The organism is Actinomadura rubteroloni (genome assembly GCF_002911665.1).
Classification (GTDB): domain Bacteria; phylum Actinomycetota; class Actinomycetes; order Streptosporangiales; family Streptosporangiaceae; genus Spirillospora; species Spirillospora rubteroloni.
This window is the reverse complement of sequence record NZ_MTBP01000001.1, coordinates 1,032,809-1,087,430: the sequence shown is the minus strand read 5'-3', so window position 1 is coordinate 1,087,430 and position 54,622 is coordinate 1,032,809. Positions and strand designations below refer to the sequence as shown.

The following is a 54,622-nucleotide window of genomic DNA, read 5'->3' as shown; positions in this document are numbered from 1 at the left end:
GGGCAACGGCACCTTGACCCGTACGACGCTCTCCACCACGCCCTTCACCGGCGAACTGTTGGTGGTGACCGTCGTTTCCCGCCGCTCCGCCGCGTAGGCGGGCGCGGTCAGGGCGGCGCCTGCGGCGGTGACGGCGAGCACAGCAGCGGACGCGCGCAGAGGGACCCGCATCTTCGTCCTCCTCGGCGAGATGATCGACGCGCCACAGCATGGCCCCCGCGCCGCCGCACCGATAGTGCTCCGGAGCACACATCCCGTCCGGCCGCGGAGGTCGCGAGTCACGTTCGCGGCCAAACACACATCGCGGCGTTCCGTGGACGAATCGGCGGAGATCCGCTAGAGAAGCGGCATGACCGCACTGGTGCTCGGCCCCCTTCTCCGTCATGTCGGCGAACACACCGCGACGCTCTGGGTGGAGACCGCACGTCCCGGCGAGGTGGCCGTCCGGGCGGGCGAGGCCGCCGCGACGGCGGAGACGTTCACCGTCCACGGCCACCACTACGCGCTCGTGGACGTCGCCGACCTCCCGGCGGGCGCGTCCGTCCCCTACGAGGTGCTGATCGACGGGGAGCGCGTGTGGCCCGAGGACGGGTCGCCGTTCCCCGCGCCCGCGCTGCGCACGCTGGACGTGTCCGGCGCGCTGCGGCTGTCGTTCGGGTCGTGCCGCCGCTCCCCCGACCCGCGCCGCGTCCACGGCCTGGACGCGCTCGCCGCGCTGGCCCACCACCTCGCCGGGCCGGACGCCGCGTGGCCCGACGCCGTCCTCATGGTCGGCGACCAGGTGTACGCGGACGAGCTGAGCGACGAGATGCGCGCGTTCGTCCACGCCCGGCGCGGCCCCGACGCCGAACCGAAGGACGAGATCGCCGACTACGAGGACTACACCCACCTCTACAAGCTCGCGTGGTGCGAGGACCCGGCGGTGCGGTGGGTGCTGTCGACCGTCCCGACCTTCGCGATCTTCGACGACCACGACATCCGCGACGACTGGAACACCTCGCTGGCCTGGCGCCGCCAGATGGCGGAACTGCCCTGGTGGCGGGACCGCATCGTCGGCGGCATCGGCTCCTACTGGGTCTACCAGCACCTGGGGAACCTGGCACCGGACGAACGCGCGGCCGACCCGGTCCTCGCGGCCGTCCGCGACGCGTCCAAAGACGGCGGCGACGGCGGCGCGATCCTGGACGCCTTCGCCGAACGCGCCGACGCCGAACCCGCCACGATGCGCTGGAGTTACGCGCACGAATGGGGCGGAACAAGGCTCGTCGTCGTCGACAGCCGCTGCTCACGCCTGCTCACCGAAGACCGCCGCGGCATGCTGGACGACGAGGAATTCGCCTGGCTCGACGCCCAACTCCAAGGCGGCGTGGACCACCTTCTGATCGCCAGCTCGCTCCCCTACCTGCTCGCCCCCGGCATCCACCACGCCGAGGCATGGAACGAGGCGCTGGCCGACGGCGCCTGGGGCCGCGCCGGCGCCCGCTTCGCCGAAAAACTGCGCCAGGCCGCCGACCTCGAACACTGGGCCGCATTCGGAACATCGTTCCGCGAAGTGGCCCGCGACATCCTCGCCGTAGCACGCGGCGAACGAGGCCCGGCGCCCGCGAGCATCGCGTTCCTGTCCGGCGACGTCCACTACTCCTACGTGGCCCGCGTGACCTCCCCCGGCACGACGTCACAGATCGCACAACTGGTCTGCTCCCCCCTGCGCAACCCGCTCCCGCCGAAATTCCGCTTCGCGCAACGCCTGGGAATCTCCAGCGTCCTGGCCACCGGCCCCCGCCTCCTGGCCCGCCTGGCCCGCGTCCCCACCCCACCGATCCGCTGGCGCCTGACGGACGGCCCGTGGTTCGAGAACGCCATAGCGACAATCGAGCTGAACGGCCGCGCAGCCCGCGTCCACTGGGACTCCCCCACAACCCCCGACCACCTGAAGACAATCGCCCGAGCAACCCTCACCCCCTGACCCAACCCGCACGGCTCCCTCGTCCACGCGCGGGCTTCCCGCCCGCGCGGGGCCGCCCGGACAACCGGCCAAAGACGCACCACCCGCCGCCCGCGCAGGGACACCGCGCGCCAGACTCACGCGCCCGCACACGCGCCTCGCGGCCGACGCGGTGCCCCGCGCGAGTGGCCGACGACGCGGCGGACGAAGCGAACCGCCGCACGGACGAACGTCGCACAGACGGAGAAAGGCACCCGCGTAGGAATCCAGCACCCCGCGCAAGGTCCCGCGCAGGGCCACACGCACGGTGAAATGCTCTGCTCGTGGCGGACATGTGGTGGTCGTCCGGTCCCACACGACGAGAGGGTGCCCCTTGTCAGCCACCCCGAAGGCTTCGCGACCGCCCGATGACGGGCGGTGCCGTTTCGACGAACTCTACGCCGCGCACCGCGTACAGATCCTCGGCTACGCATTGCGGCGTACGTCCGACCCGCAGGACGCGGCCGACATCCTCGCCGAGACGTTCCTGATCGCCTGGCGTCGGCTGGACGCCGTGCCGCACGGCGCCGAGGCCCGGCTGTGGCTGTACGGCGTTGCGCGCCGCGTACTGGCCAACCATCACCGCGGCGTGCGCCGCCGCTCGGCGCTGAGTCACGACTTGGCGGACCGCTTGCGCAGCGATCTGGCGACCGGTTACGTCCCCGAGGAGCCGGGCGACCTCGCCCCTGCGGCCGAGGCGTTCCGCGAACTACCCGAAAGAGACCGGGAACTGCTCGCCCTGGTCGGCTGGGAGGGCCTGGACAACGGCGAGATCGCCACGGTCCTCGGCTGCTCCCGCAACGCGGTGCGAATACGGCTGCACCGCGCCCGCCGCCGGTTCGCCCGCGAACTGGAGCGGCGCGGCGCCTCGGCATCCCAGTCCCGCACCCTGGCCGCCGCCCACGGAGAACACGCATGAACGACATCGACCTCCTGATCGGCCGGATCGCTCCCGCCACCGACGCCCGCGCCGCCGACCTGCTCTCCGCGGACACCGCCGCCGCGCTCGCCGACCGCATCGTCACCTCCACCACCGAGGCCCCGGACATCCGGTCCCCTCACCGCACCCGGCGACGCCTGGCCATCGGCCTCCCTCTCCTGACCACCGGCCTCGCAGGCGCCACCGCCGTAACGGTCCTGCTGGTCTCCCCCGGCGATGGCTCCCCGGCGCCGGTACCGTCCAGGCCCTCGGCCTCCCACGCCCCGAAGGTCGAGTTGGCCGCGGCCCTCACCTTCACACGCAACGGAGGCCACATCGACGTGCGGATCCGCGACCCGTACGCCGACCCCGAGCGCTACAAGGAGGAGTTCGCCAAGCACGGGCTCGATGTGGACCTGAAGCTCATCCCGTCCTCCCCTTCGATCGTCGGGACCGTGGTGATGATCGAAGGCGATATCACCCCCATCAACAAGAAGGGCGCCTGCGAGGTGCCCGGCGGCGGTGACACCTGCCCGGTGGGCGTACGCGTCCCGGTCGACTACAAGGGACACGCGGCAGTCGCCTTCGCACGCGCGGCCCGCCCTGGCGAGCACTACAACAGCACGGCCCAGGCCGACGCCCGCGGTGAGGTCATGCACGGGATGACCTTCCGCAAGCGACCGGTGGCAGAGGTTCTGGCCGCACTCGCAAAGCGCCACGTCACGGTCCCCGAGTACCGATACATGGTGGGCAACGAGAGCAAGGTCGCCTACCCGGGCCAGATCCCCGGCACCTGGTACGTCCACGACGCCGCCCTGTGGGCCGCCGGCCAGGTCATGCTCTTCGTAGGTCCGCACCCGGACGAGCGCCCCGGCGACCGCCCCCAGCCGAACTAGCCAGGTGCCCCCACTAGCCCCGTCACCCCGACCACCTGACCAGCGCCACCGGCCGACCTGCAGGCGAACCAGCCCGTCACCGGTCCGGCCACCGCCACATCAACAGATCGCTGGATCAACCATCAGCGGGGGAAGGGACGTGGCAAGGCGGCTCTTGCGGCGTGGGTGAGGCGTTGCGGGGAAGGGTGAAGGGTCGTGTTGTGCGGCCTTTCTGGTGGGTGGGAGGGGGAGGCGGAGTGCCCCGCGCGGGGGGAAGGCCGCGCGGGGAGACGGGTGGGGCGCGTCCGTCCCGCCCCCTCCTCGGGACGGACGCGCCGGGGCCGCCCGTCCGGCCGCGCCCCAGCGGCCGGACGGGCGGCTCAGGAAGCGGACGGCTCCAGCAGGGCCAGGGCCGTCCGCAGGTCTTCGGGGAGGGGGGCCAGGCGGACGCCGAAACCGTTCGTCCCGAAGAGGGAGTGGAAGAGTTCGGTTTCGTCGCTCGCGCCCAGGGCCTGTTCCAGGAGGTGGCGGAGTACTACCGCGTCGGCTTCGGCTCGGCGGCCCGCGGGGATGAGGGCCGCCGCGCGGGCGGGGCCGGTGAAGGCGACCGTTTCGCCTCGGCGGAAGACCTCGCGCAGTTCGTGGGCCACGACGAGCGAGCGGGAGAGGCGTCGCCACGGTTCGTCGCCCTCGGGGAGGTCGACGAAGAGGAGGGTGTGGCCGTCCGGGACGCCGCCCGCCTCCCGGTACAGCTCGGTGAGGCGGCTGCGCAGGTAGGACGCGGTCATCAGGCCGGTGAGCGGGTCCTCGCAGGTGACGTCCGGGGATTCGGGCGTGCCGCCGTCCGCCCAGCCCTCGGCGGCGCAGCGGACCAGCGACAGCGGCGGGTCCGGCCAGTTCAGCTCGGCGAAGAGGGCGCCGAGGTCCTCCAGGGTCTCGCCGATGCCCACGCCCGCCCGGCCGCGCGCCTCGCCGAGACGTTTGCAGGCCGCCGCCAGGCCCGGTTCGCCGCACGCGGCCGACACGACCGACTCGACGGCCGGCGTCCACCAGTCGCCCGTCAGCGCCCAGCCCGTCTCCGCGCTCCGGCAGCGCCACCGCTCGCGCAGTTCCCCCGGGCCCGGGACCAGCCGTTCCCCGGGGCGCCTCCCGTCCCAGAGATGCACCATCTCGCCGTCGCCCTCCGTTCGTCCGTCCGGCCGTCACTCCCTCCCACGGCGTTGCACGCGTCTCATGACGCGGTTTGCCCGACCATTTACTGCGACAGTGGGTGGTCAAGGAACTACAGTGAGCGGTCGATCCCCCGGAGGCCCGGCAATGCGCCGGTGAAGTGACGGCAAGGAGACCCCCGTGGCCGAGAACGCGCCGAGCCCGGCCCCCGCCGAGCCGAGCGACGCGGCGCTGATCGCGCGCGTCCGCACCGGCGACCTCGCCGCGTACGGGCCGCTGTACGAACGGCACCTCGCGGCGGCGCGCGGCCTCGCCCGGCACCTCATCGACGGGGACGCCGCCGAGGACGCCGTCCAGGACGCGTTCGCCCGCATCCTCGACGCGATCGGGCGCGGCGGCGGGCCCGCGTCCGATTTCCGGCCGTACCTGCTGACGTCGGTGCGCCGCGCCGTCTACGACCGGTACCGCGACGAGCGCCGCGTCGAGGCCACCGACGAGCTGGAACGCCTGGACGCGGGCCTGCCGTTCGAGGATCCGGCGCTGCACGGGCTGGAACGGTCGATGATCGTCCGGGCGTACCGGTCGCTGCCGGAACGGTGGCGGGCCGTCCTGTGGCACACCGAGATCGAGGGCGCCAAGCCCGCCGAGGTCGCGCCGCTGCTCGGGCTGACGGCCAACGGCGTCGCCGCGCTCGCCTACCGCGCCCGCGAGGGGCTGCGGCAGGCGTATCTGCAGATGCACCTCGCCGATCCGGCCGCGCCCGTCGCGGGGAACCCGCCGCCCGCCGACGAGGCGTGCCGTCCGGTGCTGGAGAAGCTCGGCGCGTACGTCCGGGACGGCCTCGCCAAGCGCGACACCCGGACCGTCAAGGCGCACCTGCGCGGCTGCGCCCGCTGCTCCGCGATCTACGCCGAGCTGGTGCAGGTCAACACGGCGCTGCGGGACGGCCTCGGGCCGATCATCCTCGGCGCGGCGGGCCTGGCGTACCTGGCGAAGGGCGGCTGGGGCGGCACGTGGGTCGTCACCCGGTTCCGGCGGCTGCCCAAGCGGCAGCAGCAGGCGGTCGGCGGCGGGGTCGCGGCGGCCGTCGCCGCTGCCGCCGCCGCGCTGGCGCTGATGCTGGCCTCGGGCGCGACGCCACTGTCCCCGTCGGGACGTCCGCAGACCGATCAGCCCCACCAGGTCGCGGCCCCGCCCGCCGCGCCACCGGCCGCTCCCAAGCCCGCGAAGCCCGCAAAACCCCCGGCCCCAGCGCCGAAGCCCGTGAAGCCCGCGCCCGCCGAGCCCGTAGCGAACACGTCCCCGGCCGCGTCGCCGAGCAGGCCGCCCGCGCACGTCACCGCGCGGATCGGGACGGTCGGCGCGCTCGTCCGCGACCGTCCCGGCATCGTCGCGATGACGGTCGGCAACGACGGACGCGGCGCGACCGACGACCTGGCCGCCGCCGTGGACCTGCCGCCCGGCGTCGCCTACGACGGCGCCCGCTCCGGACGGCTCGGGCTCGCGTTCACGCCCGTCCGGGCCCCCGGCGGCGGCTGGGCGTGCCGGCCGCAGGGCACCGCGCGGGTCGTCTGCACGCACGCGCCGGTCCCGGCGGGCGCGACGACGTCGGCATACCTGCGCGTCCGGGTCGCGCGCGACGCCCCGCTCGGCCCACCCGCGCGGCTCACCCTCAGCGGCGGCGGGACGGCCGTGTCCGCCCGCGCCGACCAGGGCGTCTCCGCCGACGGGATGCCCGCCCGGTTCGCGACCGAGGGCCGGGTGCGGACGGTCGAGACCGGCAACGCGCTGCTCGGCTGCGACGCGACGCGCTCGGACTGCCGCCAGGCGATGGACCGGCGCGGCCCGAGCCGCGACGACGACCTCTACTCGATGCGGCCGATCGACCGCGACGACGACCCGACGACCCGGACGTCCAGCGCCGCCCGCCTCGACGCGCCGTCCGACGTCCTGTGGGCCGGGCTCTACTGGTCCGGTTCGACCTCGCCGGGGAGCGCCACGATGCGGCTCCGCGCGCCCGGAACGTCGGCGTACACGACCGTCCGGGCCGCCGAGACGGGCACCGCGGAGCTGCCGAACGGTCCTGCTTACCAGGCGTTCGCCGACGTCACCGCGCTGGTGCGGGCACACGGCGGCGGTGTCTGGTGGGGGGCGGACGCGCCCGCGGAGTCGGGCTTCGGACGGTATGCCGGGTGGGCTCTGGTGGTCGTCGTCCGCGACGCACAGGCGCCGTTCCAGCAGGCGATGGTCCTGGACCGAACGACCGCGCTCGGTCCGCAGTCCGCCGCGAAGCTGGACGTCCGGCCGAACGGGCTGCTCGCGGCGGCGCGCCCGGCGACGATCGGGCTCGTCGCGTGGGAGGGCGACGCGGACCTCCCCGGCGACGCCCTCTCCCTCGCCGGACGCCCGCTCACACCGCTCACCGGCGACCGTTCCCCGAACAACGTTCTTGACGGCTCCACGCCCGGCGCGCTCGGCACGAAACTCACCTTCGGCCTGGACGTGGACCGGTTTTCGGCGAGCCTGAACGACCGTCCGGTCCTGACCCTAAGCACCGGACGGGACGCCGTTCTCGTGGGAGTCGTCACCGTCACGGCACCGACACGCACCTGACGCGCACGGCGACGTGCGAAAACCTGCGTGCGGGGGGTCGCGCCGCGGACGATCGTCGTGAAAGAGTGGCGAATCACCGTAACGGCCTGCGTGACTCCTGGGCTTCACGAGGTTGACTGACGCCCGTCCGTGCTGAGGAAAGGCGGTGTCGCATGGATCGCTGCGCCCTGTTCGTGGACGCCGGCTACCTCCTCGCCGACGGCGCGATGGCGGTGCACGGGACGCGACACCGCGACGCCGTGTCCTGGGACTTCGGCGGCCTGCTGCAACTGCTCGGCGGCCTCGCCCGCGACCGCACCGGCTGCCCGCTGCTGCGCTGCTACTGGTACGAGGCGACGTCCGAGGGACGCCGCGCGCCCGAGCACGAATCCCTCGCCGACCTGCCCGGACTCAAGCTGCGGATCGGCAAGGTCCGCCCCGGACGGCGCGAGGGCGTCGACGCCGAGATCCACCGCGACCTCATGACGCTGGCCCGCAACGGCGCGCTCGCCGACGCCGTCGTCGTCAGCGGCGACGAGGACATCGCGCGGGTCGTCGCGGACGCGCAGGAGTTCGGCGTCCGGGTGACGGTCCTGCACATCGCCGTGGACGGCAACTGGACGATCTCCCGCGTCCTGCGGCAGGAGTGCGACGACCTCATCGAGATCGGTTCGGGGCATCTACGGCCGTACGTGAACCTGCTGAGCAGCGGGGACGCCTCGTCCGGGCCGCTGTCGAACGGGCACTCCTCCAACGGGTCGGGCACGCCCGCCGCGCTCGCCCCGGCGCCGCGCAGCGCGTCGTCCGCGCCGCCGTCCACGCCGCTCACCGGGCAGCCGGTGCCCGCGGCGGAGTACGCGGCGCGCGACAAGGACTACGTCGCGCGGGACTACGCGTCGGCCGCTCCGGAGTACGGGCTGACCGGGCTGACGCCGCCGCCCGCCGTGCCCCCGGCGACACCGTCGCCGTTCCCCGCGCCGCCGGTGACCCCGCCGCCGTTCCCGGCGCCGCCGACGTCCGCGCCGCAGACCGGCGGGACGAACTACCCGCCCCCGCCGCAGCAGCACGGGCCGTACACCGGGCCGCAGCAGATCGCGCCGCGTCCCGTCCAGCAGACCGCGCCCTCGCTCTCGGACGCGGTGAAGGCCGCGCACCAGGAGGGCCAGGACTTCGGCGAGTCCGTCGCCCGCGACGCGCCCGCGCTGTGGCTGGAGGCGGTGCTCGCCCGCAAGCCGCGCATGCCGTCCGACCTGGAGGCCCGGCTGCTCCAGGGATCGTCGCTGCCGATCGACTTCCTGCTCCACGACGAGGTGCGACACGCCCTGCGGCGCGGATTCTGGGACGCGCTCGAACGCGCCCGCAGATAGGGCTTCGACGCCGTCCGGACGTGTAGCCGATTCACGATCATCACGCAATTCGCCCGCTTCGGTCGCCGACCGGCGGGTAGCGTTGAACCGTGACGCATGTGACGGAAGACGATCTCGACGATCTGGAGTTCGACACCCTGCGCACCGGCGATCACATCGCGGCGGCCCGGCGTCTCGCCGAGCTGGCCGAGGCGGTGTCCGGCGGGGTGTCGCGCGCCAACGTGCTGCTGCGCGCCGGGGAACAGTGGCAGCACGCGGGCGACCACGAGGCGGCCGCGGCGCTGTACCGCGCCGCGCTGGAGGACGGCGGCGAGACCTACGGCGACGCCCGCGCCTACCTCGCGGACGCGCTGTTCAAGCTCGGCCGCATCCCCGAGGCCCGCGCGCTGGTGGACGACATCCGCGCCGACGCCCCGCGCGACCCGGAGGTGTACCGGGCGGTCGCGGAGGTGCTGTACGAGCAGGGTGACACGGCGGGCTGCCACGAGTGGGCGACGAACGGCGCCGACGTGGTGCTGGCCGTCCGGGCGGCGGGCGCCCCGGCGGACGAGACCGCGCTCGCCGAGGACAGCCTGGAGGCGCTGCTGCGGCTGCGCTACCGCGCACGGATCGACCTCGGACGTCCCGAGGACCACTACGACGCGATGCTGGACGACCTGCTCAAGAACGCCTGAGAATTTTTTTCCGGCGGATGTCGAGGACGGGACGGGCGGCTTCGACCTCCGGGTGAAAGCGTCCCGCAGGGGGACGCGGGGAACGGAGCCCGACATGAAGTACATGATGCTCATGCAGTACAGCGCCGCCGGAACCGACTTCCCGGACATCGCGTCGTGGTCGGCGGACGAGGTGCGGGCGCATGTCGCGTTCATGCGCGACTACAACGCCAAGCTCGTCGCGGACGGCGAGCTCGTGGACGCGCAGGGGCTCGCCTCGCCCGCGACGGCCCGGATCGTCCGGGCCGGGGCGGACGGCGCGCCGGTCGTGACGGACGGTCCCTTCCCCGAGACCAAGGAGTGGCTCGCGGGCTACTGGATCGTGGACGTGGAGACCGAGGGGCGGGCGCTGGAACTGGCCGCCGCAGCGTCCGCCGCGCCCGGTCCGCAGGGACGGCCGCTGAACATGCCGATCGAGGTCCGTCCGATCGGTTCCGAGCCGGAGGTCTGACCCGCTGGACGACCTCGCCCCCGACGACCTGCTGCGCACGCTCGCGCCGCAGGTCGTCGGCGTGCTCACCCGCCGGTACGGGGACTTCGGCGCCGCCGAGGACGCGGTGCAGGAGGCGCTGATCGCGGCGCTGGACCAGTGGCCGCGCGACGGCGTCCCGGCGAACCCGCGCGGCTGGCTCGTGCAGGTCGCGAGCCGGCGGCTCGTGGAGCAGATCCGGGGGGACGCGGCGCGGCGGGCGCGGGAGGAGCGGGTCCTCGCCGACCGGTCCGCGACGCCGCCGGGGACGGTCTCCGGGGACGACACGCTCGTCCTGCTGTTCTTGTGCTGCCATCCGTCGCTGACGACGCCGTCCGCGATCGCCCTGACGCTCCGGTCGGTCGGCGGGCTGACGACGGCGGAGATCGCGCGGGCCTTCCTCGTCCCGGAGGCGACGATGGCGCAGCGGATCAGCCGGGCGAAGGCGCGCATCGCGGCGTCCCGGCTCCCGTTCCGGCTGCCCGAGCCCGCCGAGCGGGAGGCGCGGCTGGCGGCCGTCCTGCACGTCCTCTACCTGATCTTCAACGAGGGCTACACGGCCGGCGGGGTCGAACTGCAACGCCGTGACCTGGCCCGCGAGGCGATCCGGCTGGCCCGTCTCGTCACCCGCCTGCTGCCCGCCGACGGCGAGGCGGCGGGCCTGCTCGCGCTGATGCTGCTGACCGACGCGCGCCGCGACGCCCGCGCCGACGCGCACGGCCTCCCGGTGCCGCTCGCCGAGCAGGACCGGACCCGCTGGGACCGCGCGTCCATCGACGAAGGCATAGCCCTCCTCACCCGCACACTCCCCCGGAACGCCCCCGGCCCCTACCAGGTCCAAGCGGCGATAGCGGCAGTCCACGACGAGGCCGCCAGCGCGGAGGCGACCGACTGGCCGCAGATCCTCGCCCTCTACGACGTCCTGGAGCGCATGGCCGACAACCCGGTCGTCACGCTGAACCGCGCGGTGGCGACGGCGATGACCCACGGCCCGTCCGCCGGCCTGTCCCTCCTGGCCACCCTGGACGACCGTCTCCCGAACAACCACCGCCTCGCCGCCGCCCGCGCGCACCTGCACGAGATGTCCGGCGACACGTCCGCCGCGATCCGCGAATACCGCCGCGCCGCCGACCTGACCCCGAGCGTCCCCGAACGCCTCTACCTGACCGCCCGCGCCGCCCACCTCACCCCCTGAGCAGCGCCTCGCAGGCGGTGTAGAGGCGGGCGCGGAGGGGGGTGGCGCGGTCGGTGAAGGCGCGTTGTTCGGCGGCGTACTCGGCGCGGCCGGACGGCGTCTCGATGCGGATCGGCGGGTAGCCGAGGGCGGCGAGGTCGTAGGGGCTCGCGCGCATGTCCACGGCGCGGATGTCGCGGGCGAGGGCGAAGCAGTCCGCGACGAGGTCGCTCGGGATCAGCGGGGAGAGCTTGTACGCCCATTTGTAGAGGTCCATGTTGGCGTGCAGGCAGCCGGGTTGTTCCAGGTCGTGCTGGGTGTCGCGGGACGGCTGGAGCACGTTGAGCGGACGGGCCGCGTCCGTGAAGAACCGGAACGCGTCGAAGTGGCTGCACCGCACGCCGCGCTCGTCCACCACGGCGGCGACCGCGTCCGGGGGCAGGCGCAGCGGCCACGCCTCGTGCCGGACGTGCGGCGTCCGGTACACCATCGCCCATTCGTGCAGGCCGAAGCAGCCGAGGTGCGCGGGACGGGACGCCGTCGCGGCGAGCAGCCGGCCGATCCAGGCCACCGAGGCGCGGCGGCGCTCCAGCAGCGCGGACGTGTCGAGGACGGCGCCGTCGGCGGTGTCGCGGTAGTCGCGGCCGTACCCGCGCGCCCCGAGCAGGACGACGCCCGCGCCGGGATGCCACTGGACGAGCCGTCCCGGCCGGCAGGAGTAATAGGTGAACAGGAAGTCCTCGACGGGATGGGCCTCGCCGCGCTCCCGGCGCCGCAGGTAGGGGCCGGTCCACTGTTCCACGCGCTCCCGGTGGGCCGCCGCCCGCGCCCGCCAGACCTCCGGCTCCCATGCCTCCACCGGTGCATGCTACTCAGCACCCCGGTGTCGTGCTGACGGAGCGCACATGGTCACATGGGGAGGGTGACCGGCGTAGAAGTGCGCATGTTGCGCGGCATGGCGGAGTTCACGGACGTCCGCCGCCTCTTCGAGACCATCTGGCGGCCCGACCCGGGCGGCGACCCCGCCCCCGTCGAGCTGCTCGCGGCCCTCGCCCACACGGGCAACTACGTCGCGGGCGCGTACCGGGACGGACGGCTCGTCGGCGCGTCCGCCGGGTTCCTCGCGGACCCGCCCGGCACGACGCTGCACTCGCACGTCACCGGGACGATCGAACCCGGTGCCGGATTCGCGCTGAAAGTCCATCAGCGGGAGTGGGCGCTGGAGCGCGGGCTGACCCGGATCACCTGGACGTTCGACCCGCTCGTCCGGCGCAACGCCTATTTCAATCTGGGGAAACTCGCGGCGCGCGCCACCGAGTACCTGCCGTCCTTCTACGGACCGGTGCAGGACGCGATCAACCGGGGCGACGAGACCGACCGGCTGCTCGTGGAATGGCCGCTCGACGATCCGCGCGTCGCCGACGCCGTCCACGGGAGCCCGCCGGGCTGCCCGGTCCCGCCCGGGACGCCGGTGATCCTCGGCGAGCGCGTCGGGCTGCCCGCGCGCGGCCGGGACGGCTCGTCGGTACTGCTCGTCGCGATCCCCGACGACATCGAGGCGCTGCGCCGCACCGACCCGCTCGCCGCCCGCGCGTGGCGGCGGATGTTCCGCGAGGCGCTCGGCGGCCTGCTGGCCGAAGGCGGGCATGTCGCTGGAATCCATCACCGTTCGCACTATGTTGTGGAGCGTCCCTCCTCGCGGGAGGTCCGGTGAAGATCGAGGGCGTGGAGCTGCGCCGCGTGGCGCTGCCGCTCGCCCTCCCGTTCCGGACGTCGTTCGGCACCGAGACCGCGCGGGACGTGCTGCTCGTCCGCGTCGTCACGTCCGACGCGGAGGGCTGGGGCGAGTGCGTCGCGATGGCCGACCCGCTGTACTCGCCCGAGTACGTGGAGGGCGCGGCGGACGTGCTGCGCCGCTTCCTCGTCCCCGCCCTCCCCCGGACCGTGGACGCCCACGCCGCCGAGCGCGCGATGCTCCCGTTCAAGGGCCACCGGATGGCGAAGGCCGCGCTGGAGACGGCCGTGCTCGACGCCGAACTGCGCGCCGCCGGGACGTCCCTCGCCGCCTATCTCGGCGCGTCCGCGTCCCGGGTGCCGTGCGGCGTCTCCGTCGGGATCATGGACTCGGTGCCCGCGCTGCTCGACGCCGTCGCCGGATATGTCGCCGAGGGGTACGTCCGGGTCAAGCTGAAGATCGAGCCGGGCTGGGAGGTCGCGCCGGTGCGGGCCGTCCGGGAGCGGTTCGGCGACGACCTGCTGCTCCAGGTCGACGCCAACGCCGCGTTCACGCTCGCCGACGCGCCGCTGCTCGCCCGTCTCGACCCGTTCGACCTGCTGCTCATCGAACAGCCGCTCGCCGAGGACGACCTCGTCCAGCACGCCGCCCTCGCCCGCCGCCTGCGCACCCCGCTCTGCCTGGACGAAGCGATCGAGTCCGCCGCGCACGCCGCCGCCGCGATCTCGCTCGGGTCCTGTTCGGTCGTCAACGTCAAGCCCGGCCGGGTCGGCGGCTACCTGGAGGCGCGCCGCATCCACGACCTGTGCCGCGCGCACGGCCTCCCGGTCTGGTGCGGCGGCATGCTGGAGACCGGCGTCGGACGCGCCGCCAACCTCGCCCTGTCCGCCCTGCCCGGCTTCACCCTGCCCGGCGACACCTCCGCTTCCTCGCGCTACTTCACCGACGACATCACCGAGCCGTTCGTGCTGGACGACGGCCACCTCACCGTCCCGTCCGGCCCCGGCATCGGCGCCGCCCCCCGCCCCGACCGCCTCGCCGAAGTCACGACAGATTCCGAATGGATCCCGCTGTAGCGCGGCATACGTCGACGAAACCTTCCGTCGGGCAAGCTGTCGCGGAGCCGCCTGCCGGGCGGCGCCGGCGACGCTTTGGGGGGATCCGTGTCCGAACGCGAGGACGACAACGTCCGGCCCGACGGACCGCTGCGGCGGCTGCTGCACTGGTTCGTCCCGGGCGACGACCACGACGACTGGCTGGAGCCCGACCGCGACGACCCCGACGCCGACCCCGCGCGCGACCTGCCCGCGCCGTCCTGACCGTCAGCCCGCCGCGTCGTGCCGGGCCAGCCACGGCAGCGCGGCCGTGTCGGCGGGACCCACCTCCACCACGCGGTCGCCGTTCATGAGGACGCCGACGCCGTCCCCGTCGTCCCACGGGCAGGCGAACTCCAGCCCGACGTACGGCCTCCCGTCCCGTGCGAGCGGATGGACGGTCACGTGCGTCAGGTCCACCAGCGGCCGGACACCGGACGCCGGGTCCGGCGAGGGCAGGCCGCCCCCGCCGGGCGGGTAGGCGCGGACGTCCTCATAGGCCGTCAGCAGGTCCGGTTGGAGGGCTTCCCACATGCGCGGCAGCGCGTCGATCGTGTCCCGGACGGACGCGATCTCCCGCGCGGTGAGCGGCGAGTCGTCCCGGCCGCCCTCGGGGGCGTAGGCGAGCGTCACCGGCGCGTCGGCGGCGTTCCCGATCCCGTCGAGGACGATCGAGCCGCGATCGCCCGCGACGCGCAGGGTGGTGGTCCAGAAGAAGTCCTGCCAGACGAAGTCCATGACGCCCCTCTCCCGCGACAGCCGGCGACCGGCATCCTGCCAGCCGCCTCCGACATTTCCGGGACGGCCGCGTCAGTCGGCGATGTAGCGGTCCGGGTCGGCGGAGAAATTCGTCCCCGTCCATCTCCGCCGGTTCTCCATCGCGCGTTCGCGCTGCCGCCGGATCACGTACATTCCGGGCGCGATGCCGGACGCGCCGTGCTCGGGATGGATCAGGTACACGGGACGGGTCGCGCACAGCATTCCGAGAGTGAGGCGTTCGTGATCGGTGGCGTCGTCCGTCCAGTGACAGGTGCCGTGCTCGGCCGTCAGCGTGTGCGGGTTTCCGCCCGCCGCCCCGCGCAGCACCTCGATGCCCGCGTGCGGGACGGGACGCCACCGATCGTCGGTGGGCGGGATGACCGCGTCCGCTACGACGTCGAACGGGATGACGAGCAGGTCGCCCTGCGCCTGGAGGCCGTCCAGGACGGGGATCGCCACCTGCGTCTCCAGGTGGTCGAGGACGTCGAGCCCGGTGCGGGCGGTGAGTTCTGCCAGGTTCATGTGCATCACCTTGGGGGTCAGGTGCGGCGCTGGAGCCGCGCGTACTGGGAGGCGGTGAGGCCGTACGACCAGCCCGCCGCAGCGACGGGGTCGTCGATGTCACCGGGGACGCCGAGTCCGTAGCGGCGGCGGTGCCCGTCCCGTTCGACGGACCCGTTGACGGCGAGCAGCACGCGCGATGGTGCCGCGAGAAGCGACGGCGGCAGGCTGTAGAGCCGCAGTTCACAGCCCGGGTTCCCGGGATCGGACGCGGTGGAGACGAGCGTCAGGCCCGCTTGGTCGATGTAGACGTCCCATCCGATGCGTTCGATCGCGCAGCGCCGCACCTCGACGTTGACGGCCTGCCTGATGCGTTCGGGGGTGGGATCGGTCATCACCCAGTCGGGCACGCGGGTTCCGTGCCAGGCGTGGACGCCCCAGCCATCGGAGTACCGCACTGCGAAACCGTCGCCGTGATGGAGGCGCAGCACTCCGAGCTCGGAGCCCGGCACAGGCTCGGTATGGACTTCGACCGGACGTTCCGCGACGACGCACGTCCCGTCCCGGGGCCACCACCAGCCGCAGGAGCGGGCAACGGCGGCCCAGAGGTCGAGTTCGGCGTCCTCGCCGGGCGACGTCCGCAGCAGCCCGAGGCGGCGCCGGACGTCGAACGCCGTCAGCCACGCGGCGTCGTGCTGGCCGTACCAGGTGAACGAGCCCCCTGCCTGAGCGAACACCGCGCGCAGCGGCCCGCCGACGTTCTCGTGGACGGTCGCGCGGACGGCCTCGCCGAGCGCCCGATCCAGCACGTCATCGAGCGCGACGCGGGGATCGCCGCGCCGTTGAAGACCCTGCCGGTTCGGACGCCGGACGATCCGGTCGCGGAGCCGGTGCCGCAACTCCATCATCCGGTCGGCGAGCCGGACGGGCAGCGGGCCGTCTCCGCGCGGCGGCAGATTCCGCACGTCGATGCGGTCGTCATCGAGGTGCCCGATCGCGGCGCCGGGGGACGGCACCCAGACGAACCGGGGCGGCGGCGCGCCGAGCAGCCGGTACAGGCCGGTGATCGCCGCCTCGGCGGCGGGACGGTCGGCGGGTTCGGTGGACAGTGCGCGGCCCAGCCAGTCGTCGCGCGACGCGAGCGCCTGCTCCAGCAGGTCGGCCGGGCGGTCGTGAGCGGGGCTCACCGGAGGACTTCGCGGTCCGCCTTTCCAGAGATCATGCGGATCATGGTGACGGCCCCGCCGCACCGTGCGCAACCCTTATTTTCAGGGGCGCGGAATGTCCCCGTCGTCCGTGGACGGCTCGCCGAACTCGTCGCCGGGCGGCGTGTCCGGCACGGCGTGGCCCTGCGTACGACCGAAGCCGCTGCCGCCCGGACTGCCGCCTCCGGTCGTACCGAAGCCGCCTTCCATCCCCGCCGTATCAGCGTCGGCGTCCTCGCGGGAGATGCGGCGTGTGGCGCGGATGCCGGGCCTGCGGTTGCGGAAGCGGGGGTCGTCGGGATTGCTCGCCAGTTCTTCGGCCAGCTCACGGGCGGATCTGCGGTTGTCGTTCATGCGCCGCCCCCTACCCCCGTGACTCGGCGTTAACGCGGCGGCGCGCTCGGGTAGCGCAACCGTATGGAATACGAGGAAAGTCGCCGAATCCTGGCGGGCAGCGCGATCGTGTTCGACGTCGCCGCCGAACTGGGCTGGCTGCCCGAGGAGATCGAGACGCGCGAGATCGCCGACGACCTGGTCGAGGCGCACAGCCGCGACATCGGAGCGGACGCCGCCCACGCCGGCCTCCTGCGTCGCGTCCCCGACCAGCTCCGCCTGGAGTGGGGCCTGCGCGAACGTCCCGACTACGCGGGCTGGCTCCAGGTCAACGATCAGGCGGACGGGGCGAGCGAGGTCGTCGTCCACCTGTCCTTCCTCGGCGACGAACGCCCCGAGGCGCGCGGCGCCGCCCGCGCCGTCGACCGGACGAACCGGATGCTGCGCCGCTCGCTGGACCGCCTGGCCGACGAGGTGGCCCGCCGCGTCCCCCGCTAGCCTCCCCGCGCACCGCCCGGCCCCGCGCGAGCCAACCCGCGCACGCGAGCCAACCCGCGCAGGCGGGCTGAGTCGCGCAGGCGGGCTGAGGCGCGCGGCCGGGGTGGTTCAGTTGAGGCGGGCGAAGGCGGCGCGGGCGCGGCGTAGTTCGCGGAGGCGGCGTTCGTAGGTGGCGCCGACGGCGACCAGCAGTAGGCCCACGACCGTGATCGGGATCCAGCCCGGCACGTCCTGGAGGAGCGGCGCCAGGTAGCGGAGCGCGTCCAGGAGGAGGGCCGCGCCGCCGAGCGCCAGCGGGGCCTGGAGGCGGAAGCGGGCGCCCGCGAGGACGATCGCCGTCGCGCCGAGCGCCAGAAGTGCGGGCCGGACGGCGCCGTCGCCGGACCAGGACGCGAGCAGGCTCGGGACGAGCGTCCCGGCGAGCGCCGGGCCGTAGGCGAGCCAGGACGGGAGCTTCGGCCGCCGCAGGTGCCCGACGACGAGCAGCGCGAGCGAGACCGGCGCCGTGTACGCCTCCGGGACGGTCACGCCGGACGCGCCGAGCCGCACCCACCACGCCAGCGCGAGCAGCGCCGAGCCCGCGTACGCGGCGTCGCGCCGGGACGGACGCAGCGCCGCCGCCGTCGCGATGACACCGGCGGTCGCGAGCGCGCAGCTCAGCCACACCGGGTCGTCGGCCGTCATCGCGAGCGCCGCCGCGCCCGTGCCGGCGGCGGCGATCTCCGCCGGGACGCGGCCGAGCGCCGTCCCGGCGGCCGCCGCCGCGAGCACCGCGAACGCCGCGCCGTGCGCCGGAAGGCCCGCGGCGAGCCCCTGCGCCGCCGCGAACCCTCCGGCCGTCAGGACCGCGACCGCCTGCGCCGCCGGACGCAGCGGTGCGGACACCAGCGCAACGACAGCCGCCAGTGCGGTCAGCGCTGCAAGGACGCCGACCGTCCGCACCTCACCGGCGAGCGACGCCGTCACCGCCCACGCACCGAGCACGACGGCACCGATCCCCGCCGCGAGACGCGCGTCGTCCCGCCGCACGGCCCACGCCGCGAGCCCGGCCGCCACGCCGACCGCTACGAAGGGGCCGAGTTCGGTCCCCGGCAGCCCGACGGCGGCCAGCACGACCGCTGGAACGGCGACCGCCGGGAACCGCGCCCCGACGACCGCGAGGATGGCGAACGTCACCGGCCCTGCGGTGAGGGACGTGGCGAACAGGTCGCCGCTCTGCCACACGCCAGCGTCCAGAACCCGAAACGGCTGCCCTGCGGCGTCCAACGCGAGGTACAGCGCGAACGGCAGCCCCGTGGCTCCCATCGCCGACGCACCGATCACGAGCCACCGAACCCTGTCCGACAGCCGCCCGAGCATGTCGCGCGTCAGGACGGCGGTGCCGGCCACCGTGATGGCGGCGAGCAGCAGGGCGACGGGTGTCCAGGCGATCGGCGGATCCAGCCGCGCCGGGACGTCCGGCGGGTTGATCGCCACAGCCGTGAGCAGGGACGTGAGGGCCGCGCCGGTCGCCAGCGCCGCGCGGCGGTCCACGACGACGGCCCAGGCCGCCGCCACCGCGCCCGCCAGGGCGATGACCGCCGCGTGCTCCCCGGCGGCGTCGGTCCACGGGGTGTCGAGGGCGACGAGCAGGCCGGCGAGCGCGCCGACCGTGCCGAGCGTCCCGGCGGACGCGCCCGCCGCCGTCGCGACGCCCCGCGCGATGCTGCGGGTCGTGGTCCGGATCAGGAGGTCCGCCAGCGACAGGCCGAGCAGCGTCGCGGCCGTACCGACGAACGAACCGTCCAGCGCGTGGATAACGAACAGCGCGGGAATCTGCGCGAGGACCACGGCCGTGGGGGCGGCTGCCCGCAAGGGCGCGACGCGGGCGTAGGCCGTCCAGAGCAGGGCGACGACGGCGGACGCGCCGATGCCGTATCGGTCGGCCGATAGATCGCCCAGCCCCCCGACGTTCGATCCGTAGGCCGTCGCCGCGAGGACGCCGAGCAGCACCAGCCCGACGAACGCGACCGCCTCGGCCGTCGCCGCGAGCCCCCGCCGCGCCAGCGGCCACGCCAGCCCGAGCGCGATCCCCGTCAGCGTGCACAGGATCGCCGCGCGACCGAACAGCCCGAGTGCGTCCCACGTCAGCGCGGTGAACACCACCGCCGCGATGCCCAACGTGGCCGCACCGAGCCCCAGCAGGACGTTGCGGACCCCGACCCTAGGTACCTCGGGTCGGGGCGCGCGGGCACCGGGGGCGACGCCGTGCGTCCGGGCGTGGAGCGACGTCAGGAGGGCGTTGCGCTGCCGGACGAGGTCGGCGAGCGCGTACTCGATCCGCCACAGGGCGTCCGCGCCGGGCAGGCCGAGGTCGAGCCCGCACCTGCGGCAGGTCTCGGTGGGGGACGCCAGCGGCGCATGACATCCCGGGCAGAAGAGCGACATGCGTCCAGCGTCGGACGAACCAGAGGTCCCGGACATCCGCTCAGGTACTCAGATCGTCCCCCGAAAATGTCGGACCCCCCGCCTAGGCTGCGGAGCATGGACGAGAAGCGGGATGCGTGGGCGACGCTGCGCGCCGCCGGGTTCCTGCACGCCGCGCGGGAGGCCCACAAGGAGGCGACGCTCGCCGTGTTCGGCGGCATGAGCAGGTCCGCCGGGTTCAAGGAACGGTCGTTCGGGACCAGCTCGTTCGACGTCCTGGAGTCCTGGCTCGACCGCGTGTTCGGCATCGGCGACGACGAGCCGGGCCCGATCGTCCGCGACGACCTCAACAACTCGCCGGGCTGGCGCTGCGGCCGGTACCGCGTGCTGTTGAAAAGGCACCACCTCGGGGCCGTCCACGCGCTCCGCTGGGATCGCGACAGCCCCACCAAGCAGGCCGTGGCCCGCCAGGAGTTCGCCGACGACCCGCAGCTCGCCCTGGAGATCCCCGGCGTCCCGGCCGACACGCCCGGGATCGTCACGCTCGTCCTCGCCCACAGCGCCACGGAGGAGCCGCTGCAACTGGAGCTCTACCTGGGCCGTCCCCGGTTCAACGACGACGGCGGCGGCGCGTGGCACTGGGTCCGCGCGCTGGACGACGCGTCGCTCGGCGCCGATCCGCGCCGTAAGCTCGTCGAGCCCACCCTTCCGCTGTGGACGGACGACGCCGCGGACGTCGTCCTGCGGCGAAGGCGCGCGACGAGCACCGAAACGGCCTGGTGAACGAACGTTTTCCCACGTCCCGCCCCGCCGCCGCCCGTCGGCCGTTCGACGGTGAACGGCTGACGCTGGCGCGGCGGCTGCGCGGCCTGCGCAAGAACCAGCTCGCCCAGGCGGTCGGCACGACGCCCGCCGCGATCGGCCGCTTCGAGGCGGGCATCGCGCGTCCCCCGGACCCGGTGCCGGCCCGGCTCGCGGTGGCGCTCGGCGTCCCGGCCGAGTTCTTCGGCGGCGCGGCCGGTCCGCCGCGCGCGCTGGACTCGGCGCACTTCCGGTCGCTGCGCGCGACGACGCAGATCGAGCGCGACCAGGCCCTCGCCTACGGCCGCATCGCGGCGGACGTCGTGGCGGCGCTCGAGGAGGTCGTGGAGTTCCCGGCGGTGACGCTGCCGGAACGTCCCGTCCCGCCGGACGAGATCGGCGGACCGGGCCCGGCGGACGCGGCGCGGCGGGCGCGGGCGGCGCTGTGCCCGTCCCCGGGACCGGTCCCGCACGTGGTACGGCTGCTGGAGGCGGGCGGCGTGATCGTCGTGGTGCTGCCGCCGGTCGCCGAGCGGGTGGACGCGTTCAGCGTCGGAGCGCATCCGCGTCCGCTGGTGCTGTTCAACCCGGCCAAGGGCGACTACTGGCGCAACCGGTTCGACGGCGCGCACGAGCTGGGCCATCTCGTCATGCACGCGGACGCCGAGCCCGGCGAGAAGATCGTCGAGGACCAGGCGCAGCGGTTCGCGGCCGAGTTCCTCATGCCCGCCGACGAGATCGCGGGCGAGCTGCCCGCGTTCGCCGACTGGGACCGGCTCGCCGCGCTGAAGGCCCGCTGGGGCGTGAGCCTCGCGGCGCTGCTGTACCGGGCGCGGACGCTCGGTGTCATGCCCGAACCCGTCTACCGCGCGGCGATGGCGGGGATGGCGCGGCAGGGGATGCGGCGGCGGGAGCCGGGTCCGGCGCGTCCGCTGGAGGGGCCGACGATGCTGACGCGGGCGATCGAGATGTCCGGTCTGGACCGGGACGCGCTGGCCGTCCGCGCCGGGGTCCCCCGCCCTGACCTGGACCTTCTCGTCCCCGTCCGGTGAGCCGGATGTAACGCCGGTGTGATCGTCGTGCCCGATGATGGGCGGTATCGCAGAGACCGCGCGTAATCTCGGGCACCGACTGCCTCGGATTGCGTTGCTCCGCCTCGACAAGTGCGCGCGGTCTCGTGTCGGAGGACCGCCACATGTCCTACGAACTGACCGAACTGCACCGCGAGTCCCGGATGGGCGGGCTCGGCACCGAGATGGCGCGGGAGATCCGCCGGATCGACCTGTCGGACTTCGCGGCCCGGCGCGACGAGATCACCGAGCAGGTCTGGAACGCGGCCGTCGAGATCGGGTTCTTCCAGGTCGTCGCGCACGGGATCGACCTCGCGGACGTCCGGGAGGCGTTCGCGACGGCCGAGCGCTTCTTCGCCCTCCCGGACGCGACCAAAGCCCGCTATCCGCTCCGCAAGGGGCGCAACGCGGGCTGGGAGAGCCTGTCGCAGGTCCGGCCGTCCGTCGGGACGCCCGACCAGAAGGAGTCGTTCCAGATCACCCGTCCGCACATGGACGGCCTCTGGCCCTCCGACGAGTTCCGCACGACGCTCCTGCGCTTCGAAGCCCAGTGCCGGGACCTGGCGATGAAGCTGCTGTCCTGCTTCGCGACGCGCCTCGGGTTCGACGCGGACTTCTTCGCCCGCGCCCACGACCCGTCCGACCCGGGCTACCGCAGCACGCTGCGCCTGCTGCACTACTTCGCCGTGCCGCCGGACGCGACCGGCCTGTGGCGCGCGGGCGCGCACACCGACTTCGACTGCCTCACGCTGCTGTTCCAGCGGGACGGGCAGAGCGGCCTCCAGGTGTGCCCCGGCCGCGAGCGCGACGCCGGGACGTGGACGCCCGTCGAGGCCTCCGACGACGCCGTCACCTGCAACATCGGCGACATGCTCATGCGCTGGAGCGACGATCTGCTGCCGTCCAACTTCCACCGGGTGAAGAGTCCCGGGCCGGGCGAGGACCGGGGGCCGCGCCAGAGCATCGCGTTCTTCGCGCAGGCCAACGCCGACGTCGTGATCGAAGGCCCCGCCGGGCGCTATCCGCCGATCACCGCAGAGGAGTACCTGCGGCAGCGGATCGCGGCGAACTACCGGGGGACCTAGGCCAGCTTGACGGGCAGCCGCTCGGGACCCCGGACGAGCGTTCCCGACACGACGACCTCGTCCGGCGGCACGGCCAGCTCGACCGTCGTGAACCGCGCGGCGAGGGCGTCCAGGGCGGCGGCCAGTTGTGCGCGGGCCAGGTCGGCGTGCGGGCCGTCCGGGAAGGCGAGGCCGGGGGACGCGGCGGGACGATCCGGGTCGAACCGGTCGGGGTCGGGGAACACGTCCGGGTCGCGGTTGGCCCCGGCGGGCGACAGCAGGACCAGATCGCCGTCCGCGACCGTCACGTCCCCCCAGGTCAGCGGCCCGGTGGCCCGGCGCGGACGGACGGCCGCGGGCGGCTCCCAGCGCAGCGCCTCCGCCGGCGCGGCGGCCCGGTAGGCGGCGTCGGCGCGCACGCGCGCCCACCCGTCCGGTGCCGTCAGCACGCCGTGCAGCAGGTTCCCGATGCCGTGGCAGACGGCCTCGACGGGCAGCAGGAGCCGCACGAAGTCCACGATCTCCTCGTCCGCCGCGCCGGTGGCGACGAGCCGCGACAGCAGGTCGTCGCGCGGCTCGCCGCGCCGCTCGGCGATCGGCCCGGTGAGGCGCCGCGCGAACCGCTCGGCGCCGGCCGGGTCGGCGGCAAGCGACCGCAGTTCCGGCAGCGCCGACCCGCCGAGCCCGAGCAGCCGCGAGACGACCAGCGACGGGTACCGGGCGGCGAAGTCGGCGACGAGATCGGCGGCACCGTCCAGGTGCGCGACGAGCCCGTCCGCGAGCGACCGGATCAGCGCCCGCGGCGTCGCCGCGAGCACCGGGTCGAGCGGATGCGGCGCGGCGTACGGGCCGACGTCGGGACGCCCGTCCGGCGCGGTCAGCTCCGTCGCCGCCAGCCCGTCCGCGACGTCCGCGTACCGGGCGACGAGCCGCGCGGGCTCACCGCGGAACAACACGGGCACGGCCCGCCCCGCCGCCCGCGCCGCGGCCAGCAAGCCGTGCGGGTTCGCACCGGGATCCGCACCGAAGTCCACACCGTCGAACGCCATGCGATCGCCTCCGGCCCCGATCATGCAGCCGCGCCCCCCGGAAGGAAAGGCCCCCCGAGGGGTGACCTTTGACTCCACGCCCTGACCCGCCGATACGCTTTGGGGGACGGAGTTTGGCGAGGAGGGCCGGATGAGCGGGCGCGCACGACCGATCACGCTGGTGGGGACGGACGTTCTGCACCGGCCGTGCCGGGAGGTGACGGAGTTCGACGCCGCGCTCGCCGAGCTGACCGAGGACATGTTCGCGAGCATGTACGAGGCGAACGGCGTGGGGCTCGCCGCCAATCAGATCGGCGTTGACCTGCGGGTTTTCGTGTACGACTGCCCCGATGCCGATGATGTGGCGCAAAAAGGCGTCATCGTGAATCCGACGCTGGTGCTGCCCGAGGGCGACGCGCGGCGGCTGGACGACGGCGAGGAGGGCTGCCTGTCGGTGCCCGGGCCGCACGCGCGCGTCGCCCGTCCCGACCGCGCGACGTGCCACGGCTTCGACGTCACAGGCGCGCCGGTCAGCGTGGAGGGCACCGGGGTGCTCGCCCGGTGCCTCCAGCACGAGACCGACCACCTGGGCGGGAAGCTCTACATCGACCGTCTGTCCAAGCGGGAACGCAAGCGTGTCCTGGACGAGATGGAAGAGTTGCGCGCCGCGCGGCCGTAGTCAGCGCAGGTGGGCGTCGAGGCCGGTGAGTCCGGGCGCGACGTCCGGACGTAGCAGCAGGCCTTCGTAGTCGGCGCGCTCGGAGCGGAACGGGATCGGCGTCTCGTCGGCCAGCCCGGCGAGCCGGTCGCGGAGGCGCGCGGCGTGCCGGTCGGCGTCCTCGGGCGTGGCCTTGTCGGCGGCGGAGATCTCCAGCGGTGCCAGCACGTCCATGCCGGTGTAGAAGAAGACGCCGTGCAGCAGCGGCCATAGGACGTCCCGCAGCGCGCCGTGGACGCCGCGCGGCGCGAAGCCCGGCGCGGCCGACCCCGTCGTGACGACCGTGAACGCGCGCTTTCCGCTCAGCGGCCCGGCGCCGTAGCGCAGCGGACGGCCGTCCTCGGCGGGCACGCCGTACGCGAAGCCCTCCACTAGCACCCGGTCGAACCAGCCCTTCAGGATCGCGGGCGGACCGAACCACCAGAGCGGGAACTGCACGACGACCATGTCCGCCCACCGGAGTTTGTCCTGTTCCTCCCGGATGTCGGCGGCGAGCGTGCCGGACGCGTACGCGGCGGCCGAGTCGCGGCCGACGACGAGCCGGTCGGTCCCGGCGCCGAAGTCCGCCGCGCTGACGACCGGGTTCCACCCCATCGCGTACAGATCGGACTCGCGCAGCTCGTGTCCGAGGTCGGCGAGCGCCTTCCGGCCCGCGTCGCGCAGCGCGGCGTTGAGGGACCTCGGCTCGGGATGGGCGAAGAGCCACAGGATGCGCATGATCGTTCTCCTTCCGTCCCCGCCATCGTGCGCGGGCCGGACGGACGGCCGTGAGTGGCCCGATGGCCAATCAGTGCAAGAATCGGGCCATGACGCATCGGGTCGCGGTGGTGATCAGGGACGGCGTGCTCCCGATGGAACTCGGGCTCGTCCACCAGGTGTTCGAGGCGGCGCTCGACGCGTCCGGACAGCGGCTCTATACCGTCCTGACCTGCGCGGCCGTGCCCGGCCCGGTCCGGACGTCCGCCGATTTCACCGTGTTCGCCCCGCACGGCCTCGACGCGCTGGACGGCGCGGACACGGTCGTCGTCCCGGCCGCGAAGGACGACGAGCGCGCCGACGGCCCGGACCCTGCGGTGACGGCCGCCGTCCGGAAGGCCGCCGCCGACGGGGCGCGCGTCGCGTCGGTCTGCACGGGCGCGTTCGTCCTCGCGGCGGCGGGCCTGCTCGACGGGCGCCGCGCCACCACGCACTGGAAGTCGGGCGAACTGCTCCGCGCGCGGCATCCGGGCGTCCGCGTCGACCACGGCGTGCTCTACGTCGACGAGGACACCGTGCTCACCTCGGCCGGCGAGGCCGCCGGGATCGACCTGTGCCTGCATCTCGTCCGGCGCGACCACGGCGCGGCCGTCGCCAACGACGCCGCCCGCAAGATCGTCGTCGCGCCGCACCGCGCCGGCGGCCAGGCCCAGTTCGTGGTGCGGCCGGTGCCGGACGAGGCCGGCGCGTCCACGGCGGCGGCGCGGGCGTGGGCGCTGACGGAGCTGGACCGTCCGATCGGGCTGCGCGAGCTGGCGGCGCGGTCGGCGATGAGCGTCCGGACGTTCACCCGTCGCTTCCGCGAGGAGACCGGCCTGTCGGCCGGGGAATGGCTGACGCGGCAGCGCGTCGAACGCGCCCGGCACCTGCTGGAAAGCACCGCGCTGCCCGTGGACCAGATCGCCCGCGCGTCCGGATTCGGGACGGCCGTGTCGCTGCGCAACCATTTCCACGCCGCGCTCGGCGTGACCCCGAGCGCCTACCGGAGCACTTTTCGCGGCGTGCCCGCCGGAAAATGAGGTTGACAGCCCGTCCGGCCGCGGGCGATGCTACCGGGCATGAAGCTTTTCACGCTTTGATCTCCCGGGTCGAGCCGCCGCACGTCCGAGTGCGCGCCCGCTCCCCTTCTGTTCTTTTTCCCGGCCCGCTTGCGGCCGTACTTCGTTCTGCCCGGAGGTGATTTCTCCATGCGCATCCGCGACATCGAGAACATCCTTTTCTCGGCCCAGCCGGAAAAGGATTCCAAGAAGGCCCGTCGCACCGAACGCGACCATCGCACCGCCGCCTTGTCGGCGGGCGCGCGGCGCACGACGCCCCGCACGCCCGTCCGGCAGTTCAACCGGGGTCGCTGACCCCGGCGGCGCGCAGTCCCGGCCCGCGCGGGCGTCCGCCGCGCGCGCGGGCCGGGGCGAACTCCGCCCACACGACCGTCCGGTCGCCGCTCTCCCAGTAGCCCCATGCAGACGTGAGCGCCGCGACGATCCGCATCCCGCGCCCGTTCTCCGCTCCGGCGAGCGGATCTTCCAGCAGATCGTCGTCCGAGCCCGGCCGGACGTGCGGGCGCGCGCCGTCCGCGCCGTCGTCGCCGACCTCCAGCCGGTAGCCGCGCGCGGTCGCGGTGAGCGCCACCGTGACCCGGCCGCCCGGCCGTCCGGACGCGGTGTGCGCGACCGCGTTCCCGACCGTCTCGCTGCCGACCGTCAGCAGGTCGTCCAGCACCGGGTCGTCGGGCGGCAGCAGGTCGCGCAGGAACGCGCGCGCCCGCGCCGCCGACCGCCGCTCGCCCGGCAGCGTCACGACCCCGAGGACGACCGGCCCGTCCGCCGTCTCCCGCACCGCCGCTCCCCCCATCGCCGGCTCAGCGGGACGGCTCGTCGGCGAACACCGGCGGGAGGACCGGCGTGACGAGCAGCCGTCCGGTCGTCTCGACGGTCCGCGCGAGCAGGTCCGCCGAGGCGTCGAACAGGGGCGTCCCGCGCTGCGGCCACAGCGCCTCGACCGCGCACCACGCCAGGTCCCGCGCCCGCGCGACGCCGAACGTCCCGACGATGTGCTTGACGGCCTCCAGGTCGCGGGTGGCCAGGCGCAGCAGCCACGGCTCGACCTCGCGCCGCACCTCCGCCTCGGCGCGGGCGAGCAGGTCGTTGACGCGCAGGTAGTCGGCGTGGACGGCGGGCCCCGGCGTCAGGCCGCGCTCGGCGCAGGTCTCGATGACGGCGAGCGGCAGGTCGTGGCCGATGTGCGCGTTCATCCCGGCGAGGACGTGCTGCAACGGGCACACGGCCCGCGCGTCGCGCGCCTCGAAGAGGGGCCGCCAGGCGTGGCCGGGGGCGCGGCCCATCTCGTCGGCGGCGACGGCGTCGAAGTACAGCCCGGCGAAGACGCGGTCGAGCCGCGCGACGAAGTCCGGGTCGTGGAACGCTCCCGCCGACAGCTCCGCGGCGACCAGCTCGGTGACCCGCAGGTAGACGCGGTTGAAGCGGGCGACGCCGTCGTGCGGGCCGAGCCCCCGGCCGATCGCGCGCATCCGGTCGAGGACCGGATCGACCGTCTGGACCACCGTCGTGTGCATCCCGCTCCCGTCATCGACGTCCGGACACGCGTGAGAGTAACCGACCGTGACGCTCCGTGATCAGGAAACGGGAAAACCGAGGAGATCGGCCATGAGGTCCACGCTGTGGCCGAAGAACGCGTCGGCCGGGTCGAAGCCGCCGCTGAGGTGCCCGAACAGTTCGAAACCGACCATGCCGAACAGTTGCGTCCAGGCCGCGGCGGTCCGGACGGCGAGCGGTTCGGGCAGCCCCGGGGAGATGCTCTCGGTGACGAAGTGGGCCTGCCCGGCCAGCTCGGGCGGGAGCGGACGGTCCGGGCCCGGGGGCGTCAGCGCGCCGTCCGCCCACGCGTCGCGGACGACCGTGAACAGTGCGGTAGGCACGCGGATCGCTGCCGTGATGGTTCCCACGGGCGCGCTGTAGCCGGGCACGGGCGTCCCGAAGATCAGGGCGTACTCGTTCGGGTACGTCAGCGCCCATTCGCGGACGGCGGTGCAGACGGCGCGCCAGCGCGATCGGTGGCCGGGCGGTGTCTCGTCGCTGTTCAGAGCACGTTCGGCCCAGGTGCCGAGCGTGTTGTAGGAGTCGACGATCAGCGCGGTGAGCAGCTCGTCGCGGCTGGCGAAGTAGCGGTAGAGGCCCGAGGACACCATGTTCATGTCCCGGGCGACGGCCCGCAGGGACAGGCCCTGCGGGCCGACCTCGGAGAGCTGGCGGCGCGCCTTCTGCTTGATCTCCCGGACGAGCTGGGCACGGAGGCGTTCGCGCGGCGTGGGGCGGGCGTTCATGCCGTCCAGTCTGGCATCGGCGAGAGCACTGCACAAAATCGAGAGCACTGCTCTTGCTTTGGTGCGGCGCGGCGTGCATACTGATCTCGAACGAGAGCACCGCTCACACTCGGAGGGCACGATGACCAGCACGGACAGCCGCAACGTCCCGGCCAAGGGGATGGACGTGTACTTCAACAGGGCCGTCGCGTTCCTCGCCCGGCGCGGGCTCAGCCTGTTCGGCAGCCGGCTGCTCGCCGTGCGGGGGCGCACCAGCGGCGAGTGGCGGACGACGCCCGTCAACCTGCTGACGATCGACGGCGAGCGGTACCTCGTCGCGCCGCGCGGGGTCACGCAGTGGGTGCGCAACCTGCGCGTCGCCGGGAGCGGTGAGCTGCGGCTCGGCCGGCGCGCCGAGGCGTTCGCCGCGACCGAGCTGACCGATGCGGACAAGATTCCGGCGCTGCGCGTCTACCTGCGGCGCTGGGGCTGGGAGGTGGGGCGGTTCTTCGACCGTCCGATCAAGGACCTGGACGACGCCGGGCTCGCCGAGCTGGCGCCGCTCGTCCCGGTGTTCCGGATCCGGTGAGGGGGTCGCCACGAACCATGCGACCTGCGGAGATTACGCTGAGCGATGAGGTCGTTCCGATGAGCGGCGATCGTGTGGCCAGGACCGACGCGGGAGATCCGGCGCGATGCGCGACGAGATGCGCGACGACAGGCGCGAGCACAGGGAGGCGAGGCTCCGGCATCTGCGCGCGCGGGCGCTGCACACGCCCCGGGGCCGTGCGACGCTGATCAGCGTGCTCGTGTCGGTCGGGATCGGCGCGGTCAGCATGGCGCTCGGGCTGCTGCTGGCGCGGGAGGTCACGTTCCAGCTCTCGCTGGACGAGGCGAGCCGCACGCTGGACCGGATCGCCGCGAACGTCCACGCCGGACAGGACCCGACCCTCGGCGAGGGCCGCGACGACCGCGTGCAGATCGTGGACCGCTCGGGACGGATCCTCTACGCGTCCCCGGAACTGCGCGGCAAGCCGTCGCTGATCAACCGGGACGTCGCGGCGGACGACGTCCTGGTCGACGACGACGCGTGCCCGCCGTCCCTCGGCGAATGCGTGTGGGTGACGGGCGTCCGCATCAGCGACGGCACGTTCGGGCGGCCGGTCGTGGCGCTCGTGGCGTCCCACGCGCCGACGCTGCTGACCGGGCTGCTGCTGGCCGTCGAGATGGCGGCGGTGCTGGTCTTGGTCGTCACGGCGATCGGCTGGTGGACGTGGCGCGCCGTCGGCCTGTCCTTCGCGCCCGTCGAGGCGATGCGGCGGCAGATCGCGCGGATCAACGCCGCCGGGCTCGGCGCACGTGTCACCGTGCCCGACACGGGAGGCGAGATCCAGCGCCTCGCCGAGACCGTCAACGAGACGTTGGGCCGGCTGGACGAGTCCGCGAGCCGCGAACGCCGGTTCATCTCCGACGCCTCGCACGACCTGCGCAACCCGATCGCGGGCCTGCACACCCGGCTGGAGGGCGCGCTCGACGAGGACGACGACTTCGACTGGCGCGCGATGGTCCGCGCGGCGGTGAGCGACACCGAACGGCTGAACGACATCGTCGACGACCTGCTGGAACTGTCCCGGCTCGACGGCCGCTCCCCCGCGCCCGAGGAGGACATCGACCTGGCCGCGATGGTCCGCCGCGAGGTCGACCGCCGGCCCGCGCGCATCCCGATCACCACACGCCTGGACGACGGCGCGGTCGTGGTGGCGAACGGGCTGCGGCTGGCGCGCGTCCTCGGAAACCTCCTCGCCAACGCCGAACGACACGCCCTGTCCGCGATCGAGGTGACCGTCCGCGCCGAGGACGGGACGGCCACGATGGAGGTCCTGGACGACGGCTCCGGCGTGGCCCCCGAGAACCGCGAACGCGTCTTCGAGCGCTTCGCCCGCCTCCCCGAAAGCCGTCGCCGCGACCCCGCCGGCACCGGGCTCGGCCTCCCCATCGCCCGCGAGATCGCCGAGACCTACGGCGGCTCGCTCGCCATCGAGGACAGCCCGCGCGGCGCCCGCTTCGTCCTCCGCCTCCCCCTGGCCGCCCGCCGCCCCGCCCCGGCCCCCGCCCAATCCCCCTGACCCACCCGCCCAGGCGCCCGAGCGTGTTGCGAGCTGCCGACAGCCCTGCTCACGCGCCTCCCATACGAACAGGCAGGCGGATCGGGACACCCAAACGTGGCGTGCCTGCTCCCGCGCGCCCCGGACGAACAGGCAGGCGGATCGGGGCACGCGAGCGTCGTGCGCCTACTCACGTGCGTCCCGGACGAACAGGTAAGCGGACCGGAGCACCCAAGCGTCGCGTGCCTCCTCACGCAAGTCCCGGACGAGCAGGCAGGCAGATCGGAGCACCCGAGCGTCGCGTGTCTGCTCACGCACGCCTTGACGAAGAGGTAGGCGGATCCGGACACCCAAACGTGGTGTGCCTGCTCACGCGAGCCCCTGACGAACACGTAGGCGGGTCCGGGCGTGCGAGCGTCGTGCGCCTGCTCATGAGCGTTTCGGACGAGCAGGTAAGCGGATCGGGGTGCCCAAGCGTGTTGTGGGTGTGAAGCAGCGCGAATTTCAGGAGTTCTACGCGGCCAACCGGGACGCCTGCCTGCGGGCGGTGCTCGCCGCCGTGGGCGACCGTCCGCTCGCCGAGGACCTGGTCGCCGAGGCGTTCACCCGCGCATGGGCGTCCTGGCGCAGCGTGCGCGGGCATCCGGCGCCGTCCGCGTGGATCGTGCGGACGGCGCTCAACACCCGCGTCTCGTGGTGGCGGCGACGGCGGCGCGAGGTTCCGCTGGACGCCGGCCATGAGGTCGCCGACGACCCGGACCGGGCGTCCGGCCTGGACCCCGCGCTGTTCGCCGTGCTGCGGCGGCTCCCGCCGAGGCAGCGCGAGGTGGTCGCGTTACGGGTCTTCCTCGACCTGGACACGCGGACCACCGCGCGGACGCTCGGCATCGCGCCGGGCACCGTCACCGCCCATCTCGCGCGGGCCGTCGAAACGCTGCGCGCCCATCTCGTCCCACTCGACCGACCGGAGGCAGGATCATGAACGACAACGACGTACTGGACGTCCTGAAGGAGTCCCTGGACGGCGTCACGCTGGACACGCCCGTCGAGCGGATCGTCGCGGCGGGCCGGACCCGCCGCCGGCGCCGCGTCGCCGCCGCGTCGACCGGGGTCGCGGCCGTGACGGGCCTCGCCGTCGGCGCCGGAACCCTCGCCCACCCCGCCACCGCGCCGCCGAACCTCGAACGCGCCCGGCCCGTCGCGTACAGCGTGAGCACCCGTCCGGACGGGACGCTGCTCGTGTCCTGGGACAAGCAGCGCTACTTCGCCGACCACGAGGGCCTGGAGCGGGCGCTGCGCAAGGCGGGGTTCCCGGTGGTGATCCGCGAGGGCGTCTTCTGCACCGCGCCGGGTGACGACGGACGCGTCGACGCGAGCGGCGTCGGACCGGGCGTCCGCCGCGTCATGCGGGGAACCGGCGGGGCCGTCCGGAGCGACCGTCCGACCGGCCCCAAGCCCGGCACCGTCGCGCCCGCCCCGCGCGCCGCCAAGCCCGGCGACGGCGGCGGCCTCAAGGGCCGGGACGCGAACAAGGTCGTCTTCGTCTTCGACCCGGCCGCCCTGCCGAAGGGACATCAGTTGTTCATCGGCTTCCTCACGCCCGAGCAGCGGGCGGCGCGGCCCGACGGCATCGGGTCCGTCGAGCGTCTCGTGCCGACCGGAACGCTGACCTGCACGTCCACGCCACCGGTGCCCCACGCCGGTTAGGGGCTCGTCCGCCGCCGCGAGCCCGCGCTCACGGCGGCGGACCGGCCCCCGGCGACCAGCGCGCACGCAGCGGACACCCAGGCCAACGCACAACCGCAGGCGGCGACGAGTCGGGGCCAGGCCCCGCGCACGCCAGTTGCGAACGCTCGAAAGCACGGGGGCACAGGCGGGCACCAGGCCGGCGCGCAGGTGCGAGCAACGGGCGTTCGCAACGGCATGCGGGCGGGGACGGGTGGGCCGTGGCCATTCGAGAGCGCTGATGAGGCCGGGGCAGGCGCCCGCGCCCGCCAACGACAGGCTTGCGGGGGCGCGGGCCAGCGCGGGCGGGGAGCAGCTCGACGCGCAACTATAAGCGGCGGCGGCCGTTCGAGAGCGCGAATCAGTCCGGGGCAGGCGCTCGCGCCCGCTGACGATGGGCTTGCGGGGGCGTGGGCTGGCGCGGGCGGGGGCAGTTCGACGCGCACGTCCCCCGTTCAGGGGCGGGGACGGGTGGGTCGGCTCGGCGTGCGGTTGCGGGCTACTGATGCGTAGCGTGGGTGGTCAGTGCAGCGCGCGGCCGTGAGTGGGGGGTGGGTCAGGTCAGGGTGTAGCCGTAGGTGGCGGCCAAGGGGGGCAGGTCGGGGGTGCCCAGGGCTTGGCGCATGCGTTTGAAGGATTCGGTCTTGGACGGGCCGAAGCGGGCGATGCGGGCGGCGTAAGTGTCGGCCGTGAGGAAGACCGGGGGTGTGGACTTGCTGTGGAACTTGTCCGCGTACATGACGAGTTCTTCTTCGGGGGTCTCGGCCAGGTAGTCGGCGACGGGCAGCGGCAGGTTCTGGGCGAGGACGTCGTCGCGGGTCAGGCCTACGCCGGTGTGGTGCGAGCAGAAGCGGCACAGCGCGTCCGGGTAGCCCTCTTCGCGCAGCAGGTCGTGGCCGAGGACGCCGTGGCGTATGTACTGGCCGAAGTCGGGACGGCCTTCGGCGTCGTAGAGGCGGTAGACGCCGACGTCGTGGAGGAGGCAGCCGGCGCGGACCAGGTCGGCGTCCACGTCCAGGGCGGAGCGGGCGATGAGCTGCGCGGCGACGTCCCAGATGATGCGGCAGTGGGTGTGGACGAGGTCGAACGCCTCGGGGGTCGGGGCGTGCCGCTGGTGGAGGGCGCGGATCTCGTCGTCGTCCGGAACCCGCATGCGCCGATCGTAGCGAAGGCCCGGACGCTGCTCAGTCGCCATCGTCGGCTCCCTCGCCCGCCGTCACGCCGACGACGTCCGGCAGTTCGCCGAGCGCCGCGACCAGCTCCGGCTCGGACGCGCTGCCCTCCAGGAGCAGGACGACGGCGGCGGAGCCGTGTCCGCCGGGGTCGAGGCGGTCGCGGCGTTCGTCGCGGCCGACGTCGCTGTCGGCGTACTCGCGTTCGACCTGGACCTCGGCGACGACGAACCCGCGTCCCGTCGCCTCCGCCAGCGCGCGGCGCAGCACGCCGCGTCCGTCCCGGTAGGCGAGGCGGACGCGGATCCGGCGCGGACGGCCGAGGCGCTCGACGGGCAGCAGCCGCGCCAGCGCGCTCAACCCGAAGATCACGATGAAGTGCCCGATCGTCACCGCGACGGCGAGGACGGGCAGGCCGCCGCCCGCCGCCATCCCGATCGCCGCGACCACCCAGACGACGGCGGCCGTGGTGAGGCCGCGCACCGCGTCCCGCCGGACGAAGATCAGCCCGCCGCCGATGAACCCGATGCCCGAGACGATCTGCGCCGCGACGCGCGACGGGTCCAGGGACACGTCCGAGCCGGGCACGTCGCTGAACCCGTACTTGCTGACCAGCATGAACAGCGCCGAGCCCACGCCGACGAGCGTGTGCGTCCGCAGGCCCGCGTCCTTGTTGCGGAGCCCGCGCTCCAGCCCGATCGTCGCCGACAGCACCAGCGCGAGCAGTAGTTCGCCGAGCTGCGTCCAGCCCTGTCCGTAGGCGAGGTCCATCACGGCACCGTCCGGTCGGTCACGTCCTGCCTCCAAATGCGACGAATCGGCGTCGGTTCTCTACCCTCGACCTACAAGGCCATGCCTGGCATGGCGCGGCACGGAGCGGGTATCGCCACGGCGGATCGGGAGGTGGCGCCATGGCGGGCGACGGGACGGACCGGCCGGGTCTGCGGGGCTGGTGGCGCGTGGTGCGGCGGACGGCCGTCAGCGTCCTCAACGACGGCCTCCTGGACTGGGCGGCGGCGCTGACGTACTACGGCGTGCTGTCGCTGTTCCCCGGGCTGATCGTGGTGGTGTCGCTGGTGGACCTGGCGGGCGTGTCCGGGGAGCGGACGCTCACCGAGAACGTCCGGCAGTTCGCGCCCGGCCCGACGCGCGACACGGCGCTCGCGCTGCTGTCGGACCTGCACGGCGCGGGGGCGACGGCCGGGACGGTCGCGTCCGCCGGAACGGTCCTCGCGCTGTGGTCGGCGTCGCGGTACGTGGGCGCGCTGATCCGGGCGCTGAACGCCGTCCACGACATCGGCGAGGGGCGTCCGCTGTGGAAGCTCGCCCCGCTGCGGCTCGCGCTGACGCTCGCGATCGTCGTGCTGCTCGGCGCGAGCGCGGTCGCGGTGACGTTCACCGGCTGGCTCACCGCGCAGGCGGGCCGGGTGCTCGGCCTCAGCTCGGCGTTCGTGACGGGCTGGAACATCGCGAAGTGGCCGCTGCTCGTCGCGGTCGCGGTGGTGGCGATCGCGACGCTGTACCGGGCGGGGCCGAACGTGCGGGAGCCGCGCTGGATCACGCCGGGCTGCGCGGTCGCGATCGGCGCGTGGATCGTCGCGTCCGTCGGGTTCGCGGCGTACGCGGCGAACTTCGGTTCCTACAACCGCACGTACGGCGCGCTCGCCGCGGTCGTGATCTTCCTGGTGTGGATGTGGGTCTCCAACGTCGCGATCCTCATCGGCGCGGAGTTCGACGCGGAACTGGCGCGGGTGCGCGGACGCGTCGAGGTCCCCGACGAGGCGCCGGACAAGCCCGCCGAGACCATGGTTCAGGGCGCGCGGACGTAGTCCTCCAGCCGCGCGACCGCGAACCCCTGCTTCCGGATGCGGCGCAGCAGCTCGGCGAACATCTCGGTCATCGTCTCGCCCTTGAGCTCCTTCGGGCCGCGGAAGTGGGCGAGCAGGATGTCGCCGGGGCGCAGTTTGCGCTCCGGGTCGTCGTACTGGAAGTCGTGGATCTGCATCGACGCGCGCCACAGGACGATCGCGCGGAGCCCGCACTCGGCGGCGGCCTGCTGCGTGACGGAGTTCCACTCGCCGTAGGGCGGGCGGACCAGGACGGGCCGCCGTCCGTACTCGCGCCGCAGGACCTTCTGGTCGTCGCAGAGTTCGCGGCGCTGGCCGTCCACACCGAGCAGCGGGAGTTGCGGATGGGTGACGGTGTGGTTCTCGATCACCGCGCCCGACGCCTGCAATTTCCTGAAGTATCCGTAGTCGTTCTGGATCGCGGTGTCGGTGAGGAACAGCGTCACCGGGACCCGGAGGTCCGCGAGCATGTCGAGGAACCTCGGGTCCTTCTCGTTGCCGTCGTCCAGCGTGACGAAGACGACGCGGTCCTTCGTCGGGACGGACGAGAACACCGGCACCGGCCCCGTCGCCTTCAGCGCGATCGCGGGCGCCGCCGGGGCGGGCGGCGCGGGCGGCAGCGGCTTGAGGTCCCAGCGCGCCCACACTTCCGCCGGGTCGGCCGAAGGCGACGCGGTGGGCGCGGGCGGCGCGACCGGGACGACCCCGTCCCGCTCCGGCGGCCGGACGTGCGCCGCGCACCCCGCGAGAAGCACGAGACTTCCGATCGCCGCACCGAACCGCACGCCCCGCATCGCCGCTCCCCCTGAGCCCCCGTTAACAGGGCAAACCTAGCGACTCACCCGCATCTCGGGCATCCGGGGTCACACGGAGATTCAGGGCGTGAGGGCGGCGACGATCTCCGGGGCCGGGATCGGCGCGGCGGTGCGCCAGGACGTGCCCGCCCACAGGTTGAGCCCGTCGGCGTCGCCGCGCGCGGCGGCGGCGCGGCGCAGCGGGCTCGTCAGGTAGTGGACGTCCGGGTACGCGGCCGGGACGGCGTCCGAATGGCGCAGGATGAACCGGTTCGTCAGGCCCCGCGCGAACCGTCCGCTGAACGCGCGGGTCAGCGTCGTCTCGGTGAAGCGCGGATCGCCGAGCGCCGCCTTGTGGACGGCGCTCGCGCCCGACTCGGGGCTGCGCAGGAAGGCCGTCCCCGCCTGCGCCGCGACAGCGCCGAGCGCCAGCACCTCCGCGACGTGGGCGCGCGTCCCGAGCCCGCCCGCCGCGATGAGCGGCTGCGCGGTGACCTCCCGGACGGCGCCCACCAGCTCCCGCACGCCGAACCCCGCGCCCTCGGCGTTGGTGAACGTCCCCTGGTGCGCGCCCGCCTCGACGCCCTGGACGCACAGCGCGTCCGCGTCCGGGCACTGCCGCGCCTCGTCGGGCGACGTGACGGTCATGACGACGGCGGTGCCCGCGTCCTGGAACGCCCGGACGACCTCGGGCGCCGGCCGGCCGAACGTGAAGCTCACCACCGCGACCGGCGGCCCGGCCAGCAGCGCCTCGATCTTGGCGTCGAAGTCGTCGTCGCGGGCGCGCGGGACGCCGGGCTCGGTGTCGAGCCGCGCCGCGTCCGGCAGCAGCCGGGTGCGATACGCGGCGATGTCGGCCGGGTCGGGGTCGTCGGCCGACGGCAGGAACACGTTCACGCCGAACGGACGTCCCGTCAGCGCCCGCACCGCCTCGACGTCCGCCCGCATCCGCGCGGCCGTCTGATACCCCGCGCCGAGAAAGCCGAGCGCGCCCGCCGCCGCGCACGCCGCGACGAGTTCCGGCGTGGACGCGCCGCCCGCCATCGGAGCCTGCACGATCGGTCGTTCGGGGAGCCATCCGGACACACGCACCACCTCCAGCGCCCGACCCTAGTGACTCCCCTCGCCCCCTCACTCCACGCGGGTCAGGTGGAAGTAGAGGATGCGGGGCTGGCCCTTGGCGTCCATCGCGCCGAGGACCACGTCGTCGGTCACGCGGCGGAAGTGGTCGATGATCGGCTGCGTGTCGTAGATCATCGCGGCGGACGGGACGCCCCGGAACGTCACCTCGCGGAGCCGCGCCAGGCCCATCCCGTCGTAGGAGTAGAGCCCGCCGTCGGCGCTGCGGCACAGGAGCGGGTCGACGTCCTCGTCGTCGTGGAAGCGCTTGCCGTACCAGTTGAGCTTGTCCAGCCGCGCGGCGAGCCCGCCGCCCGAGGAGAACAGGCCGCCGCGCCAGGTCCCGCGCAGCGCGCCCGGCGCCACCGCCCCGCACGCGTCGAACGCGGCGGCGACCGCGTCCAGATCGGGCTCGCCGGCGGCGATGAGTTCCAGCGCGGTCACAATGCCTCCTGGTCGGACTCGTTCACCCAGATGATCTTTAAGCTCGGCACGCCCGCACACCGTCCGGGCGACCCGCCGCCGGTCACGGGGCGGGGAGGAGGACGGGCTTGACGACCTTGCCGGAGCGGGTGTCGGCCTCGGCCTGGTCGATCGCGGCGAGCGGGTAGGTCTCGATCAGGCGATCGAAGGGGAAGCGGCCCTGGCGCCAGAGGTCGACCAGGCGCGGGATGAAGAGGTGCGGGACGACGTCGCCCTCGATGATTCCGCGCAGCGTGCGGCCCATCAGGAGCAGGGTCGGGTCCAGGCGCAGTTCGGCGGTGCCGATGCCCACGAGGCCGCAGACGCCGGTCGTCCGCAGGGACGCCACCGCCGCCGCGACGACCTCGGGGACGGCCGTCGTGTCCAGTGCGTACTGCACGCCCTCCGGGCCGGTGATCGCACGGATGCGGCCGGGGACGTCCTCCTCGCCGCCGTGCAGGACGTGAGTCGCGCCCAGTTCCCGGGCCAGGTCCAGCCGCGCCCGGTTGGTGTCCACGCCGATGATCGTCGTGGCGCCGGCGATGCGGGCGGCCATCACGGCGGCGAGGCCGACGGCGCCCGTCCCGAAGACCGCGATCGAGTCGCCCGCGCCGACGCCCAGGGAGACGAGCACCGATCCGGCGCCGGTCTGCATTCCGCAGCCGAGGGGCCCCAGCAGTTCCAGCGGCACGTCCCCGGGAACCGGAACCGTGTTTCGGATAGTCGTCAAAGCGTGCGAAGCGAACGACGATTGACCGAACCAGCGGTTGTTGATCGCGGCGCCGGAGGCGTCCGTCGCGCGCGGCAGCCCGTCCGGCGGCGCGGAGAACATGTTGAGCGCCGCCATCGACGCGCAGTTGCCCGGCCGCGACGCGCGGCAGTTCGCGCAGTCGCCGCACGAGTCGAACGACAGCACCACCGGGGTGCCCGGCGTCAGCGCGACGCCCGGCCCCACCGCCTCGACCACGCCCGACCCCTCGTGCCCGAGCACGACGGGCTTGGCCACCAGGTCGCCGGGCGCGCGGCCCAGCAGGTCGGTGTGGCACATCCCGGCGCCGACGATCTTCACGATCAGCTCGCCCGGCCCGGGATCGGCCAGTTCGAGCGGCTCGATCCGGTGCGGCGCGTCCGCGGCCCGCAGGACGGCGGCGTCGATCCGTCTGCCCATGCTCACCCTCGCAGCGTGTAGCGGACGGGCAGCCGTTTCAGCCCGCCGACGAACGTGGTCGCGATCCCGCGCGGCTCCCCGGCCAGTTCGACGGAGCCGAGCCGGGGCAGCAGTTCCTCGAAGAACGCGCGGACCTCGATGCGCGCGAGCGCCGCGCCGAGGCAGTAGTGGACGCCGAACCCGAACGCCAGGTGCTTGTTCGGATCGCGTCCGACGTCGAAGCGGAACGGGTCGGCGAAGACGTCCTCGTCGCGGTTCGCCGACGGATACGACAGCAGCAGCGCGTCGCCTTTCCGGATCGGCACGCCGCGCAGTTCGCAATCGTCGGTGGCCGTCCGCATGAACTCCTTGACGGGCGTCGTCCAGCGGATCATCTCGTCCACGGCGAGCGGCATGAGCCCGGGGTCGGCGCGCAGCCGCGCCAGCTCGCCGGGGTTCTCGACGAGCGCGTGCAGCCCGCCCGCGATGGTGGAGCTGGTCGTGTCGTGGCCCGCCGTCGCGATGATGACGTAGTAGGACGCGGTGTCCAGGTCGTTCAGCGGCTCGCCGTCCACCCGCGCGTTCGCGATCGTGGACGCCAGGTCGTCGGTGGGCCGGGCGCGCCGCGCGGCCGTCAGTTCCCGGAAATAGGCGAAGAAGTCGAACAGGACCTGGAGCTTCTCCTCGGCGCTGGTGCCGCGCTGGCGTTCGTCGTCGTCCCCGCCGAACAGTTCCTGGGTGAGCCGCAGCATCCGGTCGAAATCCGATTCCGGCAGGCCGAGCAGCGACAGGATCACCTGCAGCGGGAATTTCACGGCGATCTGCTGGACGAAATCGCATTCGCCGCCGAGTTCGGCCATCCGGTCCACATAGCGGCGGGCCAGTTCGCGGACGCGCGACTCCAGCGCCCGCATCGCGCGCGGCCGGAACCAGTCGGCGCCGATCGCGCGCAGCACCCGGTGGTCGGGGTCGTCGATGTGGACGAGCGTGCGCAGCGACATGCCCTGCTCCTGGCGGAGGCGGTTCACCTCGTCCAGTTCGGCGGTGGCGAGCAGCGGACGCGGCGCGTTGACGAACAGGCCGTGCTGCCGCTCCACCTCCATGATGTCCGCGTGCCGGGTGACGGCCCAGAACGGGTTGTAGCCCGGCGCCTCGACGCGGTGGACGGGGTCCTCGCGGCGCAGCAGCGTGAGCGCCTCGTGCAGCCGGCGGTCGTCGGCGTAGACGGCGGGGTCGGCGAGCGCGCGGCCCGCGTCCTCCAGGGTGAGGCTCAAGTCGGCTCCTCGGACGTTCGGGGGCACCGCACCCGTAGGAACCTAAGAGCCGAATCTCATTCGGTCAAGCCTTGATCACCGATCACTTTGACCATTTGTCGTTGAATTAGAAAAATGTCTGGTCGCAGCGCGGCCGGAAAGGGCCGCCGCCCGGACGGTCGCCGCACCGTCCGCGCCGCCGATCCGTCCTCGCGCCGCGCGTTCCGTCTCCCGACCGTCCGCCCCGGGCACCTCGGAGCGCAAAGAAAGCGCGCCGCCGCCCGGTGAGGCGTCCCTTACCCGTCCGCCAGCTCCGGCGGACGGACAGAACACCGCAGATCGTCGGTAACGATGGGCGCCGTCACGGCACTTCCTCATGAACACAGCCTCATGAACACGGCGCACGAACGGAGGAACAGGTGTGGCGGACGACCCGCGCGAAAGACGCTTCACCGCGATGTACGACGCCTGCCGGCAGCGCGTCTGGGCCTACGCGACGGCCCGCGCCGGACGGCAGGTCGCCGACGAGATCGTGAGCGAGACGTTCGCGGTGGCGTGGCGGCGGTTCGACGACGTCCCGGACCCGGCGCTGCCGTGGCTGCTCGGCGTCACCCGGAACCTGCTGCTCGCCGACCACCGCGCCCGGACGCGCCGCGAGGCGTCGACGGCCGAGCTGCGCCGCTGGGCGGAACCGGAGGCGGACGTGGCCGACCGCGTCGCCGAACGCCTCGCCGTGCTGCGCGCCCTCGCGACCCTGCCCGAGGACGACCGGGAGATCCTCCTGCTCGTCGCCTGGCAGGGCCTCGCCCCGCGCGACGCCGCCCGTGTCGTCGGCGCGTCGCCCGCCGCGTTCCGGGTGCGGCTGCACCGCGCCCGCAAGCGGCTGGCCCGCGCCGTCGAGGCCGATCCGCCGGCGCCCGCCATCCCCATCCTGAAGGAGAAGCTGTCATGACCGACGATCTGCTGCGCGTCCTCGCGCAGGCCCGCCCGGACGAGCTGGACGCCCCCGTCGACCCCGCCACCCGCGACGCCGAACTCGCGCGGGCGATGCGCGGCGGGCCCGCGCCCCGGCGGCGGCGGTTCCGCCCGGCATGGGGGCTGGCCGCCGCCGCGACGGCCGTCGTCGCGACCGCCGCGTTCGTGGCGCTGCCCGACGACCCAGGCCCGCCGCCCACCGCGACCCCGTCCGTCCCGGCGCGGCTGGACGCCAGGACCGTCCTGCTCGCCGCCGCGAACACGCTCACGCGGCGGGACGCGAAGCCGAATCACCTGGCCTACTGGCACACGTCGATGATCCAACGCACGGCGTTCCGCGTGGACGGCGGCTACACGTTCGTCCAGGACCAGCGCGAGGACGTCTGGACGCCCTTCGACGTCCACCGCAGGATCGTCACCGAGACGACCATCCTCGGCGCCCGTCCGGCCACGCCCGAGGACGAGCGGGCGTGGCGGCGCGCGGGCTCGCCCGCGACCGTCCGGTTCCAGACCGGGACCCGGAAGCTGAAGGGCGGCATGCTGTCCACCGCGCCGAAGCCGCCGCAGCGGTCGTCGTCCCCGCTGACCGACGGCGACAAGGTCTTCTGGCTCGGCCGCAACGTGAGCGTGGCCGATCTGCTCGCCCTGCCCGGCGACCCGGCGAAACTGCGCGCGTCCCTGCTGCGCTGGTACGACGGGCACGGCACCGAGTCGTCCAGCACGAAGATGGCGTCGGACACGTGGCTGTTCACCGTCGCGACCAGCCTCGTCAACGGCGTGATGCCGGTGACGCCGCAGGTGCGGGCGGCGGCGTACCGGATGCTGTCGGCGCTGCCGTCCGTCCGGTCGCTCGGCGCGGTGCGGGACCCGGCCGGACGGTCCGGCGTCGCCATCGCGTTCGACGAGCGCACCCCGAACGGCGTCCTGGAGCACCGGCTCGTCATCGACGCGAAGACCGGGAACGCCCTCGCCGAAGTCCTGGTGATCCGCAAGCCGGGCGGTGTCAACGCGGTGCTGCCCGCGGGCACGACGCTCAGCGCCACGACCGTCCTGACCTCGGCGTGGACGGACGCGAGCCCCCGCTGACCCCGGGACGGCCCCGGGTGGCGCGACCGTCCGCGTCACCCGGGCCTGACCCAAAAGTGATCAACAGGTGTCGGTATTCCGACCCATCCGGGGGAACAGCCGCATAGGAGACCATCTCGGAGGTTTTCCTATGGGCCGTCTGCTGCGGGACATCACCCGCCGCAAGCCGATCGACCAGATCAGCGAGGACACGGGGGGACGCGGACTGCGGCGCACCCTCGGCCTGTGGCAGCTCACCGCGATCGGCGTCGGCGGCATCATCGGCGCCGGGATCTTCTCGCTGGCGGGCGCGGTCGCCAACGAGAAGGCCGGGCCGGCCGTGCTCGTCTCGTTCCTGGTCGCGGGCATCGCGAGCGCCGCCGCCGCGTTCTGCTACGCCGAGTTCGCGGGCCTCATCCCGCGCGCCGGATCGGCCTACACCTACGGCTACGCGGTGCTCGGCGAGTTCCCCGGCTGGGCGATCGGCTGGGACCTCCTGCTGGAGTACACCGCGATCGTCTCCGTCGTCGCGATCGGCATATCGGGCTATTTCGACGACCTGCTCGGGTTCCTGGACGTCCAGCTCCCGCTGTGGATGATGGGCGCCCCCGGCACCGAACCCGACGGCGTCGCGTCCGGCAGCTACAAGATCAACCTGTTCGCGGCGCTGCTGTGCCTGCTCATCGCCTACATCCTCAACCTCGGGATGAAGGACGCCGCGCGGTTCGAGTCCGCGCTCGTCTACCTCAAGGTCGCGATCGTCCTGCTGGTGATCATCGTCGGGGCGTTCCACCTGCACGCGGACAACTACACGCCGTTCTTCCCGTTCGGGCTGTCGGGCGCGTTCACCGGGGCCGCGACGGTCTTCTTCGCGGTCTTCGGCTACGACGCGATGTCCACGGCGGCCGAGGAGTCCAAGGACGCGACGCGGCACATGCCGAAGGCCATCCTCTACTCGCTGGCGATCTCGATGGTGCTGTACGTGCTGGCGTGCCTCGTCCTCACCGGCATGGTCGACTACCGCGACATCAACCCGAACGCCGCGTTCTCGTCGGCGTTCGAGTCCGCCGGGATGAAGACGGTCGGCGCGATCATCGCGGTCGGCGCGATCCTCGGCGTGCTGACCGTCCTGTTCACGTTCATGATGGGCGCCGGACGGGTCTGGTTCGCGATGAGCCGCGACGGCCTGCTCCCCGCCTGGTTCGCCAAGACGCACCCCACCCGGCACGCGCCGACCCGCATCACGTGGATCCTCGGCGTCGGCTCGGCGCTCATCGCCGCGTTCCTGCCGATCGCCGAGGCCGCCGAGCTGACGAACATCGGGATCCTGCTGGCGTTCATCGTCGTCAGCATCGCGGTGGTCGTCCTGCGGTACCGGCACCCGGAGCTGCCGCGCCAGTTCAAGGTGCCGGGGATGCCGGTCGTGCCGATCATCGGCGTCGTGTTCTCCGCCTGGCTGATCACGTTCCTGCAGTGGCAGACGTGGCTGCGGTTCGCGATCTGGTTCGTCATCGGCTGCGTCGTGTACTTCGGCTACGGCCGCCGCCGGTCGGTGCTCGCGCGGACCGGCGACGGCGAGCACGAGATCAGAACGTGACGACCTGCCGGACGGCCTCGCCGCTGCGCAGCCGGTCGAAGCCCGCGTTGACGTCGTCCAGCCGCAGCCGGTGCGAGAGCAGCGCGTCCACCGGCAGCAGGCCCGATCGGTACAGGCCGATGAAACGCGGCACGTCGCGGGCGGGCACGCACGACCCGAGGTAGCTGCCGCGCAAGGTCCGCTCCTCGGCGACGAGACTGAGCGCGGGCAGCGTCAGGGGGACGCCCGGCGCGGGCAGCCCGACCGTCACGGTCGTCCCGCCCGGACGGGTCGCCGCGTACGCCTGCTCCAGCACCGCGACGACGCCGGTCGTGTCGATGACCTTCTCGACGCCGCCGCCCGTCAGGTCCCGGATCGCCTCGACCGCCTCCGAACCGCCCGCGACCGTGCTCGTCGCGCCGAGCCGTTCGGCCAGGTAGCGCTTGTGGTCCACGACGTCCACCGCGACGACCTCGGCCGCGCCCGCCGCCTTGGCCGCCAGCAGCGCCGCGAGCCCGACGCCGCCGAGCCCGAACACCGCGACCGTGTCGCCCGGCTGCACCTTCGCGCTGTAGAACGCGGCGCCCGCGCCCGTCAGGACGGCGCAGCCGAACAGCGCGGCGATCTCGTGCGGGAGGTCGTCGTCCACCTTCACCGCCGACTTCGCCGACACGACCGTGTACTCCGAGAACGCCGACACGCCGAGGTGGTGGTGCGGACGCGAGCCGTCCGCCGCGACGAACCGCCGGCCGCCGCCGAGCAGCGTCCCCGCGCCGTTGGCCCGCGCGCCCGGCCCGCACAGCGCCGGACGTCCGCCGACGCACCGCTCGCACGCCCCGCACGCCGGGACGAACGCCAGCACGACGTGGTCGCCGGGCGCGAAGTCCGTCCCCTCGCCGACCTCGACGACCTCGCCCGCCGCCTCGTGCCCGAGCGCCATCGGCAGCGGCCGGACCCGCGAGCCGTTGATCACCGACAGGTCCGAGTGGCACAGCCCCGCCGCGCCGACCCGGATCAGCAGCTCGCCCGGCCCCGGCGGGTCCAGCGTCAGCTCGGCGACCTCCAGCGGCCTGGACTTCGCGTAGGGGGCCTCGCGGCCGGACTCCACCAGGACGGCCGCACGCGTCACGGTCATGACATCACCAGCTTCTGCATCTCGGCGCGGACGGGGTCCACGATCGCTCTCGGACGGCGGTCGTCCCGGCCCACGAAGACGTGGACGAAATGGCCCTCGGCGATGAGCGTCCCGTCCGACCGGAGCATCCCGATCTCCCAGCGGACGCTCGACCGTCCGAGCTTCCCGACCCGCAGACCGACCCGGATCTCGTCGGGGAACGACACCTCGGCCCGGTACTGGCAGTGCGACTCCACGCACACCGCGATCGACGGCGAGCGCAGGGGGTCGAAGCCCGCCGTCCGGATCATCCACGCGTTGATGACGGTGTCCATCAGCGAGTAATGGACGACGTTGTTGACGTGCCCGTACACGTCGTTGTCCTTCCACCGCGTGGGGACGGTCTCCCAATACGGGTAATCGCCGGTCATGCCGGTCACCTTACGTTCAGGCGAGCGGCGGTCAGTCGTCGGCGGGAAGCGTGAAGAGACGGACGTGGACCGGGCGCGCGTCCGGGTCGCCGGCCGCGCGGTCGCCGTGGCGGCGCAGCAGGGCCAGATAGTCCTCGAAGAACTCCCGGAGCCCGGCCTCGGTCATGCGGGTGAGGCCGCGCGACAGCAGCGTCCAGTCCGGGTCGGCGGCGTAGGACTCGGGCAGGCGGCTGACCAGCTCGGCGTCCTCGGCGTGTGCGAGGCGCAGCGTCTCGGCGAGGACGTGCCGGTCCGCCGCGGCCAGCGCGTCCGGAGCCGGCATCCGCAGGTCGCGCGGCCCGCCCGCACGCCGCCACCACCGCTCCCGGCCCGCCGACCGCTCGGGGATCTCCTCGATGAACCCGTGCTTCTCCAGTTGCCGCAGGTGGTAGCTCGTCGTGCCGGTGTTGGCGCCGAGCACCGCGCCGAGCGTCGTGGACGTCGCCGGGCCGTGGACGCTCAGCCGCCGCAGGATCCGGCGCCGCAGCGGATGACTCAGGGCCTTGAGCTTCCCGGGGTCGTCCAGGATGACCGGCTCGTCCTTCATGCGGAGCAGCCTACTACCGCAGAAGGATATTTGCAGAGAAACCTTTGCAGAGAAACGTCTGCAAACTAGCGTCACCGGGCATGAAGACGACACTCACCCTGCTGGCCTTCGTGCTGGCGCTGCTCGGCCTCGCCCCGGGCATCCCGGGCGCCTCGGCGTCCGGCCCCGAGTTGACCGCCGCCGACGTCGGCTTCACCGGGACGGGCGGGCTCGTGCTGCACGGGACCGTCCTCGCCCCGCGCGGCGCCGGCCCGGCGCGGCCCGGCGTCGTCCTGGTCACCGGATCCGGCGCGGGCGTCCCCCGCGACCACCTGCGCACCGAGGCCGTGGCGTTCGCGCGGCGCGGGCTGGCCGTCCTGATCTACGACAAGCGGTCGGCGGGATACACGAGATTCCGCCGCTCCTACTCCGACCTGGCGGGCGACGTGCTGGGCGCCGTCCGGGCGCTGCGCGCACGGCCCGGCGTCGATCCGGCCAAGGTCGGCGTGTGGGGGCTCAGCGAGGGCGGCTGGGTCGCGCCGCTGGCGGCCTCGCGCGATCGGGGGGTCGCGTTCGTGGTCGTCGTCGGCGGGAACGCGATGACCCCGTTGCGGCAGCAGGTGTGGAACGAGGAGTCGGCGCTGCGCCGCGCGGGCGTGCGCGGGTCCCTGCTCGACCGCGGGAAGGTCGGTTTCGCGCGGTTCGGCGCGGACGCGGGGCTGTTCGCCGAGGCCGGCTTCGACGCGCCGGGCGTCCTCGCGAAGGTCCGGCAGCCGCTGCTCGGGATCTGGGGCACGCGCGACCTCCAGTCGCCGCCGCACGAGAACCCGCCGCTGTTCGCGGCGGCCCTGCGGCGCGGCGGCAACACCCACTACACGTTCCGGTACTTCGCGGGGGCCGACCACGCCGCGCACGAGACGCCCGACGGCGGCACGACGCGGGGCGCGGCGCTCGCGCCCGGCTACGCCGACCTGGTCGCCGCGTGGGTCCGGGACGTGACGTCCGGACGGCTCCCGAACGGCGATCTGCCCGCCCCGCCGCCCGAGGACCACCCGGCCCGCGCCACGCCGCCGTCCGCGTGGTGGGAGTCGGCACGGGCGCAGGCCGCCGCCGTCGCGCTGTTCCTCACGGCGTTCGCCGGGTATCCGCTCGCGGCGCTCGTCCGGCGGATCCGGCGGCGGACGGTCGCCCCGGTGAGCCGGTGGGCGCGGCTGGTGCCCGTCGCCGGGACGGCCGCAGTCGCCGGGGGCTTCGTGTACCTGGTGTCGCTCGCGGCGGGGAGTTCCCCCGACCCGGGGCCGCTGCTCGCCGGGCGTCCGCTCGTCTGGCTGGCGCTCCAGGGTCTCGCGGTCGCCGCCGTGGCCGCCGCGCTCGCCGTCGCGGTCGCCTGGGTCCGGGCCGGGACGGGCGTTCCGCGCGGCGAGCGCGTCCGGCTCGGCCTGCTGCTCGCCGCGACGGCCGTCTTCGTGCCGTGGGGCGCGTACTGGGGGCTGCTCGTCCCGTGAGCGAGGGGGTGCGGCGTTCGCCCGGCCGCAAGGAAAGGTTCTGAGCACGATCCCGGCCGGGCGGACGCCGCACGTTTCAGGAGGCCGCCGCGGTGGTGTAGCGACGGGCCACGTCCGTCCAGTTCACGAGCGACCACAGGCGCTCGACGTAGTCCGGACGCACATTGCGGTACTGCAGGTAGTAGGCGTGTTCCCAGGCGTCGAAGACGAGCAGCGGCGTCGTGTTCGCGCCGACGTTGCCGTGGTGGTCGTAGACCTGCTCGACGATGAGGCGGCGGCCGAGCGGCTCCCAGGCCAGGACGCCCCAGCCCGAGCCCTGGACCTGCGACGTCGCCGCCGTGAGCTGCTTCTGGAACGCCGCGAACGAGCCGAAATGTTCCGTCAGGGCGTCGGCGAGCGGGCCGTCGGGGCGGTCACCGCCGTCCGGGGACAGGTTCTCCCAGAAGATCGAGTGCAGGACGTGCCCGGAGAGGTGGAACGCGTAGGTCTTCTCCAACCCGACGAGCCCGCCGAACTCCCGCTCGCCCCGCGCCTCCGCCAGCCGTTCGAGCGTGTCGTTCGCGCCCTTGACGTAGGCGGCGTGGTGCTTGGCGTGGTGCAGTTCGAGGATCTCGCCGGTGATCGCGGGTTCCAGCGCCCCGTAGTCGTACGGCAGGTCCGGCAGCGTGTAGGTCGACATGACGGCCACTATTGCAAATGAGTCGCAAATGCGTCCAGCTAGCAGGAGCGACCATCCCGGGCGAGGTGATCCAATGGAGACGTCAAGAAACGGGAAAGGGGTCACGCATGGGACGCGCGCTGGTGCTGGGCGGCGGCGGGATCGCCGGGATCGCCTGGGAGGCAGGGCTGATCGACGGGTTCCGGCGCGCCGGGACCGACCTCGGGGACGCCGACCTGATCGTCGGGACGTCCGCGGGCGCGGCCGTGGGAGCCTTCCTCGCGCACGGCGCCGACTTCGCCGCGCTGCTGGAGGACGTCGCCGCCGACCCGCGCGAGACGGGCGCCGCCGATCTCGACCCGGCGCTGGTGATGGCGATCTTCGAGGCGCTCACCGACGCGTCCGCCAACGGGGTCGAGGGACGCCGCCGGGCGGGCGTGCTGGCGCTGGAGGCCGACACGAGCACGTCCGACGAACGGCTCGACGCCGTCGCCGAGCACTTGCCGTCCCCGGAGTGGCCGGCGACGCCGCTGCTGCTCACGGCCGTGGACGTCGAGACCGGCGCGTTCACCGTCTGGCGCGCGGGCGGCGCGGCGACGCTGGAGCAGGCGGTGCGCTCGTCGTGCGCGCTGCCGGGCGTGTTCCATCCGGTGGAGATCGCGGGCCGCCGCTACATGGACGGCGGCGTCTACTCGGCCGCCAGCGCCGACCTCGCCCAGGGCCATGACCGGGTGGTCGTGCTGGAGCCGATGGCGCACCTGACGCGCCGGGACGTCCTCGCGCGCGAGCTGGCGACGCTCGGCTCCGCCCGGATCGCGACCGTCGGCCCCGACGCCGAGACGGCCGAGCTGTTCGGGATCGACCTGCTCAGCCCGAAGCTGTGGACGACGGCGTACGCGACGGGCCTGCGCCAGGCGGCGGCGCACGCCGCCGAGATCGCCGACGTCTGGACGGCCTGACCCGGCCGTTTCCCGCCGGGTAGGAGTTCCGGCATGACGCGAGCACTCGTTCTCACCGCGGCCGCCTCCGTGGGCGGTTCCTGGCAGGCCGGGCTGGTCGAGGGGCTGCGGCGGGCGGGGACCGACCTCGGCGACGCCGACCTGATCGTCGGCACGTCGGGCGGCGCGATGACGGCCGCCATGATCGCCCTGGGCGCCGACCTGCCCAGCTACATCGACGGCGCGGCGGAGGGGCGGCGCGACGAGACCATGCCGCCCGTCGAACCCGACCCGACCACCCGCGTGTACGACCTGCTGTCCGATCCGTCCCTCCCGCCGGACGAGCGGCGGCGGCGCGCCGGACGCATCGCGCGCACCGCCGACACGTCCGTGACCCGCCACCGCGCCGACACCGTCTTCGGGATGCTGACCGGGCGCGCGTGGCCGGACCGGGCGCTGCTCGTCCCGACGGTCGACACCGAGACGGGCGAGCGCGCGGTGTGGCGGCGGGGCGGGGCGGCGACGCTGGAGCAGGCCGTCCGCGCGTCCTGCGGGTGGCCCGGCCTGTTCCCGGCCGTGGAGATCGGCGGACACCACTACATGGGCGGGATGACCTACTCCGCCGCGCACGCCGACCTCGTCGCGGGCTGCGACCGGGTCGTGGTCCTGGCCCCGCTGCATCCCCTGGTGGGCCGCGACGAGCTGGCGGCCGAACTCGCCGCCGCCGCGCCGCGCCGGACGGCCGTGATCGACGCGGGCCCGGCGGGGCGCGAAATGCTCGACCTGCTGCTGCTCGACCCGCACATGATCCGGCCCGCGTACGCGGCGGGGCTGCGGCAGGCGGCGGCGCACGCGGCCGAGATCGCGGCCGTCTGGAGCGGCTGACCTGCGGATTCCGTGTCATGACGGACGTGACGGGGTAGGTCCCCGGCATGGCACGGGCACTGATCCTCGGTGCGGGCGGCACCGCGGGCGCCCTGTGGCAGGCAGGGCTGGCCGAGGGGTTCCGGCGCGCCGGGACCGACCTCGGCGGCGCCGACCTGGTCGTCGGCACGGCGGCCAGCCCGGTGATCGGGGCGCTGCTGCTGTCCGACCTTGACTTGGAACGTTCCATAAAAGAGATCGTCACCGTGCTGCTGGCCGGCCCGTCCGCCGACGTCGAGGCCGACCGGCTGCTCCAGGTGATCGACGTGCTCGCCGACCCGTCCGTCCCGGCGGACGAGCGGCGGCGGCGCGTCGGCCGGATGGCGCGGGGCTCGCACACCGCCGCGGGCCACCGGATGGACGACGTCCTCGCGGTGCTCCCGTCCGGCGACTGGCCGGACCGGCTGCTCGTCCCGACGGTCGACGCCGACAGCGGCGAGCGCGCCGTGTGGGGACGGGACGGCACGGCCACGCTCGCCGAGGCGTTCCGCGCGTCCGACGCGCTGCCGACCGTCTTCCCGCCCGTCGAGATCGGCGGACGCCGCCACATGAACGGCGTCGTCTACTCGCACACCCACGCCGACCTCGCCACCGGGCACGAGCGCGTGATCGTCCTCGCGCCCCTGCGCCACGTGCTCGGCGGGGCCCTGCTCGCCGAGGAGATCGGCCGGCTGGACGCGGCCCGCACCCTGGTGATCGGCCCCGGCGCCGAGACCCGCGAGATCTTCGCCGCCGGCGTCGTCGACCCCGAGACCGGCACCGCGCCGTTCTACGCCGGACTGCGCGACGCCGAGCATTACGCCGCCGACGTCGCGGAGATCTGGTCATGACGCGGGCGCTGGTGCTGGGCGGCGGGGCGGGCATCGCCGCGCCCTGGGAGGCGGGCCTGATCGAGGGGTTCCGGCGGGCCGGGACCGACCTCGGCACCGCCGACCTCATCGTCGGGACGGCCTGGGGCTCGTTCGTCGGCGCCTGCCTGGCCGGGGGCGCGGACCTGAACCGCGCGATGGACGACGTCGACGCGACCGACCGCGAGCAGCGCGGCCCCGGCATCAACGCCCTGCTGCTGGAGAAGATGCTCCGGCTGCTGTCGGACCGGTCCATGTCGCGCCGGGAGCGGCGGCGGCGCGTCGGCGAGATCACGACCCGGCCGGAGGTCGTCGCCAAGGCGCACCGGCTGGACCTGATCGCCGACTGCCTGCCCGTCGCGGACTGGCCCGAGCGCCGGCTGCTCATCCCGGCCGTGGACGTCGACTCCGGCGACCGCGTCGTGTGGGACCGGGGCAGCGGCGTGCCGCTCGCCAGGGCCGTCCGGGCGTCGGCGTCGTGGCCGAGCGAGTTCCCGCCGACCGAGATCGACGGGCGCCGGTACATGGACGGCGGCGCGTTCTCGTCCACCAACGCCGACCTCGCGCGCGGCTGCGACCGGGTGGTCGTGCTGATGCCGATGCGCCATCTCGTCCCGGCGCGGACGCTGGAGCAGGAGGTCGCCTCGCTCGGCGACGTGAAGGTCACCGTCGTCGGCCCCGACGATCCGGCCGTCGAGCTGTTCACGCTCGCGCTGTTCGAGCCGAACGTCCCCGAGAGCGCCTACGGGGCCGGGCTGCGGCAGGCCGCCGACGAGGCCGAGAAGATCACCGCGACCTGGGAGGACTGATGGCGCGCGCACTGGTGCTGGGCCTCGGCGGACTCATCCGGGCGCCCTGGCAGGCCGGGATCATCGCGGGACTGCGCCGCGCCGGGACCGACCTCGGCGCCGCCGACGTGTTCGTCGGCACCGCCACCGGGGCGATCTTCGCCGCGCTGCTGGCCGCCTGCGGCGACCCGGCGGACGCCGTGCCGGACATCGCCGCCGAGGACCAGCGGCTGCGGGCCGCCGGGGTGATCCCGGAGGGCTACCAGAAGGTCCTGGCGGTGCTGTCGGACACGTCCGTCCCGCCGGACGAGCGGCGGCGGCGCCTCGGCCGGATGGCCGTGGACACCCGGACGTCCACCGGCTCCGGGGACGTGGCCCGGCTGTGCGGCCTGGCGTCGCCGGACTGGCCGGAGCGGCGGCTGCGGATCCCGACCGTGGACGTCGCCACCGGTGCGCGCGTCGTGTTCGAGCGCGGCGGGGACGCGACGCTCGACCAGGCCGTCCGGGCGTCCTACGCGGCGCCGACGCTGGAACCGCCGGTCGAGATCGCCGGGAACCGGTACATGGACGGCGGCCTCTACTCGACCACGAACGCCGACCTCGCCGCCGGCTGCGACCGGGTCGTCGTCATCGCGCCGCTGCTGGAGCTGGCGTTCGTCCCGACGCTGGAGCGCGAGCTGGCCGCGCTCGGCCCCGAACGGGTCGAGGTGGTCGCGCCGGACGCCGCCACCGGCGAGCTGTTCGCGCTGACCACCTTCGACCCGGACCTGCCGAACTCGACGTTCGAGGCGGGCCTGCGGCAGGCCGCCGAGCAGGCCCCGGCGCTGGCCGGGGCCTGGGACGGCTAGCCGGGAAGGCTAGAACGCCTCGTCGAACGCCACGCTGCCCGCGACGCCGATCTGGTACGCCGAGACGCGGCGCTCGAAGAAGTTCGACAGTTCCTGGACGTCCTGGAGGTCCATGAACGCGAACGGGTTCTCCGCGCCGTACCGGACGGGCATCCCGAGCCGCGCGAGCCGCTGGTCGGCGACGTACTCGAGGTAGCGGCGCATCGCGTCCGCGCTCATGCCGGGCAGCCCGTCGCCGCACAGGTCGCGGGCGAAGGCCAGCTCGACGTCGACGGCCTCCTCCAGCATCCGCGTGACGTCGGCGGTGAGGCCGGCGTCGAAGAGTTCGGGTTCCTCCTCGCGGACGGTGTCGACGACGGCGAACGCGAAGCTCATGTGCATCGACTCGTCGCGGAAGACCCAGTTGGTGCCGGACGCGAGCCCGTTCAGCAGTCCGCGCGACCGCAGCCAGTACACGTACGCGAAGGCGCCGTAGAAGAACAGGCCCTCGATGCACGCCGCGAAGCAGATGAGGTTGAGCAGGAACGCGCGCCGGTCCGCCGGGCCGTCCAGCCGGTCGAGCGTGTCGATCGAGCCGATCCACCGGAAGCAGAACTCGGCCTTCGCGCGGATCGACGGGATGTGTTCGATCGCTGCAAATGCACGGGCGCGCTCGTCGGCGTCCGGAAGGTAGGTGTCGAGCAGCGTCAGGTAGAACTGGACGTGCACGGCCTCCTCGAACAACTGCCGCGACAGGTACAGCCGCGCCTCGGGCGCGTTCAGGTGCTTGTAGAGGTTCAGCACCAGGTTGTTCGCCACGATCGAGTCGCCGGTCGCGAAGAACGCCACCAGCCGGTTCACCAGATGCCGCTCCTCGGGCGTCAGCCGGGCGAGGTCGGCCAGGTCGGAGCCGAGATCGACCTCCTCGACCGTCCAGGTGTTGCGGATCGCGGCGCGGTAGCGCTCGTAGAAGTCGGGGTAGCGCATCGGCCGCAGCGTGAGGTCCATGCCGGGGTCGAGCAGCATCGGCTTGTCGGTCACTGGCACGCCTCGCACGCCTCGGGGTTCTCCAGGGAGCAGGCGACGGCGTCCGGATCGGCCACCGCCGTCACGGTCGTCTGCGCGATGCGCGTCGCGGGGCGCGACCGCAGGTAGTACGTCGTCTTCAGGCCCTGCTTCCACGCGTACAGGTACATCGAGGACAGCTTCCCGATCGTCGGCGTCTCCAGGAACAGGTTCAGCGAGTGCGCCTGGTCGATGTACGGGGTGCGGGCGGCGGCGAGGTCGATCAGGGCGCGCTGCGGCAGTTCCCAGGCCGTCCGGTAGAGCGCGCGCAGCTCGTCCGGCAGGTCCGTGATGCCCTGGACGGAGCCGTTCGCCCGCTTGATCGCGTCCCGGACGGCGGGCGTCCACAGCCCGAGCCGCTTGAGATCCGCGACGAGGTAGCCGTTGATCTGGAGGAACTCGCCCGACAGCGTCTCGCGCTTGAACAGGTTGGACACCTGCGGCTCGACGCACTCGAAGCAGCCCGCGATGGACGCGATCGTCGCGGTCGGCGCGATGGCGATCAGCAGCGAGTTGCGCAGGCCGACGGCCGCGACGCGCTCGCGCAGCGCCGCCCACTCGGCGGCGGGCGTCGCGTCCGGGAAGTGGTCCGGGTGGAGCTGGCCGCGCGCCGTCCGCGTCTGCGCGTAGGCGGGCAGCGGGCCGTGCAGTTCGGCCAGGTCGGCGGACGCGTGGTAGGCCGCGAGCGCGATCTCCTCGGCGATCCGGGTGGACAGCGCGCGGGCCTCGGGCGAGTCGAACGGCAGGCGCAGCTTGAAGAACACGTCCGCGAGGCCCATCACGCCGAGGCCCATCGGCCGCCACTTGCGGTTCGCTTCGGCGGCCTCCTCGGTGGGGTAGAAGCCGCGGTCGATCGTCCGGTCCAGGAAGCGGACGGCCGTCCGGACGGTCCGGCGCAGCCGCTCCCAGTCCACGCCGTCCGGGCCGGTGTGCGCGGCGAGGTTGACCGACCCGAGGTTGCAGACGGCCGTCTCGCCGTCGGACGTGACCTCCAGGATCTCCGTGCACAGGTTCGACAGGTGGACGACGTTCTCCGGCTCGGCGGTCTGGTTGCAGGCGCGGTTGGCGGCGTCCTTGAACGTCATCCAGCCGTTGCCCGTCTCGGCGAGCGTCCGCATCATCCGGCCGTACAGCCGCCGCGCCGGGATCCGCCGGACGAACCGTCCCGC

The 54,622-nt window shown here is 73.8% G+C and carries 58 protein-coding genes (2 of these 58 cut by a window edge); 32 read left to right on the top strand and 26 right to left on the bottom strand.

All coding sequences use genetic code 11. From position 1 onward, the window contains the following. A protein-coding gene (locus tag BTM25_RS04800) for a hypothetical protein (protein ID WP_103561520.1) crosses the window boundary here: on the bottom strand, positions 1–171 show its beginning. Its footprint begins 1,530 nt before the window's first position; 171 of the gene's 1,701 nt are visible here — the first part of the coding sequence; its start codon is at positions 169–171; its stop codon lies beyond the left edge, outside the window. Positions 172–349: 178 nt separating this feature from the next. Here BTM25_RS04800 and BTM25_RS04795 point away from each other — a divergent pair, with 178 nt between their 5' ends. The 3 genes from BTM25_RS04795 to BTM25_RS04785 all read left to right on the top strand — a co-directional run bounded on the left by BTM25_RS04795 (position 350) and on the right by BTM25_RS04785 (position 3,799). Next, positions 350–1,966: a DUF7800 domain-containing protein gene (locus BTM25_RS04795; RefSeq protein ID WP_103561519.1), complete on the top strand. Its 1,617-nt coding sequence runs from the start codon at positions 350–352 to the stop codon at positions 1,964–1,966. Between the two features lie 313 nt (positions 1,967–2,279). Continuing rightward, positions 2,280–2,903, top strand: coding sequence for an RNA polymerase sigma factor (locus BTM25_RS04790; RefSeq protein WP_407923367.1), 624 nt, complete (start codon positions 2,280–2,282; stop codon positions 2,901–2,903). Next, positions 2,900–3,799: a hypothetical protein gene (locus BTM25_RS04785; RefSeq protein ID WP_103561517.1), complete on the top strand. Its 900-nt coding sequence runs from the start codon at positions 2,900–2,902 to the stop codon at positions 3,797–3,799. The genes BTM25_RS04790 and BTM25_RS04785 overlap by 4 nt, the downstream gene beginning before the upstream one ends. Before the next feature lie 359 nt (positions 3,800–4,158). Here BTM25_RS04785 and BTM25_RS04780 read toward each other — a convergent pair whose 3' ends face one another. Continuing rightward, positions 4,159–4,947: a nucleotidyl cyclase domain-containing protein gene (locus BTM25_RS04780; RefSeq protein ID WP_103561516.1), complete on the bottom strand. Its 789-nt coding sequence runs from the start codon at positions 4,945–4,947 to the stop codon at positions 4,159–4,161. 181 nt (positions 4,948–5,128) lie between these two features. On the opposite strand from BTM25_RS04780, the gene BTM25_RS04775 reads away from it, so the two are divergent. From BTM25_RS04775 to BTM25_RS04755, 5 genes are all read left to right on the top strand, one after another. Then, a complete protein-coding gene (locus tag BTM25_RS04775; protein ID WP_103561515.1) occupies positions 5,129–7,561 on the top strand; it encodes a sigma-70 family RNA polymerase sigma factor in 2,433 nt (810 codons plus the stop codon). A 152-nt stretch (positions 7,562–7,713) separates the two neighbouring features. Then, positions 7,714–8,907 (top strand): NYN domain-containing protein, encoded by a 1,194-nt coding sequence (locus BTM25_RS04770; RefSeq protein ID WP_103561514.1) that lies wholly within the window; start codon positions 7,714–7,716, stop codon positions 8,905–8,907. Positions 8,908–8,996: 89 nt separating this feature from the next. Beyond that, complete coding sequence (locus BTM25_RS04765) at positions 8,997–9,581, top strand: tetratricopeptide repeat protein (RefSeq protein ID WP_235828242.1); 585 nt, start codon at positions 8,997–8,999, stop codon at positions 9,579–9,581. 94 nt (positions 9,582–9,675) lie between these two features. Next, on the top strand, positions 9,676–10,071 hold the full coding sequence (locus tag BTM25_RS04760) for a YciI family protein (protein ID WP_103561512.1): 396 nt from the start codon (positions 9,676–9,678) through the stop codon (positions 10,069–10,071). 4 nt (positions 10,072–10,075) lie between these two features. Continuing rightward, positions 10,076–11,284, top strand: coding sequence for an RNA polymerase sigma factor (locus BTM25_RS04755; RefSeq protein WP_103561511.1), 1,209 nt, complete (start codon positions 10,076–10,078; stop codon positions 11,282–11,284). On the opposite strand, the gene BTM25_RS04750 is transcribed toward BTM25_RS04755, so the two are convergent. Beyond that, entirely contained in the window at positions 11,274–12,122 is an 849-nt protein-coding gene (locus BTM25_RS04750; protein ID WP_103561510.1) for a 3-methyladenine DNA glycosylase, read from the bottom strand. The genes BTM25_RS04755 and BTM25_RS04750 overlap by 11 nt on opposite strands. Before the next feature lie 96 nt (positions 12,123–12,218). On the opposite strand from BTM25_RS04750, the gene BTM25_RS04745 reads away from it, so the two are divergent. From BTM25_RS04745 to BTM25_RS29475, 3 genes are all read left to right on the top strand, one after another. Beyond that, positions 12,219–12,977 carry a GNAT family N-acetyltransferase gene (locus tag BTM25_RS04745; RefSeq protein ID WP_235828239.1) on the top strand — a complete coding sequence of 253 codons (759 nt, stop codon included), beginning with the start codon at positions 12,219–12,221 and terminating at the stop codon, positions 12,975–12,977. Beyond that, positions 12,974–14,074, top strand: coding sequence for an o-succinylbenzoate synthase (gene menC, locus BTM25_RS04740; protein ID WP_103561508.1), 1,101 nt, complete (start codon positions 12,974–12,976; stop codon positions 14,072–14,074). The genes BTM25_RS04745 and menC overlap by 4 nt, the downstream gene beginning before the upstream one ends. Positions 14,075–14,161: 87 nt before the next feature. Then, complete coding sequence (locus tag BTM25_RS29475) at positions 14,162–14,317, top strand: hypothetical protein (protein ID WP_168212004.1); 156 nt, start codon at positions 14,162–14,164, stop codon at positions 14,315–14,317. Between the two features lie 3 nt (positions 14,318–14,320). On the opposite strand, the gene BTM25_RS04735 is transcribed toward BTM25_RS29475, so the two are convergent. The 4 genes from BTM25_RS04735 to BTM25_RS04720 form a co-directional block, all read right to left on the bottom strand. Continuing rightward, entirely contained in the window at positions 14,321–14,830 is a 510-nt protein-coding gene (locus BTM25_RS04735; RefSeq protein WP_103561507.1) for a DUF6985 domain-containing protein, read from the bottom strand. Positions 14,831–14,902: 72 nt separating this feature from the next. Continuing rightward, positions 14,903–15,373 carry a hypothetical protein gene (locus BTM25_RS04730; protein ID WP_205647962.1) on the bottom strand — a complete coding sequence of 157 codons (471 nt, stop codon included), beginning with the start codon at positions 15,371–15,373 and terminating at the stop codon, positions 14,903–14,905. 17 nt (positions 15,374–15,390) lie between these two features. Next, positions 15,391–16,539 (bottom strand): DUF6745 domain-containing protein, encoded by a 1,149-nt coding sequence (locus BTM25_RS04725; RefSeq protein ID WP_205647961.1) that lies wholly within the window; start codon positions 16,537–16,539, stop codon positions 15,391–15,393. An 81-nt stretch (positions 16,540–16,620) separates the two neighbouring features. Beyond that, positions 16,621–16,911, bottom strand: coding sequence for a hypothetical protein (locus tag BTM25_RS04720; protein ID WP_103561506.1), 291 nt, complete (start codon positions 16,909–16,911; stop codon positions 16,621–16,623). Positions 16,912–16,974: 63 nt separating this feature from the next. Here BTM25_RS04720 and BTM25_RS04715 point away from each other — a divergent pair, with 63 nt between their 5' ends. Beyond that, positions 16,975–17,388 carry a hypothetical protein gene (locus BTM25_RS04715; RefSeq protein WP_103561505.1) on the top strand — a complete coding sequence of 138 codons (414 nt, stop codon included), beginning with the start codon at positions 16,975–16,977 and terminating at the stop codon, positions 17,386–17,388. Between the two features lie 108 nt (positions 17,389–17,496). Here BTM25_RS04715 and BTM25_RS29050 read toward each other — a convergent pair whose 3' ends face one another. Further along, on the bottom strand, positions 17,497–19,815 hold the full coding sequence (locus BTM25_RS29050; RefSeq protein ID WP_146058960.1) for an SCO7613 C-terminal domain-containing membrane protein: 2,319 nt from the start codon (positions 19,813–19,815) through the stop codon (positions 17,497–17,499). A gap of 96 nt (positions 19,816–19,911) precedes the next feature. Here BTM25_RS29050 and BTM25_RS04705 point away from each other — a divergent pair, with 96 nt between their 5' ends. The 3 genes from BTM25_RS04705 to BTM25_RS04695 all read left to right on the top strand — a co-directional run bounded on the left by BTM25_RS04705 (position 19,912) and on the right by BTM25_RS04695 (position 22,750). Continuing rightward, positions 19,912–20,577: a hypothetical protein gene (locus BTM25_RS04705; RefSeq protein WP_103561504.1), complete on the top strand. Its 666-nt coding sequence runs from the start codon at positions 19,912–19,914 to the stop codon at positions 20,575–20,577. Further along, positions 20,508–21,647, top strand: coding sequence for an XRE family transcriptional regulator (locus BTM25_RS04700; protein WP_235828237.1), 1,140 nt, complete (start codon positions 20,508–20,510; stop codon positions 21,645–21,647). Before BTM25_RS04705 ends, BTM25_RS04700 begins: the two co-directional genes overlap by 70 nt. 143 nt (positions 21,648–21,790) lie before the next feature. Continuing rightward, positions 21,791–22,750: an isopenicillin N synthase family dioxygenase gene (locus BTM25_RS04695; protein WP_103561502.1), complete on the top strand. Its 960-nt coding sequence runs from the start codon at positions 21,791–21,793 to the stop codon at positions 22,748–22,750. Here the strand turns inward: BTM25_RS04695 and BTM25_RS04690 are convergent. Beyond that, complete coding sequence (locus tag BTM25_RS04690) at positions 22,747–23,778, bottom strand: cytochrome P450 (RefSeq protein ID WP_103561501.1); 1,032 nt, start codon at positions 23,776–23,778, stop codon at positions 22,747–22,749. The genes BTM25_RS04695 and BTM25_RS04690 overlap by 4 nt on opposite strands. Positions 23,779–23,908: 130 nt before the next feature. Here BTM25_RS04690 and def point away from each other — a divergent pair, with 130 nt between their 5' ends. Beyond that, positions 23,909–24,436, top strand: coding sequence for a peptide deformylase (def, locus tag BTM25_RS04685; RefSeq protein ID WP_103561500.1), 528 nt, complete (start codon positions 23,909–23,911; stop codon positions 24,434–24,436). On the opposite strand, the gene BTM25_RS04680 is transcribed toward def, so the two are convergent. Continuing rightward, positions 24,437–25,192, bottom strand: coding sequence for an NAD(P)H-dependent oxidoreductase (locus BTM25_RS04680; RefSeq protein ID WP_103561499.1), 756 nt, complete (start codon positions 25,190–25,192; stop codon positions 24,437–24,439). A gap of 89 nt (positions 25,193–25,281) precedes the next feature. Here BTM25_RS04680 and BTM25_RS04675 point away from each other — a divergent pair, with 89 nt between their 5' ends. Together BTM25_RS04675 and BTM25_RS29470 are read left to right on the top strand one after the other, a co-directional pair. After that, a complete protein-coding gene (locus BTM25_RS04675) occupies positions 25,282–26,250 on the top strand; it encodes a GlxA family transcriptional regulator (RefSeq protein ID WP_235828235.1) in 969 nt (322 codons plus the stop codon). A 168-nt stretch (positions 26,251–26,418) separates the two neighbouring features. Beyond that, positions 26,419–26,583 (top strand): hypothetical protein, encoded by a 165-nt coding sequence (locus BTM25_RS29470; protein ID WP_168212003.1) that lies wholly within the window; start codon positions 26,419–26,421, stop codon positions 26,581–26,583. Here the strand turns inward: BTM25_RS29470 and BTM25_RS04670 are convergent. Genes BTM25_RS04670 through BTM25_RS04660 form a run of 3 tightly spaced genes read right to left on the bottom strand, consistent with a single transcriptional unit; the run spans position 26,567 to position 28,571 of the window. Further along, positions 26,567–27,067 (bottom strand): ATP-binding protein, encoded by a 501-nt coding sequence (locus BTM25_RS04670; protein ID WP_168212002.1) that lies wholly within the window; start codon positions 27,065–27,067, stop codon positions 26,567–26,569. The genes BTM25_RS29470 and BTM25_RS04670 overlap by 17 nt on opposite strands. 22 nt (positions 27,068–27,089) lie before the next feature. Next, entirely contained in the window at positions 27,090–27,803 is a 714-nt protein-coding gene (locus tag BTM25_RS04665) for a DUF5995 family protein (RefSeq protein WP_103561496.1), read from the bottom strand. A gap of 60 nt (positions 27,804–27,863) precedes the next feature. Further along, positions 27,864–28,571: a TetR/AcrR family transcriptional regulator gene (locus BTM25_RS04660; RefSeq protein WP_103561495.1), complete on the bottom strand. Its 708-nt coding sequence runs from the start codon at positions 28,569–28,571 to the stop codon at positions 27,864–27,866. 121 nt (positions 28,572–28,692) lie between these two features. Between BTM25_RS04660 and BTM25_RS04655 the strand changes: the two genes are divergently transcribed. From BTM25_RS04655 to BTM25_RS04640, 4 genes are all read left to right on the top strand, one after another. After that, entirely contained in the window at positions 28,693–29,139 is a 447-nt protein-coding gene (locus BTM25_RS04655) for a nitroreductase/quinone reductase family protein (RefSeq protein ID WP_103561494.1), read from the top strand. 106 nt (positions 29,140–29,245) lie between these two features. Then, a complete protein-coding gene (locus BTM25_RS04650) occupies positions 29,246–30,676 on the top strand; it encodes a sensor histidine kinase (protein WP_235828233.1) in 1,431 nt (476 codons plus the stop codon). A 445-nt stretch (positions 30,677–31,121) separates the two neighbouring features. Next, the gene (locus tag BTM25_RS04645) at positions 31,122–31,637 is read left to right on the top strand and encodes an RNA polymerase sigma factor (protein WP_103561493.1); all 516 of its coding nucleotides are present in this window, start codon (positions 31,122–31,124) and stop codon (positions 31,635–31,637) included. Next, a complete protein-coding gene (locus BTM25_RS04640) occupies positions 31,634–32,362 on the top strand; it encodes a hypothetical protein (protein WP_103561492.1) in 729 nt (242 codons plus the stop codon). Before BTM25_RS04645 ends, BTM25_RS04640 begins: the two co-directional genes overlap by 4 nt. A gap of 574 nt (positions 32,363–32,936) precedes the next feature. Here the strand turns inward: BTM25_RS04640 and BTM25_RS04635 are convergent. Then, positions 32,937–33,533, bottom strand: a complete 597-nt coding sequence (locus BTM25_RS04635; RefSeq protein WP_103561491.1) for an HD domain-containing protein — start codon at positions 33,531–33,533, stop codon at positions 32,937–32,939. A gap of 31 nt (positions 33,534–33,564) precedes the next feature. Then, complete coding sequence (locus BTM25_RS04630; RefSeq protein ID WP_103561490.1) at positions 33,565–34,323, bottom strand: MgtC/SapB family protein; 759 nt, start codon at positions 34,321–34,323, stop codon at positions 33,565–33,567. Positions 34,324–34,463: 140 nt separating this feature from the next. Between BTM25_RS04630 and BTM25_RS04625 the strand changes: the two genes are divergently transcribed. Next, entirely contained in the window at positions 34,464–35,381 is a 918-nt protein-coding gene (locus BTM25_RS04625; RefSeq protein WP_103561489.1) for a YihY/virulence factor BrkB family protein, read from the top strand. Here the strand turns inward: BTM25_RS04625 and BTM25_RS04620 are convergent. The 5 genes from BTM25_RS04620 to BTM25_RS04600 form a co-directional block, all read right to left on the bottom strand. Continuing rightward, a complete protein-coding gene (locus BTM25_RS04620; RefSeq protein WP_103561488.1) occupies positions 35,363–36,193 on the bottom strand; it encodes a polysaccharide deacetylase family protein in 831 nt (276 codons plus the stop codon). The two genes, BTM25_RS04625 and BTM25_RS04620, sit on opposite strands and share 19 nt — an antisense overlap. Positions 36,194–36,274: 81 nt before the next feature. After that, positions 36,275–37,279: a nitronate monooxygenase gene (locus BTM25_RS04615; RefSeq protein ID WP_328589603.1), complete on the bottom strand. Its 1,005-nt coding sequence runs from the start codon at positions 37,277–37,279 to the stop codon at positions 36,275–36,277. 45 nt (positions 37,280–37,324) lie between these two features. Beyond that, the gene (locus BTM25_RS04610; RefSeq protein WP_103561486.1) at positions 37,325–37,756 is read right to left on the bottom strand and encodes a DUF4334 domain-containing protein; all 432 of its coding nucleotides are present in this window, start codon (positions 37,754–37,756) and stop codon (positions 37,325–37,327) included. An 82-nt stretch (positions 37,757–37,838) separates the two neighbouring features. Then, a complete protein-coding gene (locus tag BTM25_RS04605) occupies positions 37,839–38,942 on the bottom strand; it encodes an NAD(P)-dependent alcohol dehydrogenase (RefSeq protein WP_103561485.1) in 1,104 nt (367 codons plus the stop codon). A 2-nt stretch (positions 38,943–38,944) separates the two neighbouring features. Continuing rightward, a complete protein-coding gene (locus tag BTM25_RS04600) occupies positions 38,945–40,195 on the bottom strand; it encodes a cytochrome P450 (RefSeq protein WP_103561484.1) in 1,251 nt (416 codons plus the stop codon). A gap of 400 nt (positions 40,196–40,595) precedes the next feature. Here BTM25_RS04600 and BTM25_RS04595 point away from each other — a divergent pair, with 400 nt between their 5' ends. The 3 genes from BTM25_RS04595 (at position 40,596) to BTM25_RS04585 (ending at position 43,811) form a co-directional block, all read left to right on the top strand. After that, positions 40,596–41,126 carry an RNA polymerase sigma factor gene (locus tag BTM25_RS04595; protein WP_235828231.1) on the top strand — a complete coding sequence of 177 codons (531 nt, stop codon included), beginning with the start codon at positions 40,596–40,598 and terminating at the stop codon, positions 41,124–41,126. After that, complete coding sequence (locus BTM25_RS04590) at positions 41,123–42,235, top strand: CU044_5270 family protein (RefSeq protein ID WP_103561483.1); 1,113 nt, start codon at positions 41,123–41,125, stop codon at positions 42,233–42,235. Before BTM25_RS04595 ends, BTM25_RS04590 begins: the two co-directional genes overlap by 4 nt. A 130-nt stretch (positions 42,236–42,365) precedes the next feature. Beyond that, a complete protein-coding gene (locus BTM25_RS04585; protein ID WP_103561482.1) occupies positions 42,366–43,811 on the top strand; it encodes an amino acid permease in 1,446 nt (481 codons plus the stop codon). On the opposite strand, the gene BTM25_RS04580 is transcribed toward BTM25_RS04585, so the two are convergent. Genes BTM25_RS04580 through BTM25_RS04570 form a run of 3 tightly spaced genes read right to left on the bottom strand, consistent with a single transcriptional unit; the run spans position 43,801 to position 45,921 of the window. Beyond that, positions 43,801–44,925 carry a zinc-binding dehydrogenase gene (locus tag BTM25_RS04580; RefSeq protein WP_103561481.1) on the bottom strand — a complete coding sequence of 375 codons (1,125 nt, stop codon included), beginning with the start codon at positions 44,923–44,925 and terminating at the stop codon, positions 43,801–43,803. The two genes, BTM25_RS04585 and BTM25_RS04580, sit on opposite strands and share 11 nt — an antisense overlap. Then, positions 44,922–45,335: an acyl-CoA thioesterase gene (locus tag BTM25_RS04575; protein WP_103561480.1), complete on the bottom strand. Its 414-nt coding sequence runs from the start codon at positions 45,333–45,335 to the stop codon at positions 44,922–44,924. The genes BTM25_RS04580 and BTM25_RS04575 overlap by 4 nt, the downstream gene beginning before the upstream one ends. Before the next feature lie 31 nt (positions 45,336–45,366). Next, on the bottom strand, positions 45,367–45,921 hold the full coding sequence (locus BTM25_RS04570; RefSeq protein ID WP_103561479.1) for a winged helix-turn-helix domain-containing protein: 555 nt from the start codon (positions 45,919–45,921) through the stop codon (positions 45,367–45,369). A gap of 80 nt (positions 45,922–46,001) precedes the next feature. On the opposite strand from BTM25_RS04570, the gene BTM25_RS04565 reads away from it, so the two are divergent. Further along, positions 46,002–47,405 carry an alpha/beta hydrolase family protein gene (locus BTM25_RS04565; RefSeq protein WP_103561478.1) on the top strand — a complete coding sequence of 468 codons (1,404 nt, stop codon included), beginning with the start codon at positions 46,002–46,004 and terminating at the stop codon, positions 47,403–47,405. A 76-nt stretch (positions 47,406–47,481) separates the two neighbouring features. Here BTM25_RS04565 and BTM25_RS04560 read toward each other — a convergent pair whose 3' ends face one another. Continuing rightward, entirely contained in the window at positions 47,482–48,084 is a 603-nt protein-coding gene (locus tag BTM25_RS04560) for a superoxide dismutase (RefSeq protein ID WP_103562749.1), read from the bottom strand. Positions 48,085–48,191: 107 nt separating this feature from the next. Between BTM25_RS04560 and BTM25_RS04555 the strand changes: the two genes are divergently transcribed. From BTM25_RS04555 to BTM25_RS04535, 5 genes are read left to right on the top strand one after another with little or no spacing between them, the layout of a single operon-like run. Next, positions 48,192–49,022 carry a patatin-like phospholipase family protein gene (locus BTM25_RS04555; RefSeq protein ID WP_103561477.1) on the top strand — a complete coding sequence of 277 codons (831 nt, stop codon included), beginning with the start codon at positions 48,192–48,194 and terminating at the stop codon, positions 49,020–49,022. A 33-nt stretch (positions 49,023–49,055) separates the two neighbouring features. Next, complete coding sequence (locus tag BTM25_RS04550; RefSeq protein ID WP_103561476.1) at positions 49,056–49,886, top strand: patatin-like phospholipase family protein; 831 nt, start codon at positions 49,056–49,058, stop codon at positions 49,884–49,886. Positions 49,887–49,933: 47 nt separating this feature from the next. Next, positions 49,934–50,755 (top strand): patatin-like phospholipase family protein, encoded by an 822-nt coding sequence (locus BTM25_RS04545; RefSeq protein WP_103561475.1) that lies wholly within the window; start codon positions 49,934–49,936, stop codon positions 50,753–50,755. Further along, entirely contained in the window at positions 50,752–51,582 is an 831-nt protein-coding gene (locus BTM25_RS04540) for a patatin-like phospholipase family protein (protein WP_103561474.1), read from the top strand. The genes BTM25_RS04545 and BTM25_RS04540 overlap by 4 nt, the downstream gene beginning before the upstream one ends. Continuing rightward, a complete protein-coding gene (locus BTM25_RS04535; RefSeq protein ID WP_103561473.1) occupies positions 51,582–52,409 on the top strand; it encodes a patatin-like phospholipase family protein in 828 nt (275 codons plus the stop codon). Before BTM25_RS04540 ends, BTM25_RS04535 begins: the two co-directional genes overlap by 1 nt. Positions 52,410–52,418: 9 nt before the next feature. Here the strand turns inward: BTM25_RS04535 and BTM25_RS04530 are convergent, their stop codons facing one another. Both BTM25_RS04530 and BTM25_RS04525 read right to left on the bottom strand, forming a co-directional pair. Then, positions 52,419–53,429 carry a ribonucleotide-diphosphate reductase subunit beta gene (locus tag BTM25_RS04530; RefSeq protein ID WP_235828230.1) on the bottom strand — a complete coding sequence of 337 codons (1,011 nt, stop codon included), beginning with the start codon at positions 53,427–53,429 and terminating at the stop codon, positions 52,419–52,421. After that, positions 53,426–54,622 carry the 3' portion of a ribonucleoside-diphosphate reductase subunit alpha gene (locus BTM25_RS04525; protein ID WP_103561472.1) on the bottom strand. Its footprint extends 1,053 nt past the window's final position, so only the last 1,197 of its 2,250 coding nucleotides appear in the window; its start codon lies beyond the right edge, outside the window — the gene reads right to left on this strand; it ends in the stop codon at positions 53,426–53,428. The genes BTM25_RS04530 and BTM25_RS04525 overlap by 4 nt, the downstream gene beginning before the upstream one ends.

Coding starts and splice junctions, on each gene's coding strand:
- def (WP_103561500.1), top strand. CDS start 23,909: ATGAGCGGGCGCGCACGACCGATCACGCTGGTGGGGACGGACGTTCTG.
- BTM25_RS04625 (WP_103561489.1), top strand. CDS start 34,464: ATGGCGGGCGACGGGACGGACCGGCCGGGTCTGCGGGGCTGGTGGCGC.
- BTM25_RS04640 (WP_103561492.1), top strand. CDS start 31,634: ATGAACGACAACGACGTACTGGACGTCCTGAAGGAGTCCCTGGACGGC.
- BTM25_RS04630 (WP_103561490.1), bottom strand. CDS start 34,323: ATGGACCTCGCCTACGGACAGGGCTGGACGCAGCTCGGCGAACTACTG.
- BTM25_RS04705 (WP_103561504.1), top strand. CDS start 19,912: ATGGACGAGAAGCGGGATGCGTGGGCGACGCTGCGCGCCGCCGGGTTC.
- BTM25_RS04560 (WP_103562749.1), bottom strand. CDS start 48,084: ATGTCGACCTACACGCTGCCGGACCTGCCGTACGACTACGGGGCGCTG.
- BTM25_RS04760 (WP_103561512.1), top strand. CDS start 9,676: ATGAAGTACATGATGCTCATGCAGTACAGCGCCGCCGGAACCGACTTC.
- BTM25_RS04580 (WP_103561481.1), bottom strand. CDS start 44,925: ATGACCGTGACGCGTGCGGCCGTCCTGGTGGAGTCCGGCCGCGAGGCC.
- BTM25_RS04565 (WP_103561478.1), top strand. CDS start 46,002: ATGAAGACGACACTCACCCTGCTGGCCTTCGTGCTGGCGCTGCTCGGC.
- BTM25_RS04655 (WP_103561494.1), top strand. CDS start 28,693: ATGACCAGCACGGACAGCCGCAACGTCCCGGCCAAGGGGATGGACGTG.
- BTM25_RS04730 (WP_205647962.1), bottom strand. CDS start 15,373: ATGAACCTGGCAGAACTCACCGCCCGCACCGGGCTCGACGTCCTCGAC.
- BTM25_RS04550 (WP_103561476.1), top strand. CDS start 49,056: ATGACGCGAGCACTCGTTCTCACCGCGGCCGCCTCCGTGGGCGGTTCC.
- BTM25_RS04590 (WP_103561483.1), top strand. CDS start 41,123: ATGACCGACGATCTGCTGCGCGTCCTCGCGCAGGCCCGCCCGGACGAG.
- BTM25_RS04535 (WP_103561473.1), top strand. CDS start 51,582: ATGGCGCGCGCACTGGTGCTGGGCCTCGGCGGACTCATCCGGGCGCCC.
- BTM25_RS04690 (WP_103561501.1), bottom strand. CDS start 23,778: ATGGCGTTCGACGGTGTGGACTTCGGTGCGGATCCCGGTGCGAACCCG.
- BTM25_RS04620 (WP_103561488.1), bottom strand. CDS start 36,193: ATGCGGGGCGTGCGGTTCGGTGCGGCGATCGGAAGTCTCGTGCTTCTC.
- BTM25_RS04680 (WP_103561499.1), bottom strand. CDS start 25,192: ATGCGCATCCTGTGGCTCTTCGCCCATCCCGAGCCGAGGTCCCTCAAC.
- BTM25_RS04665 (WP_103561496.1), bottom strand. CDS start 27,803: ATGCACACGACGGTGGTCCAGACGGTCGATCCGGTCCTCGACCGGATG.
- BTM25_RS04745 (WP_235828239.1), top strand. CDS start 12,219: ATGGCGGAGTTCACGGACGTCCGCCGCCTCTTCGAGACCATCTGGCGG.
- BTM25_RS04780 (WP_103561516.1), bottom strand. CDS start 4,947: ATGGTGCATCTCTGGGACGGGAGGCGCCCCGGGGAACGGCTGGTCCCG.
- BTM25_RS04575 (WP_103561480.1), bottom strand. CDS start 45,335: ATGACCGGCGATTACCCGTATTGGGAGACCGTCCCCACGCGGTGGAAG.
- BTM25_RS29050 (WP_146058960.1), bottom strand. CDS start 19,815: ATGTCGCTCTTCTGCCCGGGATGTCATGCGCCGCTGGCGTCCCCCACC.
- BTM25_RS04570 (WP_103561479.1), bottom strand. CDS start 45,921: ATGAAGGACGAGCCGGTCATCCTGGACGACCCCGGGAAGCTCAAGGCC.
- BTM25_RS04675 (WP_235828235.1), top strand. CDS start 25,282: ATGACGCATCGGGTCGCGGTGGTGATCAGGGACGGCGTGCTCCCGATG.
- BTM25_RS04585 (WP_103561482.1), top strand. CDS start 42,366: ATGGGCCGTCTGCTGCGGGACATCACCCGCCGCAAGCCGATCGACCAG.
- BTM25_RS04720 (WP_103561506.1), bottom strand. CDS start 16,911: ATGAACGACAACCGCAGATCCGCCCGTGAGCTGGCCGAAGAACTGGCG.
- BTM25_RS04770 (WP_103561514.1), top strand. CDS start 7,714: ATGGATCGCTGCGCCCTGTTCGTGGACGCCGGCTACCTCCTCGCCGAC.
- BTM25_RS04650 (WP_235828233.1), top strand. CDS start 29,246: ATGCGCGACGAGATGCGCGACGACAGGCGCGAGCACAGGGAGGCGAGG.
- BTM25_RS04660 (WP_103561495.1), bottom strand. CDS start 28,571: ATGAACGCCCGCCCCACGCCGCGCGAACGCCTCCGTGCCCAGCTCGTC.
- BTM25_RS04695 (WP_103561502.1), top strand. CDS start 21,791: ATGTCCTACGAACTGACCGAACTGCACCGCGAGTCCCGGATGGGCGGG.
- BTM25_RS04545 (WP_103561475.1), top strand. CDS start 49,934: ATGGCACGGGCACTGATCCTCGGTGCGGGCGGCACCGCGGGCGCCCTG.
- BTM25_RS04540 (WP_103561474.1), top strand. CDS start 50,752: ATGACGCGGGCGCTGGTGCTGGGCGGCGGGGCGGGCATCGCCGCGCCC.
- BTM25_RS04555 (WP_103561477.1), top strand. CDS start 48,192: ATGGGACGCGCGCTGGTGCTGGGCGGCGGCGGGATCGCCGGGATCGCC.
- BTM25_RS04605 (WP_103561485.1), bottom strand. CDS start 38,942: ATGGGCAGACGGATCGACGCCGCCGTCCTGCGGGCCGCGGACGCGCCG.
- BTM25_RS29470 (WP_168212003.1), top strand. CDS start 26,419: ATGCGCATCCGCGACATCGAGAACATCCTTTTCTCGGCCCAGCCGGAA.
- BTM25_RS04785 (WP_103561517.1), top strand. CDS start 2,900: ATGAACGACATCGACCTCCTGATCGGCCGGATCGCTCCCGCCACCGAC.
- BTM25_RS04715 (WP_103561505.1), top strand. CDS start 16,975: ATGGAATACGAGGAAAGTCGCCGAATCCTGGCGGGCAGCGCGATCGTG.
- BTM25_RS04735 (WP_103561507.1), bottom strand. CDS start 14,830: ATGGACTTCGTCTGGCAGGACTTCTTCTGGACCACCACCCTGCGCGTC.
- BTM25_RS04635 (WP_103561491.1), bottom strand. CDS start 33,533: ATGCGGGTTCCGGACGACGACGAGATCCGCGCCCTCCACCAGCGGCAC.
- BTM25_RS04795 (WP_103561519.1), top strand. CDS start 350: ATGACCGCACTGGTGCTCGGCCCCCTTCTCCGTCATGTCGGCGAACAC.